Origin of the sequence: Kutzneria buriramensis (assembly GCF_003387475.1) — a bacterium.
GTDB classification, from domain to species: domain Bacteria; phylum Actinomycetota; class Actinomycetes; order Mycobacteriales; family Pseudonocardiaceae; genus Kutzneria; species Kutzneria buriramensis.
Window position 1 is genome coordinate 1 of the sequence record NZ_QUNO01000011.1, and the last position, 55698, is coordinate 55698.

At 70.7% G+C, this 55698-nt stretch carries 60 protein-coding genes, 1 tRNA gene and 1 pseudogene (1 of these 62 only partly in view); 35 read left to right on the forward strand and 27 right to left on the reverse strand.

What is annotated here, in order from left to right; genetic code table 11:
* The 6 genes and pseudogenes from BCF44_RS55765 to BCF44_RS29840 form a co-directional block, all read left to right on the forward strand.
* A pseudogene (locus BCF44_RS55765) lies at window positions 1–264 on the forward strand (hypothetical protein); the annotation flags it as partial.
* A gap of 213 nt (window positions 265–477) precedes the next feature.
* Window positions 478–1299, forward strand: coding sequence for a tetratricopeptide repeat protein (locus tag BCF44_RS29820; protein ID WP_147328689.1), 822 nt, complete (start codon window positions 478–480; stop codon window positions 1297–1299).
* A 52-nt stretch (window positions 1300–1351) separates the two neighbouring features.
* Entirely contained in the window at window positions 1352–3100 is a 1749-nt protein-coding gene (locus BCF44_RS29825; RefSeq protein ID WP_379799709.1) for a VanW family protein, read from the forward strand.
* A gap of 215 nt (window positions 3101–3315) precedes the next feature.
* A complete protein-coding gene (locus BCF44_RS29830; RefSeq protein WP_116177758.1) occupies window positions 3316–3969 on the forward strand; it encodes a hypothetical protein in 654 nt (217 codons plus the stop codon).
* A gap of 2 nt (window positions 3970–3971) precedes the next feature.
* Window positions 3972–4394, forward strand: a complete 423-nt coding sequence (locus BCF44_RS29835; RefSeq protein ID WP_246015727.1) for a roadblock/LC7 domain-containing protein — start codon at window positions 3972–3974, stop codon at window positions 4392–4394.
* Window positions 4395–4403: 9 nt separating this feature from the next.
* Window positions 4404–4775 (forward strand): hypothetical protein, encoded by a 372-nt coding sequence (locus BCF44_RS29840; RefSeq protein WP_170217828.1) that lies wholly within the window; start codon window positions 4404–4406, stop codon window positions 4773–4775.
* 45 nt (window positions 4776–4820) lie between these two features.
* On the opposite strand, the gene BCF44_RS29845 is transcribed toward BCF44_RS29840, so the two are convergent.
* Both BCF44_RS29845 and BCF44_RS29850 read right to left on the reverse strand, forming a co-directional pair.
* Complete coding sequence (locus BCF44_RS29845; protein WP_116177761.1) at window positions 4821–7463, reverse strand: HAD family hydrolase; 2643 nt, start codon at window positions 7461–7463, stop codon at window positions 4821–4823.
* A 160-nt stretch (window positions 7464–7623) separates the two neighbouring features.
* A complete protein-coding gene (locus BCF44_RS29850) occupies window positions 7624–8181 on the reverse strand; it encodes a TetR/AcrR family transcriptional regulator (RefSeq protein ID WP_116177762.1) in 558 nt (185 codons plus the stop codon).
* Window positions 8182–8271: 90 nt separating this feature from the next.
* On the opposite strand from BCF44_RS29850, the gene BCF44_RS29855 reads away from it, so the two are divergent.
* Window positions 8272–9003: an SDR family NAD(P)-dependent oxidoreductase gene (locus BCF44_RS29855; protein WP_116177763.1), complete on the forward strand. Its 732-nt coding sequence runs from the start codon at window positions 8272–8274 to the stop codon at window positions 9001–9003.
* Here BCF44_RS29855 and BCF44_RS29860 read toward each other — a convergent pair.
* The gene (locus BCF44_RS29860) at window positions 8960–9979 is read right to left on the reverse strand and encodes a LysR family transcriptional regulator (RefSeq protein WP_116177764.1); all 1020 of its coding nucleotides are present in this window, start codon (window positions 9977–9979) and stop codon (window positions 8960–8962) included. The two genes, BCF44_RS29855 and BCF44_RS29860, sit on opposite strands and share 44 nt — an antisense overlap.
* Before the next feature lie 172 nt (window positions 9980–10151).
* On the opposite strand from BCF44_RS29860, the gene BCF44_RS29865 reads away from it, so the two are divergent.
* Complete coding sequence (locus BCF44_RS29865; protein WP_116177765.1) at window positions 10152–10643, forward strand: hypothetical protein; 492 nt, start codon at window positions 10152–10154, stop codon at window positions 10641–10643.
* 65 nt (window positions 10644–10708) lie between these two features.
* On the opposite strand, the gene BCF44_RS29870 is transcribed toward BCF44_RS29865, so the two are convergent.
* Window positions 10709–10784 (reverse strand) — tRNA-Arg (locus BCF44_RS29870).
* A 195-nt stretch (window positions 10785–10979) separates the two neighbouring features.
* On the opposite strand from BCF44_RS29870, the gene BCF44_RS29875 reads away from it, so the two are divergent.
* Window positions 10980–12542: a hypothetical protein gene (locus tag BCF44_RS29875; protein ID WP_116177766.1), complete on the forward strand. Its 1563-nt coding sequence runs from the start codon at window positions 10980–10982 to the stop codon at window positions 12540–12542.
* A gap of 13 nt (window positions 12543–12555) precedes the next feature.
* Window positions 12556–13440, forward strand: coding sequence for a hypothetical protein (locus tag BCF44_RS29880; protein ID WP_147328690.1), 885 nt, complete (start codon window positions 12556–12558; stop codon window positions 13438–13440).
* Here the strand turns inward: BCF44_RS29880 and BCF44_RS29885 are convergent.
* Window positions 13428–16664 (reverse strand): penicillin acylase family protein, encoded by a 3237-nt coding sequence (locus tag BCF44_RS29885; RefSeq protein WP_116177768.1) that lies wholly within the window; start codon window positions 16662–16664, stop codon window positions 13428–13430. The two genes, BCF44_RS29880 and BCF44_RS29885, sit on opposite strands and share 13 nt — an antisense overlap.
* A 102-nt stretch (window positions 16665–16766) precedes the next feature.
* Here BCF44_RS29885 and BCF44_RS55770 point away from each other — a divergent pair, with 102 nt between their 5' ends.
* The gene (locus tag BCF44_RS55770) at window positions 16767–16988 is read left to right on the forward strand and encodes a hypothetical protein (RefSeq protein ID WP_170217829.1); all 222 of its coding nucleotides are present in this window, start codon (window positions 16767–16769) and stop codon (window positions 16986–16988) included.
* A gap of 183 nt (window positions 16989–17171) precedes the next feature.
* Complete coding sequence (locus BCF44_RS29895; RefSeq protein ID WP_116177770.1) at window positions 17172–17819, forward strand: response regulator; 648 nt, start codon at window positions 17172–17174, stop codon at window positions 17817–17819.
* A 394-nt stretch (window positions 17820–18213) separates the two neighbouring features.
* On the opposite strand, the gene BCF44_RS29900 is transcribed toward BCF44_RS29895, so the two are convergent.
* From BCF44_RS29900 to rpmB, 6 genes are all read right to left on the reverse strand, one after another.
* Window positions 18214–19659, reverse strand: a complete 1446-nt coding sequence (locus BCF44_RS29900; protein ID WP_246015729.1) for a GGDEF domain-containing protein — start codon at window positions 19657–19659, stop codon at window positions 18214–18216.
* 105 nt (window positions 19660–19764) lie between these two features.
* Window positions 19765–20400 carry a 5,6-dimethylbenzimidazole synthase gene (gene bluB, locus BCF44_RS29905; RefSeq protein WP_116177772.1) on the reverse strand — a complete coding sequence of 212 codons (636 nt, stop codon included), beginning with the start codon at window positions 20398–20400 and terminating at the stop codon, window positions 19765–19767.
* 53 nt (window positions 20401–20453) lie between these two features.
* Window positions 20454–20693, reverse strand: coding sequence for a 30S ribosomal protein S18 (gene rpsR, locus BCF44_RS29910; protein ID WP_170217830.1), 240 nt, complete (start codon window positions 20691–20693; stop codon window positions 20454–20456).
* A 5-nt stretch (window positions 20694–20698) separates the two neighbouring features.
* Window positions 20699–21004, reverse strand: coding sequence for a 30S ribosomal protein S14 (gene rpsN, locus BCF44_RS29915; RefSeq protein WP_116177774.1), 306 nt, complete (start codon window positions 21002–21004; stop codon window positions 20699–20701).
* Window positions 21005–21169, reverse strand: a complete 165-nt coding sequence (gene rpmG, locus BCF44_RS29920) for a 50S ribosomal protein L33 (RefSeq protein WP_116177775.1) — start codon at window positions 21167–21169, stop codon at window positions 21005–21007.
* Window positions 21169–21408: a 50S ribosomal protein L28 gene (gene rpmB / locus BCF44_RS29925; protein WP_116177776.1), complete on the reverse strand. Its 240-nt coding sequence runs from the start codon at window positions 21406–21408 to the stop codon at window positions 21169–21171. Before rpmB ends, rpmG begins: the two co-directional genes overlap by 1 nt.
* Window positions 21409–21505: 97 nt before the next feature.
* On the opposite strand from rpmB, the gene mrf reads away from it, so the two are divergent.
* From mrf to BCF44_RS29955, 6 genes are all read left to right on the forward strand, one after another.
* Window positions 21506–22615 (forward strand): ribosome hibernation factor-recruiting GTPase MRF, encoded by a 1110-nt coding sequence (mrf, locus tag BCF44_RS29930; RefSeq protein WP_246015731.1) that lies wholly within the window; start codon window positions 21506–21508, stop codon window positions 22613–22615.
* A complete protein-coding gene (locus BCF44_RS29935) occupies window positions 22612–22863 on the forward strand; it encodes a type B 50S ribosomal protein L31 (RefSeq protein ID WP_116177778.1) in 252 nt (83 codons plus the stop codon). Before mrf ends, BCF44_RS29935 begins: the two co-directional genes overlap by 4 nt.
* The gene (gene rpmF, locus BCF44_RS29940; protein WP_116177779.1) at window positions 22863–23036 is read left to right on the forward strand and encodes a 50S ribosomal protein L32; all 174 of its coding nucleotides are present in this window, start codon (window positions 22863–22865) and stop codon (window positions 23034–23036) included. Before BCF44_RS29935 ends, rpmF begins: the two co-directional genes overlap by 1 nt.
* Before the next feature lie 121 nt (window positions 23037–23157).
* The gene (locus BCF44_RS29945; protein ID WP_116177780.1) at window positions 23158–24339 is read left to right on the forward strand and encodes a S53 family peptidase; all 1182 of its coding nucleotides are present in this window, start codon (window positions 23158–23160) and stop codon (window positions 24337–24339) included.
* A gap of 127 nt (window positions 24340–24466) precedes the next feature.
* Window positions 24467–24898, forward strand: a complete 432-nt coding sequence (locus tag BCF44_RS54850; protein ID WP_147328691.1) for a hypothetical protein — start codon at window positions 24467–24469, stop codon at window positions 24896–24898.
* A 13-nt stretch (window positions 24899–24911) separates the two neighbouring features.
* The gene (locus BCF44_RS29955) at window positions 24912–27038 is read left to right on the forward strand and encodes a bifunctional polysaccharide deacetylase/glycosyltransferase family 2 protein (RefSeq protein WP_116177782.1); all 2127 of its coding nucleotides are present in this window, start codon (window positions 24912–24914) and stop codon (window positions 27036–27038) included.
* A 129-nt stretch (window positions 27039–27167) separates the two neighbouring features.
* On the opposite strand, the gene BCF44_RS29960 is transcribed toward BCF44_RS29955, so the two are convergent.
* Complete coding sequence (locus BCF44_RS29960; protein ID WP_116177783.1) at window positions 27168–27830, reverse strand: histidine phosphatase family protein; 663 nt, start codon at window positions 27828–27830, stop codon at window positions 27168–27170.
* A 75-nt stretch (window positions 27831–27905) separates the two neighbouring features.
* Between BCF44_RS29960 and BCF44_RS29965 the strand changes: the two genes are divergently transcribed.
* Complete coding sequence (locus BCF44_RS29965) at window positions 27906–28517, forward strand: trimeric intracellular cation channel family protein (protein ID WP_116177784.1); 612 nt, start codon at window positions 27906–27908, stop codon at window positions 28515–28517.
* On the opposite strand, the gene BCF44_RS29970 is transcribed toward BCF44_RS29965, so the two are convergent.
* Window positions 28447–28944, reverse strand: coding sequence for a hypothetical protein (locus tag BCF44_RS29970; protein WP_147328692.1), 498 nt, complete (start codon window positions 28942–28944; stop codon window positions 28447–28449). The genes BCF44_RS29965 and BCF44_RS29970 overlap by 71 nt on opposite strands.
* 144 nt (window positions 28945–29088) lie before the next feature.
* Here BCF44_RS29970 and BCF44_RS29975 point away from each other — a divergent pair, with 144 nt between their 5' ends.
* Together BCF44_RS29975 and BCF44_RS29980 are read left to right on the forward strand one after the other, a co-directional pair.
* On the forward strand, window positions 29089–29784 hold the full coding sequence (locus tag BCF44_RS29975) for a response regulator transcription factor (protein ID WP_116177786.1): 696 nt from the start codon (window positions 29089–29091) through the stop codon (window positions 29782–29784).
* A complete protein-coding gene (locus BCF44_RS29980; RefSeq protein ID WP_246015733.1) occupies window positions 29781–31163 on the forward strand; it encodes a sensor histidine kinase in 1383 nt (460 codons plus the stop codon). The genes BCF44_RS29975 and BCF44_RS29980 overlap by 4 nt, the downstream gene beginning before the upstream one ends.
* A 180-nt stretch (window positions 31164–31343) precedes the next feature.
* On the opposite strand, the gene BCF44_RS29985 is transcribed toward BCF44_RS29980, so the two are convergent.
* From BCF44_RS29985 to BCF44_RS29995, 3 genes are read right to left on the reverse strand one after another with little or no spacing between them, the layout of a single operon-like run.
* Entirely contained in the window at window positions 31344–32267 is a 924-nt protein-coding gene (locus BCF44_RS29985) for a carbohydrate ABC transporter permease (RefSeq protein WP_116177787.1), read from the reverse strand.
* The gene (locus BCF44_RS29990) at window positions 32264–33229 is read right to left on the reverse strand and encodes a carbohydrate ABC transporter permease (protein WP_116177788.1); all 966 of its coding nucleotides are present in this window, start codon (window positions 33227–33229) and stop codon (window positions 32264–32266) included. The genes BCF44_RS29985 and BCF44_RS29990 overlap by 4 nt, the downstream gene beginning before the upstream one ends.
* Window positions 33230–33237: 8 nt before the next feature.
* Complete coding sequence (locus BCF44_RS29995; protein ID WP_116177789.1) at window positions 33238–34557, reverse strand: ABC transporter substrate-binding protein; 1320 nt, start codon at window positions 34555–34557, stop codon at window positions 33238–33240.
* A gap of 228 nt (window positions 34558–34785) precedes the next feature.
* On the opposite strand from BCF44_RS29995, the gene BCF44_RS30000 reads away from it, so the two are divergent.
* From BCF44_RS30000 to BCF44_RS30015, 4 genes are all read left to right on the forward strand, one after another.
* Window positions 34786–36777 carry a beta-galactosidase gene (locus BCF44_RS30000; protein WP_211353289.1) on the forward strand — a complete coding sequence of 664 codons (1992 nt, stop codon included), beginning with the start codon at window positions 34786–34788 and terminating at the stop codon, window positions 36775–36777.
* Between the two features lies 1 nt (window position 36778).
* Complete coding sequence (locus BCF44_RS30005) at window positions 36779–37585, forward strand: DeoR/GlpR family DNA-binding transcription regulator (RefSeq protein WP_116177791.1); 807 nt, start codon at window positions 36779–36781, stop codon at window positions 37583–37585.
* Between the two features lie 20 nt (window positions 37586–37605).
* Complete coding sequence (galT, locus tag BCF44_RS30010; RefSeq protein WP_116178076.1) at window positions 37606–38688, forward strand: galactose-1-phosphate uridylyltransferase; 1083 nt, start codon at window positions 37606–37608, stop codon at window positions 38686–38688.
* A gap of 70 nt (window positions 38689–38758) precedes the next feature.
* Window positions 38759–40327, forward strand: coding sequence for a S1C family serine protease (locus BCF44_RS30015; protein WP_116178077.1), 1569 nt, complete (start codon window positions 38759–38761; stop codon window positions 40325–40327).
* Between the two features lie 158 nt (window positions 40328–40485).
* Here BCF44_RS30015 and BCF44_RS30020 read toward each other — a convergent pair whose 3' ends face one another.
* From BCF44_RS30020 to BCF44_RS30040, 5 genes are read right to left on the reverse strand one after another with little or no spacing between them, the layout of a single operon-like run.
* Window positions 40486–40881, reverse strand: coding sequence for a hypothetical protein (locus BCF44_RS30020; RefSeq protein ID WP_116177792.1), 396 nt, complete (start codon window positions 40879–40881; stop codon window positions 40486–40488).
* A complete protein-coding gene (locus BCF44_RS30025; protein ID WP_379799705.1) occupies window positions 40878–41954 on the reverse strand; it encodes a molybdopterin-dependent oxidoreductase in 1077 nt (358 codons plus the stop codon). Before BCF44_RS30025 ends, BCF44_RS30020 begins: the two co-directional genes overlap by 4 nt.
* 50 nt (window positions 41955–42004) lie before the next feature.
* Entirely contained in the window at window positions 42005–42625 is a 621-nt protein-coding gene (locus BCF44_RS30030; RefSeq protein WP_246015735.1) for a methyltransferase domain-containing protein, read from the reverse strand.
* Complete coding sequence (locus BCF44_RS30035) at window positions 42622–43293, reverse strand: TIGR04282 family arsenosugar biosynthesis glycosyltransferase (RefSeq protein WP_116177793.1); 672 nt, start codon at window positions 43291–43293, stop codon at window positions 42622–42624. The genes BCF44_RS30030 and BCF44_RS30035 overlap by 4 nt, the downstream gene beginning before the upstream one ends.
* Window positions 43290–43940 (reverse strand): glycosyltransferase family 2 protein, encoded by a 651-nt coding sequence (locus BCF44_RS30040; protein ID WP_116177794.1) that lies wholly within the window; start codon window positions 43938–43940, stop codon window positions 43290–43292. The genes BCF44_RS30035 and BCF44_RS30040 overlap by 4 nt, the downstream gene beginning before the upstream one ends.
* A gap of 132 nt (window positions 43941–44072) precedes the next feature.
* Between BCF44_RS30040 and BCF44_RS30045 the strand changes: the two genes are divergently transcribed.
* From BCF44_RS30045 to BCF44_RS30060, 4 genes are read left to right on the forward strand one after another with little or no spacing between them, the layout of a single operon-like run.
* A complete protein-coding gene (locus BCF44_RS30045) occupies window positions 44073–45311 on the forward strand; it encodes a hypothetical protein (RefSeq protein ID WP_246015737.1) in 1239 nt (412 codons plus the stop codon).
* A gap of 4 nt (window positions 45312–45315) precedes the next feature.
* Entirely contained in the window at window positions 45316–46005 is a 690-nt protein-coding gene (locus tag BCF44_RS30050; RefSeq protein ID WP_116177795.1) for a response regulator transcription factor, read from the forward strand.
* 3 nt (window positions 46006–46008) lie between these two features.
* A complete protein-coding gene (locus BCF44_RS30055) occupies window positions 46009–47016 on the forward strand; it encodes a sensor histidine kinase (RefSeq protein ID WP_116177796.1) in 1008 nt (335 codons plus the stop codon).
* Window positions 47017–47026: 10 nt separating this feature from the next.
* Window positions 47027–47773, forward strand: coding sequence for a class I SAM-dependent methyltransferase (locus BCF44_RS30060; protein WP_116177797.1), 747 nt, complete (start codon window positions 47027–47029; stop codon window positions 47771–47773).
* Between the two features lie 46 nt (window positions 47774–47819).
* Here BCF44_RS30060 and BCF44_RS30065 read toward each other — a convergent pair whose 3' ends face one another.
* Window positions 47820–48881: an NAD-dependent epimerase/dehydratase family protein gene (locus BCF44_RS30065; RefSeq protein ID WP_116177798.1), complete on the reverse strand. Its 1062-nt coding sequence runs from the start codon at window positions 48879–48881 to the stop codon at window positions 47820–47822.
* Window positions 48882–48975: 94 nt separating this feature from the next.
* Here BCF44_RS30065 and BCF44_RS30070 point away from each other — a divergent pair, with 94 nt between their 5' ends.
* Window positions 48976–49476, forward strand: coding sequence for a MogA/MoaB family molybdenum cofactor biosynthesis protein (locus BCF44_RS30070; protein WP_116177799.1), 501 nt, complete (start codon window positions 48976–48978; stop codon window positions 49474–49476).
* 54 nt (window positions 49477–49530) lie between these two features.
* On the opposite strand, the gene BCF44_RS55775 is transcribed toward BCF44_RS30070, so the two are convergent.
* Window positions 49531–49812 carry an Rv0909 family putative TA system antitoxin gene (locus BCF44_RS55775; protein ID WP_170217831.1) on the reverse strand — a complete coding sequence of 94 codons (282 nt, stop codon included), beginning with the start codon at window positions 49810–49812 and terminating at the stop codon, window positions 49531–49533.
* A 46-nt stretch (window positions 49813–49858) separates the two neighbouring features.
* On the opposite strand from BCF44_RS55775, the gene BCF44_RS30075 reads away from it, so the two are divergent.
* Window positions 49859–50038 carry a hypothetical protein gene (locus BCF44_RS30075; protein WP_116177800.1) on the forward strand — a complete coding sequence of 60 codons (180 nt, stop codon included), beginning with the start codon at window positions 49859–49861 and terminating at the stop codon, window positions 50036–50038.
* Here BCF44_RS30075 and mscL read toward each other — a convergent pair.
* The 4 genes from mscL to BCF44_RS30095 all read right to left on the reverse strand — a co-directional run bounded on the left by mscL (window position 50035) and on the right by BCF44_RS30095 (window position 52138).
* Complete coding sequence (mscL, locus tag BCF44_RS30080; protein WP_116177801.1) at window positions 50035–50418, reverse strand: large conductance mechanosensitive channel protein MscL; 384 nt, start codon at window positions 50416–50418, stop codon at window positions 50035–50037. The two genes, BCF44_RS30075 and mscL, sit on opposite strands and share 4 nt — an antisense overlap.
* A gap of 25 nt (window positions 50419–50443) precedes the next feature.
* Window positions 50444–51058: an SAF domain-containing protein gene (locus BCF44_RS30085; protein ID WP_116177802.1), complete on the reverse strand. Its 615-nt coding sequence runs from the start codon at window positions 51056–51058 to the stop codon at window positions 50444–50446.
* Between the two features lie 83 nt (window positions 51059–51141).
* Window positions 51142–51462, reverse strand: a complete 321-nt coding sequence (locus tag BCF44_RS30090) for an FmdB family zinc ribbon protein (RefSeq protein WP_116177803.1) — start codon at window positions 51460–51462, stop codon at window positions 51142–51144.
* A 100-nt stretch (window positions 51463–51562) separates the two neighbouring features.
* On the reverse strand, window positions 51563–52138 hold the full coding sequence (locus BCF44_RS30095; RefSeq protein WP_116177804.1) for a 5-formyltetrahydrofolate cyclo-ligase: 576 nt from the start codon (window positions 52136–52138) through the stop codon (window positions 51563–51565).
* A 38-nt stretch (window positions 52139–52176) separates the two neighbouring features.
* Between BCF44_RS30095 and BCF44_RS30100 the strand changes: the two genes are divergently transcribed.
* From BCF44_RS30100 to sepX, 4 genes are all read left to right on the forward strand, one after another.
* On the forward strand, window positions 52177–53067 hold the full coding sequence (locus BCF44_RS30100) for a UTP--glucose-1-phosphate uridylyltransferase (protein ID WP_116177805.1): 891 nt from the start codon (window positions 52177–52179) through the stop codon (window positions 53065–53067).
* Between the two features lie 11 nt (window positions 53068–53078).
* Window positions 53079–54302 carry a molybdotransferase-like divisome protein Glp gene (gene glp / locus BCF44_RS30105; RefSeq protein WP_116177806.1) on the forward strand — a complete coding sequence of 408 codons (1224 nt, stop codon included), beginning with the start codon at window positions 53079–53081 and terminating at the stop codon, window positions 54300–54302.
* Complete coding sequence (locus tag BCF44_RS30110) at window positions 54295–54963, forward strand: GNAT family N-acetyltransferase (protein WP_211353290.1); 669 nt, start codon at window positions 54295–54297, stop codon at window positions 54961–54963. The genes glp and BCF44_RS30110 overlap by 8 nt, the downstream gene beginning before the upstream one ends.
* Before the next feature lie 145 nt (window positions 54964–55108).
* Window positions 55109–55698: the 5' portion of a divisome protein SepX/GlpR gene (gene sepX, locus BCF44_RS30115; protein WP_116178082.1), read on the forward strand. 193 nt of this gene lie beyond the right edge of the window; the window shows 590 of its 783 coding nt (coding positions 1–590); its start codon is at window positions 55109–55111; its stop codon lies beyond the right edge, outside the window.

A 55698-nucleotide genomic window follows, 5' to 3' on the forward strand; every position in this document is an offset into this window, starting at 1 on the left:
CAGACCCTCGCGACCGCCTCGACTGTGGCCCACGGCCTGCCGCAGGCCCAGTCCGACTCGCTGCTGTCGGTGGCCCGCGAGGCGTTCACGCACTCGCTGCACTACTCCGCGATCGCCGGTGGTGTGGTCGCGGTCGGCGCGGCGATCTTCACGGTCGCACTGCTCCGGCGGATCAAGCCCACCCCGCCCGCCCCCAAGAACGACGACGCCAAGACCGAGGACAAGGAGGCCAAGACCGAGGTGTTCGAGGCAGTGACCGTCTGATCGACGAAGTGAGGTCCGTATCGACAAGGCGAGCGCAGGCCGGCCGTCCCCGACCCCCGGACGGACCGGCCTTCCTCGCGTCCCCCTGAGTTTCCGTCGCCGGCGCATCGAGTTTGCGTGGCGCAACGACAACGACCGCCGGCGACGGAGCACCACCCCTAGGCCCCGCACCCCTCGTGCGGGGCCTAGGCTTTCGCGCGGGGAGGGACCACCATGGAATGGACATTGCGCCTGCTCAGCCGGCCGCGCCGGAGCCGGATCATCGTCCTACGCCGGCGCGCCGCCATCAATCTGGAACTGACCGAGCCACGGCTCGCCCTGACTCGGCTGCGCGAGCTGGCGGGGCTGAGTGGTCGGCTGTTGGGCGACAACGCGCCGGCGACCCTGGACGTGGGGCTGTCGCTGGCGGCGTGCCAGCATCTGCTCGGTCAGTACGCCGACGCGATCGAGACGCTCGACGCGACCATCCCGAGGTACGACATGCCCCGGCATCGGAACGCTCAGGTCCTCGCGCGGGCGTGGCGAGCGAGCTCGATGTCGAGCCTCGGTCAGCACGATGCGGCCGTGTCGGAGCTGCGGGCCGTCGTCGACGAGGCCAGGGCGGCGTTCGGCGACCACACCAACGTCACCCTGCTCTGTCGAAGCAAGCTGGCGAGTGCGTTGGATGACGCCGGCCAGTTCACCGAGGCGGTTGAGCAGATGGCCTCCGTGCTGGCGGCCCGCACCCGCATCCTCGGCCCGGACCACACGTTGACGCTGTGTGCGCGGCATGCCTTCGGCCTGTGTCTGCTCGGCGCAGGCGAGTTCGACCGCGCCGAGGAGGAGTTCGTGACCGTCCTGGCCGCCCCTGACGGCCACGCATCGTGCGCGCTGGTCTGCAAGAGGGGCCTCGCGAAGGTGGCGGTGAGCCGTGGCCGCAACGACGAGGCGACTCGCCTGTACGAGGAGGTCATCGAGCGCTGGACCGCCTACTTCGGGGCGGATCACGCCGCGGTGCGGGAGGCGCGGGACGAGCTCGCGGCCATCGCCGACTGACCATCTCGGACAAATCGGTAAACTCGGCCGGGTGGCCGACGACGAGCAGACCATCCGCATCGAGGGCACCGCGCGGTTCGCGCCGGTCTCGGGCAGCCTGGTGCCCGAGGAACCGCCGACGGGCGGGCGCCGGCTGCCGTTCCGCGCACTGATCGTCGCGGGCGCGGCGGTGGGTGTGCTGGTGCTGCTCTACGGCCTGGACCTGCTGCTTTCCGGGGGTTCGATGCCGCGTGGCACGACGGTGGCCGGCGTGGATGTCGGCGGCCTGAGCCGGACGGACGCGGAGCGGCGGCTGCACGATGAGCTGGATTCGAGGATCGCGGGGCCGATCAAGCTGCGGGCCGGTGACGTGGACGCCAGGCTGGACGCCAAGGCCGCCGGGCTGACGCCGGACTGGTCGGGGACCCTCGACCGGGCGGGGGATCAGCCGCTGAACCCGTTCGTCCGGCTTGCCTCCTTCTTCGCCGGGCACGAGTCGCCGTTCCTGTCCAAGGTGGACGATGCCGCGCTCGCAAAGGCGTTGGGCGGGCTGAAGATGGAGCGCGAACCGGTCGAGGGAACCATTCGCTTCGACGGGATCACGCCGAGCGCGGTCACCCCGCGATCGGGGCAGAAGCTCGACACCGCCGGTGCGAAGCGGTCCGTTGTGGACGGTTGGGTGACCGCGAATCCCGTGCAGTTGCCGGTGAACACCACGTCGCCGAAGGTCAGCGCCGACGCGGTGCGCGCGGCCGTCGAGAACTACGCCAAGCCGGCGGTGTCCGGCCCGGTCACGGTGAAGGGCGAGGGCAAGGACGCCACCCTCCAGCCGGAAGCGATCGCCGCCGCGCTCACCTTCACGGCCGGCGACGACGGCAAGCTCGCGCCGAAGCTGGACCACGGCAGGGTGGTCGACGCCCTGAAGCCCCAGCTGGCCAGCACCGAACAGCTGGGCAAGGATGCCGAAGTGGTGATCGAGGGCGACAAGCCGACGGTCAAGCCCTCGGTGGACGGGCGCGGCGTCGACTGGGACAAGAGCCTCGCCGGCCTCGCCGACCTGTTGCCGCACAAGGACAACCGCACGGTCACGGCCCAGTACGCCAAGCAGCCGGCCAGGCTCACCACCGACCAGGCCAACCAGCTCGGCATCAAGGAGGTCGTCGGCGAGTTCACCACCGGCGGCTTCGCCGCCGACTCCGGCGTCAACATCCGAGTGGTGGCCGCGAAGGTCGACGGTGCGGTGGTCAAGCCGGGGGAAACCTTCAGCCTCAACGGTTTCACCGGACCTCGCGGCGTGCCGCAGGGCTACGTCAACGCCGGCATCATCGAGAACGGCGCGCCCGGCACCGCCGTCGGCGGCGGCATCTCGCAGTTCGCCACCACGCTCTACAACGCCTCCTACTTCGCCGGGCTCGCCGACGCCGGCCACACCGAGCACAGCTACTACATCAGCCGCTACCCGGCCGCCCGCGAGGCCACCGTCTTCGAGAATCCCGACGGCAGCAGCGTCATCGACCTGAAGTTCAACAACGACGGCCCCACCGGCATCGTGATCCAGACGATCTGGACGCCGCAGAACATCACCGTCCGGCTCTGGGGAACCAAGCGCTACCAGGTGGAATCCGTCCCCGGCGAGCGCTCCGACTACGTCGATCCGCAACCGCGTCCGGGCCCGGCGACCAACTGTCATCCGTCGAACGGCGGGCCGGGCTTCACCGCCACCGACACTCGCGTGATCAAGGACCTCAACGGCCGCGAGGTCTCCCGGCACACCCGCAAGAAGGTGTACGACCCGGCCCCTAAGATCACCTGCGGCGGATAGGGGCTTGAGACTGCATTCGGAGTAAATTCGCGAGCGGAAAACAATCTTCGATTGGTTGTTACCCCGCATGGAATGCGTTCACTCGATCGTGTAGGGGTGGATGTGGTACTGCCCGCGTGCGAGTAAGAAGTACCGGCGGTGATGGTTCCCGTCGACCTCGAATTCACGCGGAGTAACCCCTGAGACGCGCTTATCGAACCTCATTCGACGTCTTCGTGCACGCGCTGAGACAGTGCCACGCCGACCGTGCCACCGCGGCCCTGGTGCTGGCCGGCGACCCGGGCGGAGTGATCCACTTCCGGGACGGCGCGGTCGTCGCGGCGCACAGCCCGGGCGCGCCCGGCGTGGGCACGCTGCGCGTCGACGACGAGGCGCGGGACCTGGCCCGGGCGGCGATGTCCGACGCGGCGTTCGCCATCGCCGTCGGCGGCATCGCGCACTACGCCCTCGACGAATCCGCCGACGTCCTGCCGCCGGCGCTGGACGGAGTCCGGCCCGACCGGCTGCTCCGGGAGGCCGCCGTCCGGCTGGCCGTGCTCGCCGCCTCGCCATGCCCGCTGTCGCCGTACCGGGAACGCCTGGTGCCCACCGGCCGTGCGGAGCCCGCCGAGCAGTGGCGGGAGATCGTCGCGCACGCGACCGGCCGGCGCACCGCCCGGGACATCGCGTTCGTGCTCGGCCTCGGCGTGCACACCGTCACCGTGGAAATCGCCCGCATGCTGGGCGAGGACGTGCTCGCGATCGTGCCCGCCGCGGCCGTCACCGGCCGCGCCCACGACGTCGCCACGCTGCGTCCCCGTTCGGACCAACGGGCCGCCGTCGCGCCGACAGGACCACTGCCGGTGCGCCGGTCGGGCCAGGGACCGTAGCCATGCTGCGCCGCATCCGGCGTCGTTCGGCCTTTCTGAAAGGGAAAGGAAAAAACGTGGACTACGACGCGCTTGCCGTCGAGTTGCGCAAGCTCCGGGAAAACGTCACCGGAGTGACCGACATGGTGATCGCGGCGTCCGACGGAATTCCGATCTTCTCCGATGTCGCGGACGCCGTCGATCCGCTGAACATCTCCGCGCTGGCCGCGGCCAATCTCGGAATCGCGCGTCAGGCGGCCGAGGTCACCGGCCAGGGCACGCTCGCCCAGACCGTCGTGTTCAGCAGCAACGGCTACATGGCGGTGTACGCCATCGGCCGGCTCGCGCTGCTGGTGGTGCTCGGCGACAGCGGCCTCAACCTCGGCCGCCTGCTCTACGAGACACGTCCCGTGACCGACCGCATCGGCACGCTGCTGACCCCGTGAAAGGAAATCATGAACATCGATACCGCTCTGAAGGAAGCCATGTCCATCGCCGGCGCCGTCGGCGTCGCCCTGGTCGACTACGAAAGCGGCATGTCGCTCGGCACCAGCGGCGGCGGTGACTGGCTCAACCTGGAGCTCGCCGCCGCCGGCAACACCGAGGTGGTGCGGTCGAAACTCCGGGTCATGTCCACGCTGGCGCTCAACGACAGCATCGAGGACATCCTGATCACGCTGCACCGGCAGTACCACCTGATCCGGCTGCTGAACTCGATGAAGAACCGCAGCTCGCTGTTCCTGTACCTGGTGCTGGAGCGGGATTCGTCCAATCTCGCGCTGGCCCGCCACAACCTCCGGCGAATCGAGGCCGACCTGGTGGTGTGAGCGTTGCGGCGATCCGTGCCCGGGGACACGGATCGCCGCGACGCCTCACCGGCCGAGCTTGCGCAGGGCGATCCGCGCCGCGCCGGCCGCGACGCCGGTGGCGCCCTTCTTCTTGTACTCCTCGACGAGCCGGACCGACAGCCGCTCGAACTCGGTGACCTCCGGCATCCCCGGCGCCGTCTCGGTCTTCGACTGCGCCAGCATCGCGAACGCGACGGTGACGTGCCCGGAGGACACCACCCGGGCGCCGGCCTTCTCCGCCAACGGCAGCCAGACCGCGGCGTACGGCGTGAAGAACTCCATCATGTTGCCGCCGATCCAGCGGCAGTCCGCGTAGTACAGCCGGGCGAACTCGGCCGGCGTCTCCCAGCGCACCGTCTGCTCGCGGCGCGAGCCGCCGGCCACCACCTTGGCCTCGATCCAGTCCACCCGCACCACCGCCGGACGGCCGGGGATGGCCACCGAGACGATGTCGGTGTCGTGGTGCTCGAACTTCATCCGTGAGAAGGACAACCCGTTGTGGTTGATCCGGAACTGCCAGCGGCTGGAGTCGTGCCAGTGGCCGTCGAGCGTGCGGTGCCGCATCAGCGACTCGAACTGCTCGCCGGCCGGCTCGAACACGTCCGGGTCGAGCTGCCCGGCGTAGACCGCCCGCATAGCCTCGGCCAGCCGCACGTCCGACGCCGCCAGCAGCCCCGGCCAGAACGTGTCGCGCTGACCGAGCGCGGCCAGGTCCTTCGGGGACAGGTAGGGGATCGCCGGCCGCAGCTCCGCCGGCAGCAGCGTGGTCACCAGCGTGGAGCCGAAGTTGTCGTCGTGCACCCAGTTGCCGAACACGCCGGCCTCGTCCGCCGTCGGCGACCTCAGCGCCGACGCGAGGATGTTGCCCAGCCGCTGCCGGGCGGCGGGCCGCTCGGCGAGCTCGGGCCACGCGCCGTCGGCGTTGACCACATACCGGTTCCACTGCCGCTGGAACGCCAGCACACCCTGGTACGCGGCCCGCCGCTCGGCGACCTGCGACGGCGAGTCGATGGTCTCGCCCAGCACCGGGTCGCCGTCCACGGTGAACCCGGTCAGCGACCCGCACAGCGCGTTGATGCACTGTTCGAGCACCTCGGGGCTGCGCGAGATCGTCGCCGAGATGTCGGCGGGCTGCCCGGTCTGCGCCAGGTAGCCCTCGGCCCGCAGACCGGTCAGGACCACGTCCTGGGACCGGTGGTCGGTGACCATGTACAGGCCGGCCGGCTTGATGTCGATGTCGGCGATCCGCAGCGCGCGGGCCAGTTGCAGCTGGATGGTGCCGACCCAGCCCAGGTCGACCAGGGTGATGCCGTTCCCGGTCAGCGCGCCGGCCTTGGTGAGCGACTTGATCAGCCGCTCGCGGGCCTCGGCGGCGCTGAGCACGAGCCGGTTGCGGATGTGCGGGGTCTCGGTGAGCGCGGTGGTGACCCGTTCGGCGATGTGCCCGTTGTCGATCACCGTGTCGAGCTCGGCCGCCAGCGCCGGCACGTCGCCGACCTGGAGGTGCAGCACCGACAGCAGCTGGCGCACCGACAGCTGGTAACCGCGGCGGATGAAGTTGTGCACCGCCTCGTCGTCGTGGAAGTCCGCGCACGCCAACGCCGTCGCCTGCCGCGACAGCCAGATCGGCCGCGCCTCCACGTCGAGGCCGCGGGCCCGGGCGGCGTTGTTGATCAGCTCGGCCAGCAGCTCGCCCTCGCGCATCGGGCACCACAGGATCCGGGTGCCGGTCTCGTGCGCGCGGCGCACCGCCCACTCGGCGAAACCGGTGAGCACAGGGCCGATCACCGCCGTGCCGAAGCGGGCGGCGATGTCCAGGGAGGTGGTGGCCTGCGGCGGGGTGGCGTGGATCGCCTTGGCCCGCAAGCTGGTCAGGCCGAAGTCGCCGTACTGCTCGTCCAGGTTCGGGGCGTGGTCGCCGAAGTACTCCAGCGGCTCGTGCTCGCGGGCCAGCGTGGCCAGGTAGCCCTCGTCGAGCCGGCGGTAGTGCACGGTGCGGATGCCGAGCGCGGCCGGGACCGTCACGTCGGCGACCTCGTTGTCGCCGATGTGCACCACCTGCTCGGCGCTGACGTCGAGGTCGTGCAGCACGATCGGCCACAGGCCGTGGCCCTTGTCCACGCCGTGCTGGTGCGAGCGGAAGATCCGGACGTCCTGCAGCGGCCCCAGTTCCGGCCGGTCGAGCAGGGTCGCCAGGTGCTCCTCGGTGAAGTACGTGTCGGAGACCAGCGCGACCGGCAGGTCGTGCTTGCGGGCCGCCCGGATCACGGCGGCGACGTCCAGGTCGACCACCGTCAGCTCGCGCTCGACCCGCACCTCGGCGGCGACCAGCTCCTCCAGCAGCGCGTTGGCGAACACGTCCGCCGGCATGGCCCGCCAGATGTCGAACAGGGACACCTCGGTGCCCAGCGCGTCGCGGCCGGCGCGGGCCGCGGCCTCGGCGCCGATCCGCATCCGCCGGAAGGTGGCGTCGGTGACCCAGGCCGGGCACTGACCGGCGGCGCGCAACCGGGCCGCCAGCAGGCCGAACACGTCCGTGGGCCGGGGCACCAGGCGCCACAGCACGGTGTCGAAGATGTCCAGTGTCAGCACCGAGCAGGAGCGGTCGGCGATGATGCGGTGCACCTTCTCGAGCAGCGGATGACCGCTTTCCGGGGCGTCAGACAACGTGACCTCTCTCGGACTCGCTGTGATCAGGGTTCCCCTTCACGCGTGAGTACGCGTGCAGCTGCCGCCGCGCTTCACCGTGCCCGGCTGGCGCGGACGTGCGGGGGAGTTTAGCGGGATCCGGGCGGTGAGCGAACACACAGCGGTGCAGTCCCGGAACTCACCGTCGACCGACGCGTACGCCGTTCAGGTAGAGGTCCAGGAACCGCCGCCAGCCCTGCGGATTCCGCTGGATCACCGCGGCCATCGCCCAGGTCAGCGACAGCAGGTCGGCGGGCTCGAAATCCGGGCGCAGGCAGCCGGCGTCCCGGGCCCGGCCGATGATCAGCAGCGCCTGCTCGAAGCCCTGCCCGCACACCGCGTGCACCTCGGGCGAGAGCGGGATCCGTTGGGAGATCGCGTCGTTGAGGGCGCGGTCGCGGGCCTGGAGCCCGAGCAGGCCCGCCAGGTACGTCTCGAAGCCGCGCCACGGGTCGTCCTCGGCCAGCGCCTGCGCGGCGATCTCGGCCATGGCCGGGCCGAGGCGTTCGGGCAGCAGCGCGTCGAGGAGGTCGTCGCGGGTGGGGAAGTGGTTGTAGAGCGTGCCGATGCTGACGCCGGCGCGCTTGGCGATGTGCTCCAGCGGGGCGTCCAGGCCCCGCGCCGCGAACTCACTCGCGGCAGCGGCCAGCAGCTTGTCCCGGTTGCGGACCGCGTCCGCTCGCAGAGCTCTGGCCATGACGTCATTGTAAGTAACCCGAGGGCACCCTCAACTTGTGCTACGGTGAAGAAGTTGAGGACAGTCTCAAATTTCGTAGGGGGAGGAACCATGACAGCGGTGGTCGTCGGCGTCGGGCCGGGCCTGGGCATGTCGATCGCGCGGCGGTTCGGCCGCGAGGGGCATCCGGTGGCGCTGATCTCCCGCAGCGACGCCCGGCACCCCGGCTACCTCGCCGAGCTGGCGGGGCTGGGGATCGAGGCCGAGGCGTTGGTCGCCGACGCCCAGGACCCGGACGCGCTGCGGTCCGCGCTGGACCGGATCGGGCCGGCGGAGATCGTCTACTACGGCCCCAACGCCGTCAGCCCCAGCGGTTTCGACGGGCCGATGGCGCCGATCGACACCGCCACGTCCGACGACATCCGCGCCGTCATGGCGTGGGTCTACCCCGCCGTGGACGTCGTGCAGCACCTGCTGCCCGGCATGCTCGAACGCCGCCGGGGCACCTTCCTGTTCGCCACCGGGCTCAGCGCCGTGCGGCCGATGCCGATGATGGGGGCGCTGGCCGTGCCCAGCGCCGGCCTGCGCAACTACGCCCTGACCCTCAACGCGACCGTCGCCGACCGCGGCGTGCACGCCGCCGCGCTGGTCATCGGAGGGCTGCTCGAACGCGGCGACATCCACGCCCATGTGCTGGCGCACCGCGAGACCTTCGGCGCGATCCCGACCCTGGACCCCGATGCCGTCGCCGACGTCGCCTGGGACCTGCACGTCAAGCGCGACCGTGCCGAGGAGGTCTTCAACGCGCTCGACTCGGCTTCAGCGCTGACCACAGCAGATTGAGCGGGTGACCGTCCGGATAGGACGCTCGCTCGCCGCGGCGGGCGAAGACCCCGACCAGCAGGCCGAGTCCCGGTTCGAGGTCGTCGACGAGTTCGACCCGGCGCAGCCCCGAGGTTCCCTCCATGCGGCCCGCGTCGACGGCCTCGCCCAGGCCCTCGGTCACCAGCATGCAGCCCCGCACCAGGCCGGAACGCAGCAGCTCGAACCCGTACTGCGCGGAGTCGATCTCGGCGACGAGATCGAGGCGGCGGCGGTAGTCCGCGCCGAACCAGCCGTGCACGAAGTCGGTGATCACGCCGCCGCCCGGCACGACCAGCGGCAGCGTCGGCAGTTCGCTGGTGGTGGCCGAGTCGCCGAGCTGGCAGGTGTCCAGATTGGTCAGCAGCGCGAGTCCGCTGCGGCGCCACTCCATGACGTCGAACGCGTCGAGGGAGGCGTTCGTGAGGACGCTGCCGCAGACCAGGTCGACCTCCTTGGCGGACAACCGGTCGAGCAGATCCCTCGTGCGCACGTGGACCACGTTCAGCTCGATGCCGCGGGCGGTGAACTCCGCCGCGACCCGCTCGCCGGCCTCCGCCAGATACGCCAGCGTGTACCGGGTCGCGCCCACGGTCAGCGTGCCGCCGAGTTGGCGCCGGCATTCGTGAATTGCGTCCAGCCAGGCGCTCGACGTCGCCCGGGCCTGTTCGACGAGCGCCCGTCCCGTATCGGTGAACAGCACGTCCCGGCCGCGTCCCTGTTTGCGCACCAGCGGTTCCCCGCATAATTCGCCGAAATTGCGGTTCAGCGTGTCGAGTTGTTTCTGCACGCTCGACTGGTCGCGGCCCAGGGTTCGGGCCGCGGCCAGCGCCGTGCCGGCCTCGGCCACCGCGATCAGCGTGCGCAGCTGGTCGAACGTGGTGTCCAGGAAGGCCGGCGAAGCGCGCAGGAGCCGGTTGAGGACGTTGACCGGCGGCGGCCGGAGCGGACCGGACATCGCGACTCCCTTTCGACGATTCGTGGCCGCGGCAGCGTAGCGCGGCCGAAACCGATCTCGATTCCAGTTGAAGAAATCTCCAGATAATGATCCGAACCGGTGGACGCGCAACCCGGTCAGCGGAAGGCTCCGGGGCGCTCGATTCCATTCTGATCCGAGGAGTTCGACAGAAGTGAGTTCGTACGGTTCCCGCTCCCGCCTGCTGACCGTCGCCGGCGCGCTCGGCCTGGTCGGCGCGCTCAGCGCGCTGGTGTGGGGCGTGCTGGTCCTGGTGAACGGCCAGGACCTCATCCGATCCGCCGCCCAGGACTACCTTCAGTCCACCGGCGACGCCGGCGGCCTCGTCACCGCCGACGACCTGGTCCCGCTCGCCGTGGACTCGTTCACCAGCCGGGCCTACCTCTGGCTCGGCATCGGCGTCATCGCCCTGGTGTCCGCCGCCCTCGTCCTCGCCGCCCACAACTGGGCCCGAGTCCTGCTCACCGTCTTCGCCGTCATCGGCGCCCTGCTGGCCGTACGGGATCTCGTCGACCTGGATCCCGCACTGCTCAAGGTGTTCGACGCCGCCACCGCCGTCTGCCTGCTGGCCGCGCTCGTCCTGCAATGGCTGCCCGGCAGCAACGCCACCATCCGCGCCCGCAAGGCGGCAGCAGTCGCCGCGTGACCGGAAAACAATCGGCCCCTCACCGCGTTACCGCTGGTGAGGGGCCGATTTCACCCGGTGAAAGGTGGTGCCCCCGGTAGGATTCGAACCTACGGCACACGGTTTAGGAAACCGTTGCTCTATCCCCTGAGCTACGGGGGCGTACGCACCGAGGTGAGCATAGCGGTAGCGGGCGGGGTCGCGTGGCGGCGGGTGGATCCGCCTTGTGGAGTAGTAACGGTCACGCGCGGTGTGGGTCGGAGCCGTGGGGAGGCCGACGAACAGGGGAACTTTCCCCCGGCCGGGCCCCTCGTCCCGCATAGTCGCTAGGGGCACGACGATGGGGAGGAGCGGCTGTTGACCACCGACGCGACCCGGCTGCCGGAGCGCACCCGGTTGGACGCCAGGCGGGCGGCGAGGCGGTTCGTGGAGCCGGAAGGGTTCCTCGACGCGCTGGCGAAGCTGCTGGGCAGCCGCGCGGTGGTGCTGGCCGGTCCGAGCGGCTCGGGGCGGCGCACGGCGGCGACGGTGCTGCTGGATCGTCTGGGCGGCCTGCACCTGGTCGAGATCGCGGTGGACGACGAGGCGACGCTGGCCCGGCATCCGGTGGCGGCCAAGGAGGGCTACCTGCTGGACCTGACCACGGCCGACGACGCGACGGTGGAGCAGGTCGGGGCGGCGCTGCCCGAGTTCACGGCGGCGCTGGACCAGGAGGACAGCTCGCTGGTGGTGATCGTCGACAACGATCGGGCGGCCGGATTCGAAGCGGTCAGACTGCCTGCGCCGGAACCGGGAGAGGTGCTCAAGGCTCATCTCGAAGGCGAGGAATTCGATCCCCTGCCGACGAAGCCGCCGACGACGGCAGCGGAAGCGGTGCGGCTGGCGGAGTTGCTGGCGAGCATCGAGGATCCTCGGCTCGTGGCCGGCGCGTACGACCACTGGAGAGGGCGGCTGCGCAAGCAGTTCGACCAGCACGAGGACGTGCCGTGGCGGGCGCTGCTGCTGGCGGCGGCGTTCTTGGAAGGCGCTCACCAGGACGTGGTGGACGCGGCGGCCGACGCTTTGCTTGCCGAAACCCGTTATGACGGGCCACGACCGCATCCGTTGGCGGGCCCCGGCCTTGCGGCGAGGCTGGCCGGCGTAGGGGCGTTCTCCGGCACGGTCACCTTCGCCACGCCGGGGTACGCGGAAGCGGTCATCGACTACGTCTGGACGCAGTTCCCGACGCTGCGCGAACCCCTGGTCGACTGGCTGATCGCGTTGCCGGCAAGGCTTTGCGAGGACGACAGCGCCCGGCTCCCGGCGCGGCTGATCGGACTCGGCGCGCCGGCGGTGGTCAAGGCCGTCGCGGCCTGGTCGGAAAGTGCCGTCCCGCTGGCGCGGCGCCTGCTTGCGGCGGCCGCGCTGGATCCGGCGATCGGCCCGGACATCCGTCGGGCGATCAAGGACTGGTCCGGGCGCCGCGATCTGCCGCCGGCCCTGAGCGAAGTGGCGATCGCCGTCTGCGGCGGCGAGCTCGGCAACCGCTTTCCGCACATCGCGCTGACCCGGCTGGGCAGCTTCGTGCGGCGGCCGGAACTGACCGACCAGGTCGCGGCGGCACTGTCCACAATGGCCGGCGAGAGTCAGTTCGCCCAGGTGGTCACAAGGCTGGCCCGCTGGTTACGGGAGACCGACCGCGCGCGGCGGGCGTTGGCGGTGCGGGCGCTGCTGGACGAGGCGGCGGCGCAGCCGCAGCACCGGGACACCCTGCTCAACCTGCTGGTGCAGGCGGCCGGCGGCCGGCCGGCGGAGCTGGGCGCCCTCGACCTGGCGGCGTTCGAGTGGCGTCGCGACGGCGGCTCCGCCGACGTGCACGACCAGTTGCAGGCGAAGCTGAACGGGGTGGACCCGCTGCTGCGGTCCGCGATCTCGAGTTGAAGCAAGGGGAACCATGCCAACGGATCCGTGGTCGGAAGTGAAGCCGACCGTGCGCGGCAAGATGGGCGGCTGGTGGCAGCGCTTCCTCCGGCGCCGTCAGCAGGCCGAACACGACTGGATCTACGGCACACAGCCGAAGTCGACGGTCCCGCTGCGGCAGCCGCCGCCGGCGCCCAAGCGGCCGACGGTCGTGTTCACGGCCGTGCTGCCCAGCGCGGTGCCGCATGCCGAGTTCACCGCCACCTGCACGGTGGCCTGGGAGGCGATCGGCGAGACCACCCACGCCAAGCCGGAATCCATTGCCCGCAGCGACATCGAGCGGCGTGCGGCGGAGATCCTGGCCAAGGGTCAGGTGACGCACTGCGAGCAGTTGCAGCACAAGCTGGAGGCCGAGCTCGGCTACGTGACCAAGCTGGAGGACGCCCGGATCGCCGTGCAGCTGGTGGAGATCGAGTTGACCTGCACCGACGAGTCCCGGGCGGCCACCGAGCTGTTCCAGGAGCTCCAGCGCCGCCGGCTGGTCCGCGGCTGGGACCGCGACCTCAAGCTGGACGAGCTGCGCCATCTCAAGGACGACATCCTCAGCGACCCGGCGATGGCCACCGTGTGGTGGCTCCAGAACAACGACAACCAGGTCGACCAGGCCGTCGAGATGTCGGCCAAGCTGCGCAAGCTGGCCCAGATCATGACCGAGAACGACGAACGGTCCACAACGGACACCGTGGCGTCCCTTGTGGACCGTTTCGTGGACCGGCTACCGGATGGCGCCCGCTGGCGGCTGCTCAGCAACCTGGCGGAGGTCTTCTCCCACTACGGCAGCCCCGATCTGGCCAGCGAGCTGCCCGAACTGGACGGGGGCGGCGGCCAGCACCGCCCCCGGCCGGCTCACAGCGAGTAGACCTGGAACTCGTAGAGCGAGTAGCCGTACTTGGTGCCGCGCTGCACCCCGCTCATCCGCACGTAGCGGGCGTCGGTCGGGGTGAACGTGTCGTTCTCGGTGCCGCCGGCGCCGGCCGCGGTCGACCAGACCGTGCGCCAGTTGCTGCCGTCGGTGGACACGTCGATCCGGTATCCCTTGGCGTAGGCGGATTCCCAGGTCAGGATGGCCCTCCCGACGGTCTGCACGGAACCGAGGTCGACGGTGATCGACTGGTTGTCGCTCCAGTCGCTGGCCCACCGGGTGTCCGACTTGCCATCCACCGCGTTGGCCGGCGGCGAGTCGTAGGCGCCGGTCTCGTGGCTGGTCGCCGTCACGGACTTGGCCAGCGCCAGGTTGGACACGTTGTCGCCGCGGTGCGCCGGGTACTGCACCACCTGCTGGTAGGTCGGGCGGTTCTGCCAGCTGATCTTGCCGTCGGTGACGCCGCCCAGCGGCCGCTGGATGATCGAGTCGGCGCACCACTGGTCGCCGGCCGAGCAGTCCGCGTCACCGGGGTAGACCTGCGCGGTGGTCTCGCCGACCGCCTGCTGGAGGCTGGTCAGCAGCGCCTGCCGGCACTGCGCCAGCACACCGTTGCCGCAGAAGGACTTCGTCAACCCGCCCTGCACGGTGTCGCCGAGCACCGCGCGCAGATCCTTGTCCGCGTACGACCACCAGCCGAACTGGAACGAGGAACCCTTGTGCGGCTGGGAGTTGTTCGCGCTGCCGTCGGTGCTGCCGATGTTCTGGCCGCCCGACGGGGACTCGTTGATCTGGATGGCACCGGTCATGGCGTTGAACAGATCGCTGCCCATCGCCGGCTGGAACTCGCCCTGCACCAGCAGCGACCACCAGGCGTCCATGATCTGGATCGCGGCCGCGTTGGCGTAGGTGTGGCTGCCCGCCGTGGTCTCCAGCCGGTGCGAGCCGGCCTGTTGCCAGGCGGTCAGCTGGCTGACCGCGTTGGCCAGCGTCGGGTCGGTGATCGGCTGGCTGTTCAGCACCCGCAGCGCGTCCGGCAGCACGTCCTCGGCCCGCAGGTCGGCGTTGGCCGCGTCGGCCATGGCCGCGGTGAGCGAGGCCCGCGTCACCTTCTGGCCGCTGGAGATCAGCTTCTTCACCCGGCTGTCCAGCAGGTTGACCCGGTGCACCGAGCCGTCACCGTAGTTGGCCTCGCTGAAGTCCTTGGCCTGCTTGTTGTTCCAGCTGACGTAGTAGTCCTGGTCGATCGAGTTCGGGTGCTGCGCGAAGCCGGTGTAGGTCGCCACGTTGGTGGTCGGGTTCCAGCCCTGCCACTCGTACTGCTGGTCGGCCCAGATCGGCAGGTTCGGGTTGGTGTTCGCGGCCCGCACCGGGTTGTTGCCCGAGTTGTAGTACGCGACGTCCTTGGAGTCCACGTAGAACCAGTTGAAGGTGTAGTTCACGTCCGCGGCGGCCTTCTGGAAGCTGGCCGCGTCGTGCACCGCCGACGGGTCGTTGAACTCCTGGAACCCGATGATCGAGTCCACCTCGTGGTTGTAGCTGGACCGCAGGCTGGCGTACGCCACCGGCACGCCGCCGACGGTCGCCCGCGACTGCACTATGCCGTACTTGGTGCGGAACGCGATCAGCTTGTACGAGCCCGCCGCGGTGCCGTCCGCGACGGTCGGCGTCCACGCGTTGTCCCGCTCCAGCTGCTCCATCGCCAGGCACTGGCCGTGGTACAGGTAGTAGTTGGAGTCCTTGGTCGGCGCGTTGCCGCTCGGGTCGCACAGCCGCAGCGCGTAGGTGTCGGTGATGTCCTGCTCGGCCGAGGTCGCGCTCCACGAGTAGTCCTGGCCGCGGCCCAGCTCCACGTACAGGCTGACGCCGGCGAACGCGGCGCCGCGGGCGCTGATGCCCGGGCCCTGCAACTCCTCCAGCATCAGCAGCTGCGGCGCGAAGTAGCCGGTCTGCGGCCCGAACACGGCCACCGGGTTGCCGGTGTCGGTGTACTTGCCCGACACCAGCAGCGCGTTGGACATGCCGTGCTTGGCCGAGATCAGGTCGGCCGGCAGCACGCCGTTGTCGAAGACGCCGCGGGCCTTCTCCTCGTCCGGCGTCTGCGCCGCCGGCTGGGTGGCCGCCTTCACCTCGGCCGCGGACGCCGCCGAGCCGGTCGGGTCGAACACCAGCTGCTGCGGCGTCACCGAGCCCGGGTCGGGCATCGCGACGCCCTGCGGGTTGGCCGGGTCCTGCCCGTACGGGAAGGAGCTGCCGTCGTGGACGGTGGTGACGGCCTCGGGGTCGTTCTGCTCCCGGAAGGCGTTCCACACCTTGTCGCCGTCGGTCACGCCGTACTTGGCGTCGGCGGCCAGCTTCACCAGCGCCGACTGCACCTCGCCGCCGCCGCCCGAGCCGAACAGCGCGCCGACCACGGCGCCGATGGCGACCATGTCGGTGACCTTGAACGGGTCGATGCTGCCGGCGTTGGTGACCGGGTTGATGTGCCCGGTCAGGTCGTACTCGCCGGGGAAGTTCCGGGCGTTGTACGCCTGCGTGATGTAGGCGTTGATGCCGGCCACGTAGTCGGTGGCGTCCTGGAGGGCCTGCGCGCCGCGGGCGCCGTGCGCCGCCGCGGCCGCGTTGAGCTGGTTCTGGAGGTCCTGCTCGGTGTACGGGGCGGCCTGCCAGAAGGTCTGCTCCAGGCCGCGGTTGCCGACCGCGCCGCCGGCGAACGAGGTCAGCTCGCCCCGTCCGACGTGCCGGAAGACGTCCATCAGCCACAGCCGGTCGTTGGCCGCCGCGTAGCCCGCGCCGAACTCGGTGCCGGAGCGGGTGGTGCCGGTGATGTGCGGGACGCCGGTGGCCTTGTCGCGCACGATGGTCACGTCCGAGCGCGGTTTGATGGTTGATTCCACCTGATTGACGGGCACCCCGAAGGATGAGTCGTCGAAGAAGCTCGACAGCTGGCCGTTGGTCAGTCCGGTGTAACCGCTCACCAGGTTCGCGTACTTGCCGAGCTGGTCGTCGGTGTGCGCGGGGCGGGTGCCGAAGGCCTTGTTGCCGAGGATGTCGGTGAGCGTGGCATTGCCGTTCTCACCCGGCGGCAGGATGTCGTTGCACTGGCCGAGGCAGTAGTCGTTGTTGGCCGGGGCCGCAGTGGCGGGGGCCGACGAGAGCAGGGTGGTGGTCGTCGCCGCGAAAAGCGCGGCGGCAACGGCGATGCGAACGCTTCGCGACATGCGCAGGGGTCCTCTCCGGGAGGGAACGTGACGCACGTTACTTGTGAGTAGTTCAACGCGAAAGAGCTTCACGTTAGACATTCACTCTGAAGGGTGAGAGGTGTGACCGGATCCGTGGTGTCGTGGATCGACGAAGAACTGGCCCGCGACCAGGGGCGATGGCGGATGCGGGCGACCGGCGGGGCCGGCGGCCTCGTGGCCATGCTGCACGGCGCGGGGCTGGCCGGCGCCGTGCTCGGGTCGGTCGGCGGGTGGCTGTTCGGCGGCTTGACACTCGTCGCCGCGCGCAGCCTGCGTACCGCCGGACGGCACAGCTGCCCCTGATCGTGCAAGTCGATTCACAGGTTTGGAAACCGTTGATATTTCGGTCCGGGCGTCAAGTTGCCGGAACTTCTAGGCAAACTCGGGGCCACATGATGAGATAACACCGCGGTAACCCGTGGTTGCGTCAAGATGAGTGATGCTTGGCTAATGCGAGCACGCAGCGCCGAATCGGGGAGGCATCCGGTGATCAAGGTGATGCTGGCCGACGACGAAGATCTCGTCCGGTCCGGCCTCAGGATGATTCTCGGCAGCGCCGGCGACATCGAGGTGGTCGCCGAGTGCGACGACGGCCTGCTCGTCGCCGACCTCGCGCGGCAGCACCGGCCGCACGTCGTGCTGCTGGACGTGCGCATGCGCTCGGCCGACGGGCTCGTCGCGCTGCGCCGGCTGCGCACGCTGCCCGAGCCGCCGCGGGTCGCCATGCTCACCACCTTCGACGTCGACGAGTACGTGTCCGAGGCGCTGCGACTGGGGGCGAGCGGCTTCCTGCTCAAGGACACCGAGCCCGAGCAGCTCGTGAAGGCCGTCCGCGACCTCGCGCGCGGCGGGGCCGTGCTCGACCCCGGCGTCGCCGCCCGGGTGCTCGCCGCCGTCGCCGACGGCGAACGGGCCGCCGAGCCCGCGCGTCGGCTGCTGACGTCGCTGTCCGAGCGGGAGCGGGAGGTGCTCCAGCTCATCGGCCAGGGCATGTCCAACGCCGAGATCGGCGGCGCGCTGCACCTGTCGGAGGCGACCGTCAAGGGGTATGTGTCGTCCGTGCTGGGCAAGATCGGCGCCGTGAACCGCGTGCAGGCCGCGCTGGTGGCTTACCGCGGCGGCCTCATCGCCTGACGGCCTTCTCAGCTCCGTTCCGGCGCCCGATGCCGGAACGGCACTTTCGTGCGCGCGGACCAGCGGGTTCATGACCATCACGCGAGTCCGGTGCGAGCCGCACGACCACCGATCATCCGGGCTTCCGCATGATCAGGGGGCAACTCTTGGCGATCACCGTTCTCGGCCACCGCATGATCATCGAGATCGTGCCGCCCCATTCAGCACGAAAAGCAGCCCCCACCCGATCCCGGGGTGGCGTCCCAGCTCCAGTCTACCCGCCCACCCCGTTGGTTGATCTTGAAACGGGCTCACCTGTGGACAACGCGGGTCCTGCGCACAATTCGGCGCCACCTGTGGACAAACGGCGGCCGAACGGCTCAATGTGCTCGAGCGGACCGCATGTGACGGCACATCAGCTTTCGCTGAGCTCGCCCAGTCGGGCCATGGTCTCGTGCACCTCGACGCGGTTGCGGCCCTGCCGCTTGGCCCGGTACAGCGCGATGTCCGCGGCGGCGAAGAGCTGATCCAGCTTCGCCGGCCCGCCCGCGACGCCGATGGACACCGTGGGTCGTCGCGCGGTGCCGAGCACGATCCGCCAGTCGTGTTGGTCGACGGCGGCCCGGATGCGCTCCGCAACCGCCGGCCCGACATCGGCCCCCGGCCCGGCATCCCCCAGCAGCACAACGAACTCGTCACCGGCCCACCGCGCGACCAGGTCCCCGCTGCGACACTCCCGCCGCAGCAGCCGGGCGATCTCCCGCAGCGCGGCGTCGCCGGCGGCGTGCCCGGCGTCGTCGTTGACGTCCTTGAACCAGTCGACGTCGACCAGCACCAGCCACGGCACCTTGCCCTTTGAGGCAGTGCCCTCCAACAGGTCCTGCGCGCTGCGCTCCAGCCCGAGCCGGTTCGCCAGCCCCGTCAGCGGATCCCGCGCGGCGGCCTCCTGTGCGGCCATCGCCAGCTTCTGGGCCTGCACGGCCAGCCGACGCTGCTCCAGCGCCTGCCCGAGGCCCTCCTGCAACGTCTCGGTGGCGGTCCGACTCGCGCTGACGCTGCACCGCAGCGCCGCGGCCTCACCGACCTCGTCCTCCATCGCCGCGCAGATGTCCGCCAGGTCGAGGGAGAACCGCAGCAGCAGCGAGGTGTCGTTGATCTTCTCGGCGGCCTGCACGGCCCGACTGCCCAACGTCCGTGCCTGCTCGTGCTCGCCCAGCGTGCTGTGTACGCAGGCGAGCACCCAGTTGCCGACGGACACCGACCACAGCTCGTCCCGCTCCAGGCCCTCGGCCAACACCTCGGCGGCGTGCCGCGCGGCCAGGTCCAGGTCGCCGGTCCCGGCCAGCGAACGGGCGTACGCGCCGAGCAGCGGCCAGTACATCGCGTCGTCCCGGCCGACCAGCGACAGGCCCTCGGCCAGATGCTGCCGCGCCTCGCCGAAGATCTCGTGCGCGTTGACGGGCTTGCCGTCGATGGCCCGGAAGTTCAACGTGCCGCCGAGCCGCTGGAGGCACTGCGCGAGCGTCGACGGGTCGCCGGCCTCCCGCGCCACGTGCAGGGCGAGGCGGGTGATGTCGAGGGACGCCCGCCGATGCCCGATGCCCTCCAACAGGTAGCCGAGCTGTCCCAGGGCGCGGGCGGCGAGCAGCCCGCTCGGCCGCTCGGAGTCCATCTCGGTCCAGCCCTCGGCGGCCAGTTCGAGCGCGAGCGGAATGCGCCGCAGCCGCCACGCCATCGTCGCCCGGTGCACGAGCAGATAGGACCGGGCCCACCGGTCGGCGCTGGTCGGGCCGCGAGAAACGGTTTGCTCGAAGAGGGTGTTCGCCTCCGCGAGGCGGCCAGCGTTGAGCAGCAGGCGCACGCGCTGATCCTGCTGCGGGAGCTGTCCCCCTACGAGCGAATCGTCCTGCTCCACTGGGCCCTCGACGTCCCCTGCTCTTCCGCTGCCGTTTCGACTCGGGTCAGGCTACCGGCCTGGCCGCTGACCGTACCGCTCATGGTGGACAACGTCATCGAGTGGCAACCGTTCGCGCCAACCGTGTCGCTCCAGATCGGGAACATCGGGCAGGTCACGTACCCCGCCGAGGCAGAGCCACGCCACCGGGCGGACGCCGACCGGCACGCCGAGCAGCCGGCGCAGGAAGTCCTCACGGTAGAAGCTCACCCAGCCCACGCCCAGGCCCTCCGCGGTCGCCGCCAGCCACAGGTTCTCGATGGCCAGGCACACCGAATACAGGCCGGCGTCGGCGATCGCGTGCCGGCCGAGCACCGCGGGCGAGCCGCGCTCGGGGTCGTAGCAGACGACGACGCCCAGGCTGGACTCCAGCACACCCTCGATCTTGATCCGGTCGAACACCGTGGCCCGTTCGGGGTCCAGCGACGCCTCGAACACGCGCCGCTCGGCCAGCACGTGGTCGCGGAACTCGCGCCGCACGTGATCGTCCGAGACGAGGACGAAGTCCCAGGGCTGGGAGAGCCCGACGCTCGGCGCCGCGTGCGCGGCCCGCAGCACGCGCTCCAGTGCGGCGGGCTCGATCGGCTCGCCGGTGAACTCGCGCCGGGTGTCGCGGCGGCGGTACAGCACGTCGTAGAGAGGATGCACATGCGCTTCCTACTTGACGTCAACGGTCAAGTAGGAAGCGCATGTGACCAATCTCAGCGCGGCGAAGGCCCCGGATAGGGCAAGAGCGCCATTTCACGCGCGTTCTTGATGGCGGTGGCGACCTCGCGCTGCTCCTGCGGGGTCAGCCCGGTCACGCGGCGGGAGCGGATCTTGCCGCGGTCTGAGATGAACTTGCGCAGCAGCGCGGCGTCCTTCCAGTCCACTCGGGTCACGCCCTCGCGACGGAGCAGGTTCACCTTGCGCCGCGGCGGGCGTCGGTCGGTCCTCGGCATCGTCCTCACCAACTCGACTTGCTGACGCCGGGCAGCTCGCCGCGATGCGCCGCTTCACGCAGGCGCAGCCGGGACAACCCGAACTTGCGGAAGAAGCCGCGCGGGCGTCCGTCCACCACGTCCCGGTTGCGCAGCCGGGTGGGGCTGGCGTCGCGGGGCAGCTTCTGCAGGCCGAGCGCGGCGGCCTCGCGCTCGGCCTGGCTCGCCGTCGGGGAGGAGACGACGAGCTTCAGCGCGGCCCGCCGCTGTGCGTGGCGGGCCACCGTCTCCCGGCGCCGCGCGTCCTTGGCGATCTTGGACTTCTTCGCCATTCAGCGCTCCTCGCGGAAGTCGACGTGCTTGCGGGCCACCGGGTCGAACTTGCGCAGCACCAGGCGGTCCGGGTCGTTGCGGCGGTTCTTGCGCGTGACGTAGGTGAAGCCGGTGCCCGCCGTGGAACGCAGCTTCACGATCGGTCGAACCTCGTTGCGAGCCATTAGAACTCCTTCCGGGCAAGAACACCCATCCCGGCCAGGACCGCGTCGATCCCCTTGCGGTCGATGGTCTTGATCGCCTTGGCGGACAGTCGCAGCGTCACCCAGCGCCGCCTCGACGGCACCCAGTAGCGGCGGTGTTGCAGGTTCGGCTCCCAGCGGCGGGAGGTCCGCCGGTGCGAGTGCGACACCTGCTTGCCGTAGCCCGGGACGCTGCCGGTCACCTGGCAACGCTTGGCCATGCTGCACCTCCTTGTAACGACATTCGTTTTCAAATATTCCCGTGGCAGGGTAGCCTGGCGCTACCGAAGATGGAAATCGTTCTCAACTGGAGGGCTCGTGTCCGTACCGATCGTGCTGGTCGGGGGCCTGGCGGCCGCGGCGGCCGAACGGGTCGCCGACGAACTGGCCGGCGGCGACGCCGCCGTGGTGCACCACGACCTGTGCCGCGTGACCGAGGGGGTGGTGCGGCGCCGGCTGCGGCACCGCGGCGAGGACACCTGGACCGTGCTGGAGCTGGGGCACGGCTGCGTGTCGTGCACGCTGCGCGAGGACCTGCTGCCGCTGGTCGAGCGTCTGTCCCAGTGGGACGACGTCAGCCGGATCGTGCTGCACCTCGACCCGCGGATGGAGCCGGAGCCCATCTGCTGGGCGCTGGACCGGTCGCGGGTGCAGGCCGTGGTCACCGCCGTCGACCACGAGCGGTGGCTCGAAAGCGCCACTGGTGACGCCTCGATGCACGAATGCGGACTTGGTGGCAGTGCCGACGACGAGCGCACCCTGGCCCAGGTCGCCGTCGGCCAGGCCGAGTTCGCCGACGTCCTCGTGCTCACCGGCCCGGCCGGACGGCTGGACGCCGCGTTCCGGCGGCTCGCGCCGACCGCCCTGCGCGTGCCGCTCGGCGGCGTCGAATGGCTGTCGGATCTGCCCGTGAACGCCCGGCGTGGCCGGCCCGACAGTGCGCACGGGCCGCTGCTGCGCGGTGAGCCGCCGCTGCACCGCGAGGACGGTTTCGAGCTCTTGCTGTTCAGTGAACGCCGACCGTTTCACCCCGAACGATTCCACGCGAACATCGACGTGCTGCTAGACGGCATTGTGCGCACCCGAGGCCGGTTCTGGCTCGCCAGCCGCCCCGATATCGCGCTGTGGCTCGAATCCGCCGGCGGCGGGTTGCAGATCGGCCACGCCGGACCGTGGCTCGCGGCCGTCGACGACTGGTCCGGCGTCGACGACGACCGTCGCGCCATGGCCGCCCTGAACTGGGACCCGTACTACGGCGACCGTGGCAACGAGATCGTCGTGCTCACCGACGGTGCCGACCACGCCGAGATCGCGGCTGCGCTGCGTGACGCCCTCGTCACCGACGCCGAACTCGCGGCCGGACTGTCCGCCCGGGACGGCTACCGCGACCCCTTCCTGTTCACCGACCGTGAGGACGAACTGCGATGAAGAAGGGCATTCACCCCGACTACCACCCCGTGGTGTTCCAGGACTCCTCGACCGGGACGGCGTTCCTGACCCGGTCGACCGCCACCTCGGACCGCACCGTCGAGTGGAGCGACGGCAACACCTACCCGCTGCTGGTCGTCGACATCACCGCCGACTCGCACCCCTTCTGGACCGGGGCGCAACGCCTCGTCGACACCGCCGGCCGAGTCGAGAAGTTCAACCGCCGCTACGGAAAGAGGACCCGCTGATGGCCGTCCCCAAGCGCCGGACGTCGCGCAGCAACACCCGGCACCGCCGGTCCCGGTGGAAGGCCACCGCGCCCGAGCTGGTGTCCATCGTCGTCGACGGCCGCCGGATCCTCGTGCCACGCGCTCTGGTCCCGGCGTACCGTCGGGGCTTCCTCCGACCGCATCAACAGTGACGACGCCGGTTGGTTGAAACCCCCGGTATCGGTCCAGAGCTGACAACTGTCCGATCGGGATGGACGATTGCGGACACGCCGGGTTCAGCGAGCCCGGTCCCTGCCAAAGTGGAGGTCCGCTTTGCGTAGAACATTATCCCTGCTGGCCGGCCTGGCGCTGGCGATGTCCCTGACGGGAACGGCCTTCGGCGCGGTCGGCGCGCACTCCGCACACCGGGTGTGCGACCGGCCCGCCGCCGGTCAGGCCGCCTGCGAGGCGTGGCTGAGCGACCGCGTCACGCCCAACGCGACTCCGTCCGGCTTCGGGCCGTCCGACCTGCGGTCGGCGTACAACCTCACCACCTCGACGACCGCGGGCGCGGGTCAGACCATCGCCATCGTCGACGCCTACGACGACCCGACCGCGTTCGCCGATGTCAACGTCTACCGCGCCCAGTTCGGCATCGCCGCGCTGGCATCCTGCACGCCGTCGACGATCAAGGGCAGCACCACCGCGTGCTTCGCCAAATCCAACCAGAGCGGCGGCACCAGCTACCCGCGCATCAACGGGGGCTGGGCGCAGGAGATCTCGCTCGACCTGGACATGGCCTCGGCGGTCTGCCCGAAGTGCAACGTCCTGCTCGTCGAGGCGAGCAGCGCGTCGCTGACCAACCTCGGCAAGGCGGTGAACACCGCCGTCAGCCTCGGCGCGAACGCGGTGAGCAACAGCTACGGCGGAAGTGAGTCCTCCTCGGAGACCAGCTCGGAAAGCACCTACTACAACCACCCCGGCGTGGCCATCACGGCCAGCTCGGGTGACGGCGGCTACGGCGTCGAGTTCCCGGCCGCGTCCCGCTACGTCACCGCGGTCGGCGGCACCAGCCTGGCCAAGGCGAGCAATTCCCGTGGCTGGAGCGAAACCGCGTGGAGCGGCGCCGGCAGCGGCTGCTCGGGCTACGTCACCAAGCCGTCGTGGCAGGCCGATTCCGGCTGTGCCAGGCGGACGGTCGCCGACGTGAGCGCGGTCGCCGACCCCAACACTGGTGTCGCGGTCTACGACAGCACGTCCTACCAGGGGAGCAAGGGCTGGCTGGTGTTCGGTGGCACCAGTGTCGCCTCGCCGATCATCGGTTCGATCTACGCCTTGGCGGGCAACGCCTCCTCGCTGACCTACGCGTCCTCGATCTACAGCCACACCTCGTCGCTGTACGACGTGTCGGGCGGCAGCAACGGAAGCTGCGGTGGCACCTACCTGTGCACCGCCGTCGCCGGGTACGACGGACCCACCGGATTGGGCACTCCCAACGGAACCGGCGCGTTCTGATTGGACTCCGACGGGCCGGCCGCGACGCGGCCGGCCCGTCGGAGTAGCCACCGGATGACCGTGCGTGAGATGTTCGGCAAACCGATCGCGATGGCTTAGGGTGGGCCGCCCCCAACGGAGTCAGAGAATGCCACCCCCCAGCGATCTGCCCGACAGACCTGTCTTCGTCGACCCCAGCGGACGCCGCCGGCGCGTCGTCCGCCGGGTCGCCATCGGCGCCTGCGCGGTGCTGGCGACTTACACGATCTTGTTGTGTGCCGCGCTTTCCGGCGCCCCGATCCCACCGTCGGCGCTGCTGCCCCTGCCGGCGGCACCGGCGACCACGACCACGTCGACCGCCGACGACACGCCGGGCCACCAGGTGCAGCCGGCCGGCGGCGCGGCGGCCACGACCACGGGTGTAACACCAACGGCCTCGCCGTCGCTGACCAGTACGACCACCCAGGCGGTGGTCACGACTGCGACGACAACGACGACCTCCAGCAACCGCAACTCGCACGCCCCGACCACACCGCCCGGCCGGACCAAACACACCGACACCACCGCGCCGAGCCCCTAGCAAGGAATCGACGTTGGCGACGCACCATCGCACCCCGCCGCCGCGGGCGCACTGGATGTTGCTCGCCGTGCTGCTGGTGGTGACCGCGGCGCTGCTGACGCTGCACGCCCTGGTACTCGGCGAGTTCCATGCGGACGAGTCGACACCGCAAGGGCCCGTAGACGCCGTGCCGGCGGCCGTGCGCACCGGCCAAGCGGTCATCGACGCACGAGGAGCGACGCCGGTCACGCGCGGCCCGCGTGACCACACGCTGGCGCTGACCTTCGATGACGGGCCGGATCCAATGTGGACGCCGAAAGTGCTGACCGTGTTGGACCGCTACCAGGTGCACGCCACGTTTTTCGTCACCGGGGCACACGCTGCCCAGTATCCCGGCCTGATCCACGAGATCCTCGCCCACGGCGACGAGATCGGCAATCACACCGCCACGCACACCGACCTGCGCGACGCCGGTTCGACGCGCACCGCTGTCGAACTGCACGCCACCGATCTGGCCCTGGCCGGCGCTGCGGACATCGCCACGTCGCTGGTGCGGCCGCCCTACTCGGCCACGCCCGACTCGGTGGACGACCTGGCCTGGCAGTCGGTGCGTCGGCTGGGCGCCGACGGCCGGCTGGTCGTGCTGTCCGATCTGGACTCCGAGGACTGGCAGCGGCCCGGGGTCGACAAGATCATCGCCAACGCGACGCCGAAGGACGCGCACGGCGCCGTGCTGCTGATGCACGACGCCGGCGGGGACCGGTCCCAGACCGTCGCGGCCCTGGACCGGTTCGTGCCGGCGATGCGGGCCGCCGGTTGGCAGCTGGACACCGTGAGCCACGCGGTCGGCATCGGCGACACCACCGCGACGGCCGAGCCGCAGACCGCGTTCGGCGGCTGGCTCCTGGTCGCCGCCGTGCAGCTCAGCGACTGGCTCACCACGGTTCTGCGTGGCTTCCTGCTGGTCGCCAGCGCGCTCGCCGTGCTGCGCACCGTCCTCGTGCTGATCGCCACCGCGGTTCACGTCCGGCGCACGCGGGACCGTCCGCAGTGGGTGCCCGCGGAGCCGGTGACGGTGATCGTTCCCGCGTACAACGAGAAGGAGGGCATCGAGGCCACCGTGCGCTCGGTGCTCGCCTCCGACCACCCGGTCTGGGTGATCGTCGTGGACGACGGTTCCACCGACGGCACGGCCGAGGTCGTCGAGCGGCTGAATCTGCCCAGGGTCGTGCTGATCCGGCAGGCCAACGGCGGCAAGCCGGCGGCGCTGAACACGGGCCTGGCGGCGGCGCGCACAGAACTGGTCGTGTTGGTGGACGGCGACACCGTGCTCGAACGCGGCACCGTGCGGACCGTGGTCGGCCACTTTGCCGATCCACGCGTCGGCGCCGTGTCGGGCAACGCCAAGGTCGGCAACCGGGCCGGTCTGCTCGGCCGGTGGCAGCACATCGAGTACGTCATCGGCTTCAACCTCGACCGGCGGATGTACGACGTGCTGGAGTGCATGCCCACGGTGCCGGGGGCGATCGGCGCCTTCCGCCGGGAGGCCGTGATCCGGCTCGGCGGCATCCCCACCGACACCCTCGCCGAGGACACCGACCTCACCATGGCCATGGAGCGGGACGGCTGGCGGGTCGTCTACGAGCAGCAGGCGCTGGCCTGGACCGAGGCCCCGAGCACGCTCGGCCAGCTGTGGAAGCAGCGCTACCGCTGGTGCTACGGCACGTTGCAGGCGGTCTGGAAGCACCGCCGGGCGGTCGTCGAGCGTGGAGCCGCCGGCCGGCTCGGCCGCCGCGGCATCCCGTACCTGTTGCTGTTCCAGGTGGCCCTGCCCGTGCTCGGACCGTTCGTGGACGTGGCAGCCGTCTTCGGTGTCGTCACCGGGGACTGGGTGTCCGCCCTCGTGTACTGGCTGGTCTTCCTCGCCATGCAGGTGATTCCGGCGGTCATCGCCTTCCGCCTGGACCGCGAGCGGCTCGGGCCGCTGCTGGTGCTGCCGCTCCAGCAGTTCGTGTACCGGCAGCTGATGTACCTGGTCGTGCTGCAATCGGTGATGACGGCGTTGGCAGGCGCGCGGCTGCCCTGGCACAAACTGGCGCGCACCGGACTGTCGATGCCCTCGACCGGCGGCGAAGGCCGAGACCTCGCCGAGCGGAGATGAGGGCCCAGCGGCGTGCCTCGGTGCGTGCGAGCTGGGCGTGGCCGGGAAAGAAAAGGACCGGGATAAGCGGGAAGTAGCTCGGGCGGGCCCGCTGTGGGGTGGGATCGGGATGTGGAGACCGCCGCCGAGCTAGCGGACCGAGGTCTTCTGGGTGGAGCCGTCGGGGGACTGGCGCCATTGGCCGAACGGGCGGTCGATGGTCCAGTCCCCGTCGCCGTCCCGCTCCAGCACCCGGTACTCGCAGTGCCCGGGATTGGACAGCGACTCGAACAGTTCGATGCTCCACGAGAACAGCCGCCGGCAGAGCAGACGCATGGCCAGGCCGTGGGAAACGACGAGCACGGTGTGCGGGTGTCGGGGCTCCTGGAGCATCCGCAGTTCCAGCTCGGCGAGGAAGCTGGCGACGCGGTCGTCGACGTCGGCGCCGGACTCGCCGTGCGGGAGCCGGTAGAAGAAGTGCCCGAACTCGTGCCGGAGCCGCTTCTGCACCTCCTGCTCGACGGGATCCTGGAGGTTGCCCCAGTCCTGCTCACGCAGCCGCGGCTCGGCGACGAGCCGCTCGGTCAGGTCGCGCACGTTGAGCAGCTCGAGGGTCTGCCGGGTACGCAGGTACGGGCTCACATAGGTGGCGATCGGCCCGGGCGCCAGCAGGGCCCTGATCGCGGGCGCGGTGTCGGCGGCCTGCTGCTCTCCCTGCTGGGTCAGCGGCAGCGCGTGGTCGGGAATCCGGCAGTACGCCAGCTCGTCCACATTGCCGAGGCTCTCCCCGTGCCGTACCAGGATGATCCGCATACCTCCTATTCTGCGGTCCGCTCCAACCGGCGCATTCCCCCTCTACCCTCGGTAGGACCCGTACGCTGCGCAACCGTGGTCATTGAGCTGATCGGTCTAGTCGCCTTCGCCGCGTCGGGGGCGCTCGCGGCGGTGCGCGCCAAGTTGGACCTGTTCGGCGTGGTCGTGCTGGGCCTGACGACGGCGCTGGGCGGCGGCATCATCCGGGACGTGCTGCTCGGCATCCACCCGCCGACCACGCTGCGTAGCTGGCCCTATCTGCTCACGGCGGCGGTGACGGGCGTCGCGGTGTTCTTCTTCCACCCACAGGTTGCCCGTCTGCGCCGGGCGGTGCTGCTCGCCGACGCGGTGGGCCTGGGCGTGTTCGTGACGGCCGGCACGACAACGGCGCTACAGAACCATGTGCCGGCGTACACGGCGTGCCTGATCGGCATGACGGTGGGCATCGGCGGCGGCGCGATCCGGGACGTCCTGCTCCGCGAGATACCGATGGTGCTGCGCAAGGAGATCTACGCGGTGGCGGCGCTGGCCGGCGCGGTGGTGGTGCCGATCGCGGCGTGGCTCGGCCTGCCGGACGTGTGGGGCACGGTGCTCGGCTCGGCGCTGGTGGTGGCGATCAGGCTGATCGCGCTGTGGCGGCACTGGAATGCGCCAGTTCCGCGTGCGGGTGGAACCGCTGCGAGCTGAGCCGCTCGACCCACGGCAGCTCGTCGAGCTCCCGCCAGGTGTCGCGGGTGGTCCAGGCCAGCACGCCGGTGCCGTCGGTGCTGGCGTGCAGGTAGGTCCCGGGCGTGACATGAGCACGCATCACGTCGACGAGCCGGCGCTGCCGGGCGACCTTGCTCACGCCGAACGAGACGATCAGCACCTCCGGCGCGGTCGCCTCGGCCGGCTCGGCGTGCACGAGGCGGTAGCCGAGCTGGTGGCTGGACCACTGCTCGTAGTGCAGGACGAGCTGGCCGTCCGCGCCGAGCAGGACGGCGCGGGTCAGACAATCCGCAGGCCAGGGGCGTGATCGCCACGTATTCACGGCGCCCTCGGCGGCGCGCCGCTGGTCGTCGGTCCGCCAGGTGCGGATCACGATCCCCTCGACGTCGGGGCGGGCCAGGTCCATGCCGCACAGCATCGGACCTCGAGTTATGTCGAGGTCAAGTCGTCACGGTCGGTAGTCGAGGGTGCCGTCACTCGGTCGGGGAAATTGTGCCTGTCCTTGGGCCCCTCTCAGGCACCTCTCAGGCCGGCAGGTGACACTTCGTCCATGCGCATCCTCGTAGTGGACGACGACCGGGCCGTGCGCGAGTCGCTGCGTCGCTCGCTGCAGTTCAACGGCTACCAGGTCGAGCTGGCCGGTGACGGTCAGCAAGCACTGGAGGCAGTGACAGCGCAACGTCCCGACGCGATGGTCCTCGACGTCATGATGCCCCGCCTGGACGGCCTGGAGGTGTGCCGACGACTCCGAGGCACCGGCGACGACCTGCCTATTCTCGTGCTCACGGCCCGTGACGCGGTGTCCGACCGGGTCGCCGGCCTGGACGCCGGCGCCGACGACTACCTGCCCAAGCCGTTCGCGCTGGAGGAGCTGCTGGCCCGCCTGCGGGCCCTGCTGCGGCGGGCGGCCGCCGACGACGCGGCGGCCGGCGCCCCGGCGACGGTGATGCGCTTCGCCGACCTCGAGCTGGACCCGGGCACCCGCGACGTGCGCCGCGGCGAGCGGCCGATCAGCCTCACCCGCACCGAGTTCAGCCTGCTCGAACTGTTCCTCGCCCACCCCAAGCAGGTCCTCACCAGGGGCCGGATCCTGGAGGACGTATGGGGCTACGACTTCCCGACCTCCGGGAACGCACTGGAGGTCTACGTCGGCTACTTGCGGCGAAAGACCGAGGCCGACGGCGAGCCGCGGCTGTTGCACACGGTGCGCGGAGTTGGCTACGTGCTCAGGGAGACCCCTCCGTGACCCAGCCCCGCGTCGAGGGCAAGCGCAATGTCTCGCTGCGGTCCCGGGTGATCCTGCTCACGGCGATCTGCGTCGCCGGCGCGGTGGCGCTGGCCTCGGTCGGCGCGTTCATGGTGGTCAGCAGCAACCTGTACAGCCAGGTCACGGTGTCCGTCCAGGCCACCGCGAGCAACGCGGTGAACACGATCCAACAGGCCAGCCCCGGCACCAAGCTGCTGCCGGTCGGACCGGAGGACCTGCTGGTCGCCGAGTTCGCCGACACCGGCCTGGTGGCCACCAACAACGACCACCTGCAACTGCCCAAGCTCACCCCGACCGAGCAGTCCTACCTGCACCGGGAGGGCTGCACGCAGCCGCGCAACGACACCAGCAGCAGCAACCAGGTGATGGTCTGCAACGTGTTCCCGGGCTACGCGCTGATCGTCGCCCAGTCGTTGAAGCCGACCCAGAACCTGCTGAGCAAGCTGGCGCTGGTGCTGGTGTTCGTCGGTATCGGCGGGGTGCTCGTCGCCGCGCTGGCGGGCACGGCGGTGGCGCAAGGCGGTTTGCGGCCGGTGACGCGGCTGCGCCAGGCGACCGAGCACGTCACGGCGACGGGCGACCTGCGGCCGATTCCGGTCACCGGTGACGATGAACTCGCGTTGCTCACCACGAGCTTCAACAGCATGCTCGGGGCGCTGGCCGAGTCGCAGGAGCGGCAGCGACGGCTGGTGGGAGACGCGGGGCACGAGCTGCGGACGCCGCTGACGTCCTTGCGTACCAACCTGGAGCTGCTGCTGGCGTCGGAGAAGCCGGGCGCGCCGACGCTGTCGGCGGAGGACCGGCGCGAGATCTACGACGACGTGCAGGCGCAGATCGCCGAGATGACGACCCTGATCGGGGATCTGGTCGAGCTGGCCCGGGAAGACGTGCCGCAGGCCGTGCACGAGCCGGTGGACATGGTGGAACTGGTCGAGCGGGCGCTGGACCGGGCCCGGCGGCGGGCCGCCGGGCAGCAGTTCCTGGTGAGCTTGCAGCCGTGGTACCTGCTGGGCGAGGCGCACGCGTTGGAGCGGGCGGTGCTGAACCTGCTCGACAACGCGGTGAAGTTCACGCCGGCCGACGGTGTGGTGCGGCTGGAGATGAAGCCGCTGGGGGACGGGACTCTGGTGATCGAGGTCGCCGACAGCGGGCCGGGGATCGCGGAGGCGGACCTGCCGCACGTGTTCGAGCGGTTCTACCGGTCGTCGGAGGCTCGGACGCTGCCGGGATCGGGCCTGGGGCTGGCGATCGTGGCGCAGGCGGCGGAACGGCACGGCGGTCGCGCCTACGCCGGCCGGGCGCCGGAAGGCGGCGCGTTGATGACCATGCGCCTCCCCGGCCGCCCCAGCCCCGCCTGACCCCCAAACCCCCGCGAGTCGCGCTCTGGAGCACACCGAATGTGGGTTTCGGGCACATGCCTGAGATCTACATTCGGTGTGCCTGAGAGCGCGACTCGCGGGGGTTGAACGGGTGAACCGGCCGGGGCGGGTTGACCCGCCGCCACAGTGAGAACCCGTCCCGGCCGGCGATCGGGGAACTCAGCCCTTGTTGGCGCCGAGGGTGAGGCCGCTGACGAACTGGCGTTGCAGGGCCAGGTAGATGACCAGGGTGGGGATGGCGGTCATGAGGGCGCCGGCCGCGATCAGGTTCTGGTTGCTGAAGTACTGGCCCTGGAGGCTGGCGATGGCCGAGGTGATCGGGCGGTCCGCGCCCGTCTCGAACAGCACCAATCCCCAGAAGAAGTCGTTGTAGATCCAGATGGTCAGCAGGGTGGCCAGCGCGGCGAAGGCGGGCCGGCACAGCGGCAGGATGATCTGCCAGAACTGGCGGAACACCGACGCCCCGTCGACCAGGGCGGCCTCGGTCAGCTCGTGCGGGATCGTCTTCATGTAGTTGCTGAGCACGAAGGTGCAGAACCCGCTCTGGAACGCCACGTGGATCAGGATCACGCCGAGGAACGAGTTGTACATCAGCCCCGAGCCGTTGGACAGCCAGTCCGGCAACGGGATCAGCAGGTACATCCGGAACAGCGGCGTGATGATGACCTGCGGCGGCAGCAGGTTGCCCGCGGTGAACAGCATCAGCAGGAACAGGTTCACCTTGAAGTTGAACCGCGACACGAAGAACGCCACCGACGCGGAGAACAGCAGCGTCACCAGCACGGCCGGGACGGTGATGATCACCGAGTTGAGGAAGTACTGCGGCAGCCCCGCCTGCTCCCAGGCGTTCTCGTAGTTCTCGAACGTCAACGAGCTGGCCAGCGAGAAGTAGCCGTGGGCCGAGGTGTCCGCGAACGTGCGCAGCGACGTGTAGACGGCCCACACCAACGGAACCAGCCACACCAGCGCGGTCACGGCCAGGAACACGTGCAGCACGACGCGGGCGGGGCGGACCCGCTTGCGCCGCTGCACCGGGGCCGGCCGGGACGCCGCCGCGGCCGTGACTTCTGCGACGGCGGTCATGCCTGCTGGTCCTTCCGGAAGGTCTGGAACACGTACGACACGATCGGCACCAGCGAGATCACCAGCAGCACCACGGCCAGCGCCGAGCCGTAGCCGACCAGGCTGGACTCGCCGAGGATGTTGTTGGCGATCAGGATGGACAGCAGCTCCAGCCCCGGCTTGGTGCCGTTGGTGCCGGCGACCACGTACACCAGGTCGAACGCGCGCAGCGACTCGATGATCGTCACCACCAGGATGATGATGTTGATCGGCCGCAGCGCCGGGAACGTGACCCGCGTGAACGCCTGCCACTCGGTCGCGCCGTCCAGCGCCGCCGCCTCGCGCAGCGCCGGGTCGAAGCCCTTCAGGCCGGCCAGGTACAGGATCATGATGTACGCGGCCTGTCGCCAGCTGGCCGCGACCAGCACGGCCCACAGGTTCAGGTGCGAGTCGCCCAGCCACTCGATGTACGACGTCCCCGGCTTGTTGGTGCCCAGGATGCTGTTGACCAGGCCGTTGTCCGGGTCGTAGATCGTCTGCCAGATGAACCCGGTCACCGCCGCCGAGATGACCACCGGCAGGAAGATCGCGGTCTGGTAGAAGCGGGTGAACCGGATGCTCTTGTCCAGCTGGTAGGCCAGGAACATGCCGAACGGGGTCGGCAGCAGCACGAAGAACACCAGCCAGATGATGTTGTGCTGGACCGCCGGCCAGAAGGTCGGCGACACCGTGAACATCGTGGTGTAGTTCTGGACGCCGACCCACTTGATCGTGGCCAGCCCGCCGATGCCGTCCCACTGGCTGAACGACAGCAGGATCGACACCAGGGTCGGCACCCACACCAGCGCCACGTGCAGCAAAGTGGGGACGCCGACCATCAGGCCGAGCACGATCTTGTCCCCGCCGGTCAACCGCCGAACGCGGCCGGAGCCGGACACGCCGGCTCCAGCCACGTTCTCGGCCGCGTCGGTGATGACGGTCATGGCCTACCTCAGGACTGGAAGTACTGCGACTTCTGCGACTGGATCTGGGTGAGCAGCGAGTCGGAGTTGTTCGGGCTCTGCACGAACTGCGCGAACGCCGGCTCGACGACGTTCTGGATGAAGCCCGGGTCGCTGTCGCGGTCGCCGAACTGGGACAGCTGCTTGGCGTCGGCGACGAACTTGACCGCCTTCTGCTGGAGCGTCCCGTACTTGCTGGTGTCGGCCTTCTCGTTGACGGCCAGGTTGGAGGCGTCGATCGACAGGTAGGTGTTCTCCGCCTCGGCGGTGCCCAGGTACTCCAGCAGCTTCTTGGCGCCGTCCGGGTTCTTCGGGTTCTTCGACAGCAGGAAGCCGTCCATCGGCGCCTCGACGGCGTCGGTGCCGTACTGGGAGTTGATCTCCGGGAAGGCGAAGAAGTCCAGGTCCTCGTAGTCGGACTGGTTGGTGAAGGACTGGCCCACGAACATGCCGATCACCATCATGCCGCCGGTCTTGTTCACCAGCGCGGCCGACGCGTCCTCCCACTTCTTGCTGGAGGCGCCCGCCTGGTAGTAGGGCAGCATGCGCTTCCAGGAGTCCATGGCGGACTTGACCTTCGGGTCGGTCCAGGACTCCTTGCCGTGCATGAGGTCCATGTGGAACTGGTAGCCGTTGGTGCGCATGTTCAGGTAGTCGAACGTGCCCAGCAGCATCCAGCTCTCGCCGCCGCCGAAGCCCTGCACGAACGGCGACAGGCCGTCGCCCTGCATCTTCTTGGCCAGGTTGATGAGGTCGTCGAAGGTCTTCGGGACCTCGTAGCCCTTCGCCTGGAACAGGCTCTTCCGGTAGAACACGCCCCACGGGTAGTTGTAGATCGGCACGAAGTAGTAGTGCCCGTCCGCGGGGTTCTTCGACAGGTCCTTGACGGCCTGCGGGAAGTTGGCGCCGATCTTGTCCCAGACGTCGTCGATCGGGCTGAGCAGCTTCTTGTTGGCGAAGAACTGCATCCGGTAGCCGGCGAACCAGGTGAACACGTCGTCCGGCGTGCCCTGGAGGTAGCTGTTGATGTTCTGCTGGAACGCCTGGTGGTCCTGCGTGTTCACCTTGGCCGTCAGGCCGCCGGACTGCTTGGCGAACGCGTCCAGGACGGCCTGGTAGGCCTGCTTCGGCTTGGCGTCCGAGCCGTTCGAGCCGAACGTGACGGTGTTGGAGCTCGCGCCCCCGGTCGAGCCGCCGGAGCCGCAGGCCGCGAGGCCGGGCACGGCCGCGAGACCGGCGCCCGCGAGCAGCACCTTGAGCGCCGACCGCCGGTCGAATGTGGGCAGTTGGCCTGGTCTTGGGCGCGCCATCGGGCCCCTCCCGTGTCGAGTGTGAACCAACGGACTCAAACAAAGTTGCGCACAATGTTGTACCCGTCACAACAGATGTCAAGTCCCAGTTTGGCCTGGTTGCTCCCTGTAGAGCAGTGGGAACGGTCCGCTCAGTGGGTTCACATGGGTGACCCAGCTAACAGTTATCAAGTCGTAGCCTGTTTGAGTGTGTTGACGTTTGGTGGGTGTGTAGTCCACGCTCTTGCCGTGACCGGATGGCCGACCGGACTGCCGGGTCCCTGCTGGGGTGGTGACTACAACCCCGAGCAGTGGCCGGAGCACGTCTGGACCCACGACGTGGAGCTGATGAAGCGGGCCGGGGTCAACCTGGTCAGCGTCGGCATCTTCGCCTGGGCCCGGCTGGAGGTGGCCGACAACCGGTTCGACTTCGGCTGGCTGGACCAGGTGCTCGACCAGCTGCACGAGGGCGGCATCCGGGTCTGCCTGGCCAACGCGACCGCCTCCCCGCCGCCCTGGCTGACCCGGGCCAACCCGGACATGCTGCCGGTCCGCGCGGACGGCGTGCGGCTCTCACACGGGTCACGGCAGGAGTACTGCCCGACCTCGCCGGTGTACCGCGACCGGGCGATCGCGCTGACCGAGAAGATCGCGCTGCGCTACGGGGAGCACCCGGCGCTGGCCGCCTGGCACGTCAACAACGAGTACGGCTGCCACGTGTCGCGCTGCTACTGCGACCGGTGCGCCGAGGTGTTCCGGGACTGGCTGCGCGCCCGCTACGACCTGGACGGCCTGAACCGGGCCTGGGGCACGGACTTCTGGTCCCAGCACTACTCGTCCTGGGACCAGGTGCTGCCGCCGCGGGTGACGCCGACCTTCCAGAATCCGGGGCAGGTGTTGGACTTTGCGCGGTTCTGCTCCGACGCGCTGCTGGACCTGTTCTGTGCTGAGCGGGACGTGCTCAAGGACGTCACCCCGGACATCCCCGTCACCACGAACTTCATGGCCAACTGGACGTTCAAGGCGCTGAACTACTGGCACTGGGCGGCCGAGGTCGACTTCGTCTCCAACGACCACTACACCCGCGCCGACGACCCGGAGCGCCACATCGAGCTGGCGCTGTCCGCGGACCTCGTGCGCGGGCTGTCGCGCGGCGAGCCGTGGCTGCTGATGGAGCAGTCCACCTCGGCAGTGAACTGGCAGCCGCGCAACTTCGCCAAGCCAGCCGGCGAAATGCGCCGCAACTCGTACTCGCACCTGGCCCGCGGCGCCGACGGCACGCTGTTCTTCCAGTGGCGGCAGTCCCAGGCCGGCGCCGAGCGCTTCCACTCCGCGATGCTGCCGCACGCCGGCGAGGACACCAAGGTGTTCCGCGAGGTGACGCAGGTCGGCGAGGAGTACCAACGGCTTTCCGAGCTGGTCGGGTCCACTGTGGACGCGCGGGTGGCGATCGTGCACGACTTCGAGTCGGCCTGGGCGGCCGAGCAGCCGGCCCATCCCACCTCCGACTTCGACTACTACGAGACGGTGCTGGGCGTGTACCGGGCGCTGTGGCAGTCCGGCGTCACGGTGGACGTCGTGCCACCGTCGAGTGATCTTTGCCGCTACCGGCTGGTCGTGGTGCCGGCGCTCTATCAGGTGACCGACGCCGAGGCGCGCTGGCTGGAGGACTATGTGCGCTCGGGCGGTCACGCGGTGGTGACCTGGTTCTCCGGCATCGCCGACGAGAACAACCGGGTCCGGCTGGGTGGCTACCCGGGCGCGTTCCGTGAGCTGCTCGGCGTAAGGGTGGAGGAGTTCTTCCCGCTGCCGCCCGGCCACAACGTTGCGCTGACCGGCGGGCTGTTCGCCTCGAACTGGTCGGAGTTGGTGCACCCCAACGGCTGCGAGGTGGTGGCGTCCTATGTGGATGGACCGCTGCCCGGGTCGCCGGCGGTGACCCGCAACGAATTCGGCGAGGGCCTGGCCTGGTACCTGGCCACCACACTGGACGCCGACAGCGCCGTCACGGTGTTCGCCGACGCGCTCCAGCGGGCCGGCGTCACGCAGGTCGCGCCCGCCCCGGCCGGGGTGGAAGTCGTGCGGCGGCGGGGCGAGCGGATATCCTGGCTGGTGGCGATCAACCACACCGGCGCGGACGTGGTCCTGCCGGTGGAAGGCGTGGAACTGATCTCCGGTCTCGAAACGTCCGGCGGTCTGCCGGTCCCGGCGGGCGGGGTCGCCGTGGTCCGGGAGGTGTGAGGTGCTCGCACGGCAGCGGCAAGCGGTGATCCTGGAGGAGATCCGGCGGATCGGGGCCGTCAAGGTCTCCGATCTGGTGGTCCGGCTCGGGGTCTCGGACATGACGGTCCGCCGCGACCTCGACGTGCTGGCCGGCAGGGGACTGCTGGAAAAGGTTTACGGCGGCGCGACCACGGTCGGCGGCCGCAGCACCGACGAGCCCGGCTTCGAGGCCAAGTCGGTGCGGCAGCTGCCGGAGAAGGAGGCGATCGCGCGGCTGGCCGCGGACCTGGTCCGCCCCGGCACCGCGATCGGCCTGTCCGCCGGCACCACCACCTGGACGATGGCCCGCTTCCTCGACGACGTGCCGGACCTGACCGTCGTCACCAACTCCATCCGCGTCGCCGACGTGCTGCAGCAGCGCGGCCGCACCGACCGCACCGTGGTGCTCACCGGCGGCGTGCGCACGCCGTCGGACGCGCTGGTCGGCCCGGTCGCCGTGCAGGCGCTGCGCTCGCTGCACCTGGACGTGGTCTTCCTCGGCGTGCACGGGATGGCCCCGCGCGCCGGCTTCACCACCCCCAACCTGAACGAGAGCGAGACCAACCGCGCCCTGGTGGACGCCGCCGGCCGCGTGGTCGTCGTGGCGGACAGCACCAAGTGGGGCACGGTCGGCATCTCCACCATCGCCGATCTCGACGAGGCCGACGTGTTAGTCAGCGACGGCGGCCTGTCCGAGCAGGCGCGGCAGGTGTTGGGCGAGAGCGTCGGCGAGCTGCGGCTGGCCGATCCACCGAAGCAGGGACAGGAACAGGGAGTCGGTGCGTGACCGAGGCATCCACCAGCAGCATCCGGCGCACGTCAAGGAGGTTGGCGGACGGCCGCGAGATCATCTACTTCGACGACACCCCGGACGCGCCGGAGCGCGTCGCCGTCGACACCCGTGACCTGCCCGAGCAGGCGCCGCACAGCGAGGTCCGCCGGGACCCGCTGACCGGCGAGTGGGTGGGCATCGCCGCGCACCGGCAGACCCGCACCTACAAGCCGCCGGCCGACCTGTGCCCGCTGTGCCCGACCTCGCCGGGGCGGCCCACCGAGGTGCCCGAGTCCAGCTACGACGTGGTGGTGTTCGAGAACCGCTTCCCGTCCTTCGCGGAGTCGGTGCCGGACGTGCCGTCCACTGTGGACGGCATGCCGATGGTGGCGCGGGGGCCCGGCCGGGGCCGCTGCGAGGTCGTCTGCTTCACCTCCGACCACAACAGCTCCTTCGGCGCGCTGACGCCGCGCCGGGTGCGGACCGTGGTGGACGCGTGGGCGGACCGCACCGAGGCGTTCGGCAGGCTGCCCGGCGTGGAGCAGGTCTTCCCGTTCGAGAACCGGGGCGAGGAGATCGGCGTCACCCTGAGCCACCCGCACGGGCAGATCTACGGGTACCCGTTCGTCACGCCGAAAACCTCGCGCATGCTGGAGGTCGCCGCGGAGTACCGGGCGGCGCACGGCACGCACGTGCTCGGCGACGTGCTGGCCGCGGAGCGCGCCGCCGGCACCCGGGTCGTGGCGTCGTCCGACCACTGGACCGCGTTCGTGCCCTCGGCCGCGCGCTGGCCGGTCGAGGTGCATGTGGTGCCGCACCGACAGGTGCCCGATCTGCCCGCGTTGTCCGAAGTGGAGCGTGACGACTTCGCCACGCTGTACCTGGAGGTGCTGCGCCGGCTGGACGGCCTCTACAACAAGCCGCTGCCCTACATCGCGGCCTGGCACCAGGCGCCGGTGCGCACCGGACGTGACCTGGCCTGGCTGCACCTGGAGGTGTTCTCGGTGCTGCGCACCGCGGACAAGCTGAAGTACCTGGCCGGCTCGGAGTCGGGCATGGCCGTGTGGATCAACGACACCGCGCCCGAACAGGTAGCTGAGAGGTTGAGGGCAATCTGAGGGGGATTCCTCACAACACCCCCAGGATGGTCTCAGGTCGCTCTCAGGCTCACCCGGCACAGTTATGGCCATGACGGAGAACAACCCGGGTGCCGCCGGGCCCACGCCGGAGCGGCCCGAGCAGCCCGCCGAGCAGGCGGCCCAGCAGCACAACCCGGCGGCGCAGCCTGAGGCGACCCCGCAGCCGGCCGCCCAGCCGACCGCCGCCGACCCGGGTGCGCCCGTGTGGAACCCCTGGGCTCCCCAGGGCCAGGAGCGACCCGTGCAGGAGCAGGGCCTGTCGGGTCAGGAACCGCCGGCCGGGCCGCCGTGGCAGCAGGGTGCCGCGCAGCCCGTCGGCGGGCCCCAACAGCAGCCCGGGTACCAGCCGACGGCGGCGTTCGCGCAGCCCGGCTACGCCCAGGTGCCGCCCGGCGCGAACCCGCACGTCCTGACGATGGACCAGCCGCACGGCGTCTACACCACGCCGCGCAAGCCCACCCGCACCAAGCTGGTGGTCGGCGTCGCCGTGCTCGCGCTGCTGGTCGGCGGCGGCGCCGGTGCGGTCGGCGGCTACCTGGCCGCCGCCAACGGCGCCGGCAGCTACAACTCACTGTTCACCAACACACCGACCCAGAACGCGTCCAACGTGGCGCCGGGCTCGGTGACCGACGTGGCCAACAAGGTGCTGCCGACCGTCGTCGAGATCAAGACCCAGGAGGGCGAGGGCTCCGGCTTCATCGTCTCCTCCGACGGCGAGATCATCACCAACAACCACGTGATCGCCTCCGCCATCGGCGGCGGCCAGATCGAGGTCGACTTCCAGAACGGCAAGACGGCATCGGCCAAGATCATCGGCCGGGACCCCACGACCGACGTCGCGGTGGTCAAGGCGCAGAACGTCACCGGCCTGCCCACCGCCACCATCGGCAGCTCCAGCAACCTCCAGATCGGCCAGCAGGTGGTGGCCATCGGCTCGCCGTTCGACCTGGCCGGCACCGTGACCACCGGCATCGTGTCGTCGCTGCACCGGCCGGTCAACGTCGGCGACGAGCTGGACCAGGGGCAGGGCCAGGGCCAGGGCGGCCGTGGCGGCGGCGGCCTCGGCGGTGGCGGGCTGGGCGGCGGGCAGCAGCAGCAACAGCAGCCCAGCCAGCAGCAGGACACCGTGCTGGACGCCATCCAGACCGACGCCGCGATCAACCCCGGCAACTCCGGCGGCCCGCTGGTGAACATGCAGGGCCAGGTCATCGGCATGAACTCGGCGATCTCCAGCCCCAACTCCAGCGCGCAGGCCCAGGGCGGCTCGGTCGGCATCGGCTTCGCCATCCCGATCGACCAGGCCAAGCGGACCGCGCAGCAGATCACCCAGACCGGCAAGGCCACCCAGGCCCAGCTCGGCGTCGGCGTCAACGAGACCACCGACGGCACCGCCGGGGCCCTCATCGGCAGCGTCACCGGCGGCGGCGCCGCCGACAAGGCCGGGCTCAAGCAGAACGACGTCGTCGTCAAGCTGAACGACCGCGTGATCAACAGCGCCGACGCGCTGGTGGCGGCCGTGCACGCGCAGGCGCCCGGCGACACCGTGACGCTGACCCTGGCCAACGGCAAGACGCTCCAGGCCACCCTGGGCGGCAACCCGATCAACGTGCAGAACTGAGTTTTTGGCGCTCGCTTCGCTCGCGCGGCTCGGCCCCTTCGGGGGCCGACGCCTCGCCCTTGCTGGATTTCGATCGGCCACGTCGGCTCTGTGGTGGGTGCGTGGGTGGTGGCCGATCGAAATCCACCAACCGGGCGAAGCGCCGGCGGGGCCTCGCGCTACATCGGTCGGCGGCGGGCGGAACGGGTTCGGAGCAATCCCGCGAGCACCACGACCGCCCACAGCACCGCCAGCGTGATCAGGGTGCCGGTGACGTAGTCGCGGTCGTGCAGGCCCGGTTTCGGTGGGAAACCGTAGGGGCGCCAGGCTTCCGTGACGGCGAGGAAGGCGATGACCGCGGTGGAGCCGATGCCGAAGTGCAGCGGCCAGCGCCATGCGGTGGTGGTCCATCGCGCGACGGCCAGGCTGAGCAGGCCGGCGATGGGCAGCACGACGGCGTCGTCGAGGACGGGCGGCCCGATGAACCAGGCGAAGATGTCCTTGGCCAGCGGGAATGCCAGCCACGCGCCGAAGGCCAGCGCGGCCAGCCCGAGCACGCCGAGCACGATCCTCACGTGATCACCTCCAGCCGGCGCACCCACTTCGTCTGCAACACGCCCGGCCGGCTCGGGGCGATGATCCGGCACGGATAGCCGTGATCGAGGTCGAGCACCTTGCCCTCCAGCCGAAGCGCGAGCAGCGTCAGCGGATCGGACGTGTGCACGCCGGGCAGGGTGGTCGAGTTGTACAGGCCGGCCCGTTCCAGGGAGCTGACCCGTACGGCCGATCCCGCCGGCGCGCCAACGGCTTTCAGCAGGTCCATCACCGGCACGCCGCTCCAGGTGGCGGTCTGGCTCCAGCCCTCGACGCACGCGATCGGCAGCGCGGCGGTGGTCTGCCGCATCGACTGGAGTTGTTCCCGTGAGAACAGGGTGGTGCCGTTGGGGCCGGCGACTTCCAGCCGCCAGCTCGAATCGACGGTGACGACATTGGCCTGCGCGGCGGTGCGGTTGACCGGCAGCCCCTGCTCGCCGTTGTTGGAACGTTCCGACAGTGCGGAGACGTTGCGCAGGAAGGGAATCGTGCTGCCGCCGAAGACCAGCACGGCGACGCCGCTGGTGAGCCACGTGGTGCGGAGGAAGGCCCGGCGGCTGACGTCGATCTCCTTGCGGCGGTGTTCGCGGATCAGCGGCAGTTTCACCGCGATGTGCACCAGCAGCGAACCGAAGGCCACCCAGGCGACCGCGTAGTGCGCGGTGGGGAAGAAGAAGCTCCACGGATAGTTCTGCGCCGCGTTGAACGTGCCGGTGGCGAGCTCGAAGAACGCCGCCCCGGCCAGCACCAGGATGGAGATCCGCTCCAGCGCGTGCAGGAGGGACTTCACCGCCGGCCGTTCGAACAGCTTCGGGTAGACCGTCCAGAGCTTGGCGATGAGCAGCGGAATCGCCGCGACGCCGGAGATGACGTGCGCGCCCTGCGTGATCCGGTACAGGTTGATCGGGCGGCTCGGCCAGTAGAACCAGGGGGCGGGGTGCTGGATGAAGTGGCTGAGCACGCCGGTGACGAAGCAGATCGTGAAGGCGATGCCGAGCCAGGTGCCGACGCGCGAGGTGACCCGCGGATCGTGCACCAGGCTCTTGAACTTCAGGAGCCCGAACGCCTTGTCCTGCGCTCGGTTCGCGCTGTCCTGCAACCTGGTCAGGACTTCCGGAGTTCGGCGAACCACCGACCGCCCCTCTCGTTCACCCAGCCGACCTTCAGGCCGGCGGCTTGGGCGGTGCGGTCGAGGCCGTCCGGACCGAGGCGGGCCCAGTCGAACCAGTGGCCGCGATTGTCCACGCTGGACAGTCGGACTTGCTGTCGGCGCAGTCCGATGCCGGGCGGGTCGAGCTCCGTGAGGACGCTGCCGCCCGGCCGGAGCAGGTCGCGGACCCGGTGGAGCAGGGCGACGGGATCGCCGCCGATGCCGATGTTGCCATCGGCCAACAGGACGTGCCGCCAGCGGCCCTCGCCGGGGATGCGGTCGAACACGTCCCGACACAGCGCGGCGGCGCCGCGGGCGACGGTCAGGTCGACGGCGATCGGCGAGATGTCCACGCCCAGCGCGACCAGGCCGCGGCGGGTCAGCGCCTCGACCAGCCGGCCGGGCCCGCAGCCGACGTCGAGCGTCGGCCCGAGGCACGCGGCCAACAGCACCTCGTCGGCGCTGTCCGACTCGTCGCGCCACCTGGTCACCGGCAACATCACTCGCTCCCCGTTCGCGCACTCCAGCCAACAGTGCTCGCCGAGCAGCCCGGGATCGAACTCGGTCGTCGTCACGGGATGGGCTGCCCCGCCGTGCTGATCGCAGCCACCGCGGCCGCGAACCGACTGCGCGGCACCAGCTTCGCCACTCGCGCGGCGTCCACAACCGTGTCCACATCGGACAGAACCGGCAGTGGTGTGACGTGCAGGTCCCGGTCGTGCAAGGCGTCCAGGGTGCGGCGGCCGGTGTCTGGCTGCGACATCGGCACGTCACTGAGCGCCATGGCGTGCACCGGATCCCTGAGACCGAGCGCCCACCAGCCGCCGTCCTCGGCGAGCCCGAGCGTGGCGTCGCCGGCGAGGGTGCCGACGACCGCCGAGCCGAGCAGCCATGGCGTGACCTGCGGCGTGTCCATGCCGATCTGGACCACCGGCAGGTCGGCGACGTCGTGGTGAGCGTTCACCAGCCGTTCGGCGAAGTTGTCGCCACGCTGGGGGATCACGTCGAACCAGCGCAGCATTCGGCGCAGTTCAGGGGCCTGGGCGGCGGCATCGAGGTCGCCGGTCATCGCGACGACCCGCCGGACGCGCGGCACCGCCAGCACCGCGTCGAGCGTGTCCAGCAGCGACGCCGCGGCCACCTCGGCGGCCTGTTCCCGGGTCGCGGCCGGCGTCAGCCGGGTCTTCGCGAGCCCCGGCACCGGGGCCTTCGCCACCACCAGCACACAGGCGCGTTCGTTCATCGGAGCACCCCCGCCATGTCGTGCACGGCCCGCAAGGTGCCGCGCACAGAACCGGAAACCTTGGACTTCGTGCCGGCCGTGCGCGGCCGGTACGTGACGTCCGACTCGACGACCCGCCACCTCGCCTCGTTGGCACGGATGAGCAGTTCGAGCGGATAACCGAAGGCGCGATCCTGAATCCCCAGGGCCAGCAGGCTCTCCCGACGAGCGGCCCGCATCGGCGCGATGTCCCGAACCTTCAGGCCGCGCCGGCGCATGAGCCCGGCGAGAATCCTGTTGCCCAGCCGGGCATGCCACGGCCAGCTGCCGCGCCCCTGCGGAATTCGCCGCCCCACGGCCATGTCCGCGCCGGCGAGCACCCGCTCCACCAGCGCCGGCAGCTGCCGGGGATCGAGCGACCCGTCGGCGTCCAGGAAGCAGACGATGTCGGCGGTCGCGTGTTCCAGACCGGTGTGCACGGCGGCGCCGTAGCCGCGCCGGGCCTCCCGCACGACCGTCGCCCCGTGGGCGGCGGCGACTTCCGGCGAGCCGTCCGACGACCCGTTGTCGACGACGATCGCGCGATATCCAAGCGGCAGCGCATTGAGCACGGCCGGCAGCGCCAATGCCTCGTCGAGGCACGGCAACACCACATCGACGGTATCCACCCAGTCGAAGCTAGAGCCGTCGCGTAATCGGCAGAACCCTTTCCGTGCTTACCGAAAGCTGACGACACCGAAAGTCTTACGGAGTTCTTGCGAACCACGGATCCGGCCATTCCGGCCGCTACCGTGTCAGGCGTGGCTCGACGCATCGGCACGCGCCTTGATCTCGTCGTGGGCGGCGCCTCGCTGCTGCTCGTGGGCATCGCCACGGCGGTGGGCCTCGTCGTGCCCAATATCTTCGTGTCCGCGCCGCCGTTGTTCGGGGATTGGCTGCCGCACGTGGGAATCGGCACGCCGCTGGCGATTCTCGTCGCGCTGACGGTGATCATCCGGCGGCCGCCGCTGCGATTCGCCTATCCGCTCGCGGTCGCCTGGACATTCTCGCTGGCGCTGATCGACGGCTGGCAGCGCGGTATCGCCGGCCGGCTGACGACAAAGGACGAATACCTGCACGAGGTGCCGGGTGTGCACGACATCGGGGCGATGCTCCGGTCGTTCAGCGGACGGATCCTCGACTACCAGCCCGACTCGTGGACCACGCACGTCGCCGGCCACCCGCCGGGCGCGCTGCTGATCTTCGTCTGGCTGGACCGGATCGGCCTCGGCGGCGGCGCGTGGGCCGGTGTGGCGGTGATCCTCGTCGGCAGCCTCACGGCGTTCGCGGTGCCGTGGACCATCCGGTCCCTCGGCCACACCGAGCTGGCGGCGGCCGTCGTGCCGTTCTCCGTGCTGCTGCCGGGGGCGGTGTGGGTGGGCGTGTCCGCCGACGGCCTGTACGCCGGCGTCACGGCGCTGGCGATCGGGCTGCTGGTGCAGCGGCACTGGATCGCCTGGGTCGGCGGCGGCCTGCTGCTCGGGTACTCGGTGTTCCTGTCGTACGGGCTGCTGCTGTTCGGGCTGGTGGCCCTCGGCGCGGTGATCGCGACGCGGCGCTGGGCCGCACTGGGTGTCGCACTCGTTGCCGCCGGCGCGGTCATGGCCGCATTCGCGGCGGCCGGGTTCTGGTGGCTGGACGGCTACCACCTCGTGGTGGTGCGCTACTACCAGGGCATCGGGGCGCTGCGGCCGTACGCCTACTGGGTGTGGGCGGACCTGGCGGCGCTGGTGCTGGCCGCCGGCCCGGCGGCGGTCGCCGGCCTGCGCCGGCTGCCGGGGTCGCCGCTGCTGCTGCTCACCGGCGCGGCCGTGCTGGCGATCCTGCTGGCCGACGTAAGCGGGCTCAGCAAGGCGGAGGTGGAACGCATCTGGCTACCGTTCACGGTGTGGCTGGCGCCCGCGGCGGCGCTGCTGCCGGCGTCGACCCGCCGGTGGTGGCTGGCGGCGCAGGCGCTGACCGCGCTGGCGGTCAACCATCTGGTGCTGACGAACTGGTGAAGACATGAGTGGACGGGTCCTGGTCGTTGACGACGACGAGACGGTGCGCGACGTGGTGCGCCGCTACCTGGAGCGCGACGGGCACGAGGTGGTGGTGGCCGGCGACGGCGAGAGCGCTCTGCAACTGGTCGCGAAGCAGGTGCCGGACCTGGTCGTGCTGGACCTGATGCTGCCCGGCATCGACGGCCTGGAGGTGTGCCGGCGGCTGCGCCAGCGCCTCTCGGTGCCGATCGTCATGCTGACCGCGCTCGGCGAGGAGGAGGACCGCGTGGTCGGCCTCCAGCTCGGCGCTGACGACTACGTGACGAAGCCGTTCAGCCCGCGTGAGCTGGCGTTGCGGGTCGGCTCGGTGCTGCGCCGGGCCAAGGGCGTGTCCGCCGGGCCGGCGATGGGCGAGCTGCTCGACGGCGGCCTGCGGCTGGACACGGTCGCCCGCAGCGCCAGCCTGAACGGCGCGCCGCTGGCGCTGACCACGCGCGAGTTCGACCTGCTGGTGTTCTTCATGGTCAACCCGGGCGAGGCGTTCAGCCGTCCGCAGCTGCTGGAGCGGGTGTGGGGCTGGGACTTCGGCGACCAGTCCACTGTGACCGTCCACGTGCGACGGCTGCGGGAGAAGATCGAGGAGGACCCGGCCAACCCCAAGCGGATCGTCACGGTGTGGGGCGTCGGCTACCGCTTCGACGGAACGAGGTAGCCCATGCTGGTCGAGCTCATGCACATCGCCCCGTACGCGATCGCCTTCACACTGCCGATCGCGTTGCTGGGCCTGGTGCTGCTGCAATGGCTCGGGGAGCGCTCGCTGCCCACGTCCATGACGGTGCTCGTGCTGGTGCCGCTGGTCGCCACCGCCGGCGGCGTGATCGGCGTCAGCGGCTTCATGTTCACGCCGATGCTCAACACCACCCTGCTGGTCTACCTGTGGATCGCGCTGGTCACCGTGCCGGCCGCGCTGCTGCTGGGCCGGGGCATCGCCAAACGGACCGTGTGGGAACGCGCCGCGCGGGTGCGGGAGCGCGCCGCCGAGGCGTCGCGGCGGGAGCTGGTCGCGTGGATCAGCCACGACCTGCGCACCCCGCTCGCCGGCATCCGCGCCATGGCCGAGGCCCTGTCCGACGGCGTCGTCTCCGCACCGGAGGACGTCGCCGGATACGCGTCACGGATCAGCGCCGAGACCCAGCGCCTGTCCGGCATGGTCGACGACCTGTTCGAGCTCTCCAAGATCACCGCCGGTGCGCTGCGGCTCACCATGTCCGCGGTGCCGCTGCGCGACGTGATCAGCGAGGCCGTCGCCGCCGAGGGGCCAGTCGCCGCGAGCAAGGGCGTGCGCCTGGAGGCCAACGCCGAGGAGTGGCCCGTCGTGCTCGGCAGCGACCCCGAGCTGGCGCGCGTGATCCGCAACCTGCTCTCCAACGCCATCCGGCACACGCCCGCCGACGGCACCGTCGCCGTGCACGTCGACGCCGAGAAGGACCAAGCAGTGGTCAGCGTCGACGACGCCTGCGGCGGCATCCCCGACAACGAGCTCGACCGCGTCTTCGACGTCGCCTTCCGCGGCAGCGCCGCCCGCACCCCGTCCGGCGACGGCGGCGCCGGCCTCGGCCTGGCCATCGCCCGCGGGCTCGTCGAGGCCCATCAGGGCGAGATCGCTGCCCGCAACCACGGCCCCGGCTGCCGGTTCGAGGTCAGGCTGCCGATCGCGGTCTAACGTGGAAGGCATGGGGGAACCACTGCCTTTCGGGCTCATCGCCGACGAGTACGACCGCCGCCGTCCGGCGCCGCCCGAGGACCTGGTCGACGACCTCGAACGTCTCGGCGGCTCGACTCTCGACGTCGGCTGCGGCACCGGCAAGGCGGCGGTCGCGCTGATCGAGCGCGGTCTCACCGTCCTCGGCCTCGAACCCGACGAGCGCATGGCCGCGGTCGCCAGGAGCCACGGCGTCCCGGTCGAGATCGGCGCCTTCGAGAGCTGGGACGACGGCGGTCGCCGCTTCGACCTGCTCACCTTCGCCGACTCCTGGCACTGGGTCGATCCCGTCGGCGGTGTGACCCGTTCGGCGGAACTGCTGCGTCCGGGCGGGATGGTCGCGCGGTTCTGGAACGCCCACACCGTGGACCCGGACGTGATCGAGACCTTCGACGCCCTCTACCGCCGGCACGCCCCGGAGATCCCGCGGGTGTGGGAGCCGGGCGATGGGGCCCTGATCCGCCTCGTGCGGACCGCTGACGGGGAACCGTTCGGGCAGAGCGGCAATTTCGCCCCGGTCCAGACGCACATGTACAGGTCGGAGACCGTGCGCACCGCCGACGACTGGGTCGCCACGGTCGCGACCACGAGCGATCACCTGCGGCTTGGCGACCGCCTCGGGCCGCTGTTGACGGAGCTGCACGCGGCGATCGAGGGCCTCGGCGGCGCGCTGCGGGTGCGCCGGTCGACGATCCTCGCGCTGTCCCGCCGCTTGTAGTCCTGGGACCCACACTCGGTGTGCCTGAGAGCGCGACTCGCGGGGGTTAGTGCCATACGGGGTCACGCAGGGGTGCGGTGGCGAAGTCGGCCACGCCGGCGGAGAAGGGCACCTGCGCGGTGAAGCCGAGGAGGTCGGCCGCCTTCGACGGATCGGCGACGACGTGCCGGACGTCCGCCGGCCGCGCACCGCCGACGACCCGCGGCGAGGGTCCGTCGCACGCGGCGGACAGCTCGGTGGCTAGCTCGCCGACGGTGTGCGGGTCGCCGGAGCAGACGTTGATCGGCTCCAGCACGCCGTCGGCCGTCGGCTGCTCCACCGCGAGGGCGTTGACCAGGGCGACGTCAGTGACGTGGACGAAGTCCCGCATCTGTTGGCCGTCCTCCAGTACGGTCGGCGCCTGCCCGTTGCGCAGCGCGGACCGGAACAGCGACGCGACGCCGGCGTAAGGGGTGTCGCGCGGCATCCGTGGCCCGTAGACGTTGTGGTACCGCAGCGCCCACACGGAGCCGCCGGTCTGCCGGGCCCACGCCGCCGCCAGATGCTCCTGGGCGAGCTTGGTCGCCGCGTACGTGCTGCGCGGCTCGAGCGGCGCATCCTCCGGCACCTTCCGCCACGCCAGTTCCGCGCCGCAGCGCGGGCACCGTGGGTCGTACCGGCCGGCATCCACATCGGACTGTCGCCGCGGCAGCGGCCGCACGACGCCGTGCGCGTGGCAGAAGTAGCGGCCCTCGCCGTACACCACCATCGAGGACGCCAGCACGAGCCGGCCCAGGCCCGCACGGTGCATCGCCGCGAGCAGCACGGCGGTGCCGTAGTCGTTGTGGGAGGCGTACTCCGGGGCGTCCGACGGGTCGACGCCGTGGCCGACGACGGCCGCCTGATGGCACACGACATCGACGCCCGTGAGCAGGCGGTCCAGCAGTTCGCCGTTGCGCACGTCCCCGAGCACGATCTGATGCCGCTGCGTCCACGCCGGCGGCTCCGCGCCACCGTGCGCCTTCGGCAGCAGGGCGTCGAGCAGCACCACGTCGTGCCCGCGATCGGTCAGTTCGTCGGCGACGTGGGAACCGATGAAACCGGCCCCGCCGGTGATGAGGACTCGCACGTCCCCGACGTTATGGGCAACGCCACCGTCGTGGTCGTCCGCGAGGTGGCACGTCACGGAACCGTCAGATCCGCGCGACCGCTAGGTTGGTGCCATGGAACGCAGTGCGCAGCGTCTCGGCCGTGCCCTCGTCGTGATCGTCAACGACTCGGTGGTGCACGGCGAGCACGAGGACACCACGGGGCCGTTGGTGACCGAACTGTTGGAGGAGACCGGCTTCATCGTCGACGGGGTCGTCGCGGTGTCCGGGGACGTGGTGGGCATCCGCAACGCGCTGAACACCGCCGTCATCGGCGGCGTCGACCTGGTCGTCACCGTCGGCGGCACCGGCGTGTCGCCGCGCGACCAGACGCCCGACGCCACCCAGGGCGTGCTGGACCGGCCGATCCCCGGCATCGCCGAGGCGCTCCGCTCCTCCGGCCTGGCCGCCGGCGCCGTGGACGCGGGCATCTCCCGCGGCCTGGTCGGCGTCTCGGGCAGCACGCTGGTGGTCAACCTGGCCGGCTCGCGCGGCGCCGTCCGCGACGGCATGGCCACGCTGTCCGCCCTGGTGCCGCACGTCATCGAGCAGCTGTCCAGCCTCGACGACGTCTGATCACGGTCCGGTTCGGGCCCCCGCCACCGCGGCGGGGGCCCGAACCGTGTCCGCTCACTTCTTGTCGTGGTTGAACAGCTCGCCGACCTTCTCGCCGACCGTGCGCACGCCCTCGCTGAACTTGCCGCCGGTCAGCTCGTCCATCTTGGCCTGGGCGGCGTCGGCGCCCTTGTTGATCGCCTCGCCGGCCTGCTCCAGGTAGGGCTGCGCCTTCTCGCGCAGCGGCTCCGCCTTCTCGGCGAGGTCGCTGACCGCCTCGGCGGCCTTGTCGCGCAGCGGCGCGGCCTTCTCGGCCAGGTCGTTGGCCACTTCCTTGGCCCGATCGAAGAAGCTCACTGGGTGCCCCCGTCTCGTGCTCGCTGACAAGCCTCTGAGGTCAATGATGGACGATGGGTGGGTGACCGAGCCACGCGAACAGCCCAAACCCACCCGGCGCCTGGATGAGGTCTTCGGCGAGGTGCTGCCCGAGACCACCTCGGACGAGCGGGACCCGGACCGCCGCGGCCGGGACGCCGACAGCTGGTACGAGGAGAACCGCCCGCCCCACCACGAGGACCGCTAGCGCTGGCCCTGCTGGGACCGCAGCAGGTCGCGGATCTCGGTGAGCAGCTCGATGTCCGTCGGCGCGGACGGCTTCTCCTCCTCCTGCTTCTTGAACCGGTTGGTGATGCGCTGGACCGGCACGACGATCAGGAAGTAGACCACCGCGGCGATGATGACGAAGTTGATCACCGCCGTGATGAACAGGCCGTAGTCGAAGGTCACGCCGGCCACGGTGAACTGGCCGCCGATCTCCCCGCCGGTGATGGCCTTCACCAGCGGGTTGATGAAGGCGTTGCCCAGCGCGGTGACCAGCGCGGTGAACGCCGTGCCGATGACCACGGCGACGGCCAGGTCGACGATGTTGCCGCGGAACAGGAAGTCCCGGAAACCCTTCAGCATTACGACTCCTCAGAGGGGCGAACGATCAGCGCAGAGTAACGGTGACCGGTTGCGTCAATGACGCCGCCGCCACCTTCGCCGCGGCCTGCCGGGGCAGCGCCACGACCACCAGTCGGCCTTTCGCCGACATACCCTCGCTCGGCCGCACCGTAATCACAATGGCGTCATTCGCCAGCACCGCGGGATCGCCGACCACGTCGACATGGCTGCCGGCTCTGAGCAGGTCGGCCACGGCCGCGTCGGTGAGTCGCACCGGCACCGCCTCAGCGTTCGGATCGCCGCCGGCCAGCAGCGTGTTCTCGCGGCCGACCAGCCGCACGTCGGTGATCGGCTCGCCCGCGCGGGCCGACCCGGCCAGCACTCGACCGACGGCCGCGCCGGCGTCGTGCAGGGACCCTGCCGGCGCATACGCCGCCGGCAGGGCGCGTATTCGCACGTCGTCGCCGGTGAGGGTGGTTCCCGCCGGCACGTCCCGGGCGGCGACCAGCACCGAGGCGGCGTGCTCGCGATCGTGCAGCAGCGACGCCGCGGCCAGCACGACGGCGAGCACGGCCAGCAGCGCGGCGGCCGTGCGGCGGAGCAGGATCGTGCGCGCCCAGCCGGACAGGGTCAGCAGGCGGCGGAGTCGGGTGGTGCCCATGCGATCGACGCTAGGGCTCCCTCAACAGCGAGAACACCGGTTGTCCACGACCTGTGGACAACCGGTGTTCCCTGTGGACAACTTCAGTTCGCGGCGGCCTTGGCCGGCGTCGAGGAGGTACTCTCCGCCTTCGCCGCGGGCTTGGACTCCGCCGGCTTCGACTCCGTCTTGGTCTCGCTCTTGGTCTCCGAGCCGCTGCTCGCGGCCGGCGACGAGGCGGTGGAGCCGTTGCGGCTGTCGGTCCGGTAGAAGCCGCTGCCCTTGAACACCACGCCCACGGACCCGAAGAGCTTGCGCAGCTTGCCGGCGCATTCGGGGCACTCGGTCAGCGCGCTGTCGCTGAAGGACTGAACCGCCTCGAAGCGGTGTCCACATGCGGTGCACGCGTACTGGTAGGTCGGCACGGTTCCTCCGCGAGCGGTCGGTCTTGGCACTCGAAGGCTCAGAGTGCCAAGACGATGATGCGCCACGACGGCGTGACCATGCAAACAGCAAGGGGAATCGTCACAGTCGAACAAAACCACCCGATGGGGTGAGTACGGCGGTCATCAGCACGTCGTGGGGCTCCGCCGGCAGCCGCTCGACGAACTCCTCCGTCCGCACCACCGCGATGCGCGGGGCCGTCACGCCGGTCAGCGACCGGTCGTAGTGGCCGGCGCCGCGCCCGAGCCGCACGCCCCGCCGGTCCACCGCCAGCGCCGGGATCAGCACCGCGTCGACGTTGCGCACCGCCCCCGGCCCCAGCCGCAGCCCCGACGGCTCACGCAGCCCGTACGGACCGGGCACCAGGTGGTCGGGGCCGAAGTACACGCCCCAGTCCAGCGGCTCCTTGCCGGTGACGATCGGCAGCAGCACCCGCCGGCCGGCGGCCCGCAGCGCCTCCAGCAGCGCCACCGAGCCCGGCTCGGTGCCGACCGGCACGTAGGCGCAGACCGTCGCCGCCGGCCAGCCCACCGCGCCGACGGCGTCAGCAAGCGCTTGCGCCTCCGCCGCCCGAACCTCGCTTGACAACTCCGCACGGGCCTTGACCAGGCGTTTCCGCCAGTCGGTCTTGTCCGGGTCACGGTCGGTCGGTGTCACGACCCCACCTCGCAGAGTGACGGATAGTCTTCTCGTTCATGAGCTCGCCAAGCGCCTTCCACACGGCCATCGTGCCCGCTGCCGGCCTGGGCACCCGCTTCCTGCCGACGACCAAGGCCGTCCCCAAGGAACTGCTGCCCGTCGTCGACACGCCCGGCATCGAGCTGGTGGCCACCGAGGCCGCCCAGGCGGGCGCCACCAAGCTCGTCATCGTCACCTCGCCGGGCAAGGACGCGGTCGCCAACTACTTCCGGGCGCAGCCCGAGCTGGAGGAGACCCTCGCCGCCCGCGGCAAGACCGAGCTGCTGGCCAAGGTCCAGCGGGCCACCAAGCTGCTGTCCGTGGAGACGGCGATCCAGGACAAGCCGCTCGGCCTCGGTCACGCGATCGGGTGCGCCGAGGGCAACCTGGACGGCTCCGACGACGCCGTGGCCGTGCTGCTGCCGGACGACCTCGTGCTGCCCACCGGAGTGCTGTCGAAGATGGCGGAAGTGCGGTCCCGGCTGGGCGGCACCGTGCTGTGCGCGTTCGACATCCCGCGCGAGGAGATCTCCGCGTACGGCGTGTTCGACGTGCGCGACACCGGCGACGACGACGTCAAGCAGGTCGTCGGGATGGTGGAGAAGCCGAAGGCCGAGGACGCCCCGTCGACCTTCGCCGCGGCCGGCCGCTACCTGCTCGACCGGGCGATCTTCGACGCCATCAAGCGCATCACCCCGGGGGCCGGCGGCGAGTTGCAGATCACCGACGCGATCGCGATGCTGATCAACGAAGGTCACCCCGTGCACGTCGTGGTCCACCGCGGCGGCCGGCACGACCTGGGAAACCCGGGTGGTTTCCTGCGTGCCGCGGTGGACTTCGCCCTCGACCACCCGGAGTATGGCGCTGACCTGCGCAGCTGGCTGGAGGGTCGAATCGGGAAGGCTTGAGCGGAACCACGATGAGGTCAGTAGACGAGCAGCTCACCCGGGTACTCGGGGCCGCCGTGCGGCCCTCGCCCGTTCGGGTGGCGATCTCCGAGGCGCAGGGCCTGCTGTGCGCCGAGGAGGTCGTGGCCGAACGCGCCCTGCCCGGCTTCGACCAGGCCGCCGTCGACGGCTACGCGGTGCGCAGCGTCGACGTGCAGCCGGCCACCGACAGCCCGGTCGCGCTGCCGGTGGTCGGGGAGATCCCGGCCGGCTCCCGGCAGCCCCGCCGGCTCCAGCCCGGGCAGGCGGTCCGGGTGTACACCGGCGCGCCGCTGCCGACGCTGGCCGACGCCGTGGTGCCGCTCGGTTACACCGACAGCCATCCGGCCAAGGTGACCGTGACGATGTCGGTGCCGTCGGCGGCGTTCGTCCGGCGCACCGGCGAGGACGTGCAGACCGGCGACGTCGCCGTGCGCGGCGGCACCGTGATCGGCTCGGCCCAGGTGGGCCTGCTGGCCGCCGTGGGCCGGGACAAGGTGCTGGTGCACCCCAAGCCGCGGGTGTCGATCATCTGCGTCGGCGACGAGCTGGTCGACATCGACCGCACGCCCGGTCCCGGCCAGGTCTACGACGTCAACTCGTACGCCCTGGCGGCCGCCGCGCGCGACGCCGGGGCGGAGGTGTCCCGGGTCGGCATCGTGCCCGGCGACCCGCGGCGGCTGCGGGAGGTCGTGGAGGGCCGCCTGCTGCTGTCCGAGATCGTGGTGGTGGCCGGCGGGGTCGGCGGCACCGGCGGCGACGAGGTGCGGGCCGCGCTGGCCGACCTCGGCGAGCTGGACACCACCCGGGTCGCCATGCACCCCGGCTCCGCGCAGGGCTTCGGCCGGCTCGGGCCGGACGCCGTGCCCACCTTCCTGCTGCCCAGCAATCCGATGAGCGCGCTGGTGGTGTTCGAGGTGTTCGTCCGGCCGCTGATCCGGACCGCCCTGGGCAAGGCCAACCCGTATCGGCGGATGGTCACCGCGCGCCTGCTCTCGCCGCTGACCTCCACCAAGGGCCGCCGCGGCTTCCTGCGCGGCCAGCTGCTGCGCGACAGCGGCAACGACGACTTCCTGCTGCAACCGCTCGGCACGTCCGGCTCGCACCTGCTGGCGTCGCTCGCGGAGGCCAACTGCCTGGCCGTGGTCGACGAGGACGTCACCGACGTCAGCGTCGGGGAGGAGATCCAGGTGTGCTTCCTCGCCCAGCGTGGGTGAGCCCGTGGAGATCGCCGAGTTCGGCGGCGGTCGGCATCCCGGATGGCCGGTTCGGCTCGGTCCGCTGACCGTGCCCGCCGGTGTGGTCGAGCTGCGGCCGCCGCGGCTGTTCGACGGCGGCGCCTGGTCCCGGATCCGGATCCGGGAGCGCTCGCACCTGGAGAACTGGGAGCCCAGCGCGCCCGGCAGCTGGGAGGAGCGCAACGGCGTGCTGGCCTGGCCCAGCCAGTGGTCGGCGCTGCGCAGCCTGGCCCGGCGCGGGCAGACCCTGCCGTTCATGATCATGGTCGACGGGGTGCTCGCCGGCCAGATCACCATCGGCAACGTGCTGCGCGGGTCGCTGCGCTCGGCGTGGGTCGGCTACTGGGTGGACAGCGAGGTCACCGGTGGCGGGGTGGCCACCGCGGCGACCGCGCTCGTCGTCGACCACGGGTTCCGGCAGGCCGGGCTGCACCGTATCGAGGCCACCGTGCGGCCCGAGAACGCGCCGAGCATCCGGGTGCTGACCAAGCTCGGGTTCCGCGAGGAAGGCCTGTTCCGGCGCTATCTGGACGTGGCCGGCGGCTGGCGGGACCACATCTGCTTCGCCATGACCGCCGAGGAGGCCGGGGACGGCCTGGTAGGCCGTTTGGTCGCGGCCGGACGCGCCCATCACTCGTAACCGAGTTCACCCGTTGGTGCGCTTTTCGCCACACTTGCGGAACGGTGTATCCCCGGCGCGCCTCGGAGACACGTGTGACTGTTGTGACTAACGTGGCGTCTGCGGTCAGCGCACGCCCATCGAACTGACGGGGGAGGTGACGAACGTGCCCAGCTCATTGATCATCGTCGCCCTGGTTGTGGCATGGCTCGTCGTCCTGGTCCCGATGATCGCGCGCAAGCGCCAGGAGGTGGCCAAGACCGCCGACTCCGCGTTGGCCGCCCGGGTGGTCCACGACGGTGGTCCCGAGGATGTTGAGGAGGAGTTCGACATGACCGTCGACGAGTCCGAGACAGCGATCACGGACGACGACTACCGCGACTACCAGGACCCGCCCCGGCGCTACAGGCCCGGACGCGGCGGCTATGACCCCGAAGCGGCGGCGGCCTCCGCCCGCGCCAAGTACGCCTTCCGGCAGCGCATGGTGCTGGTGCTCCTCGTGCTGGCCGCGGCCAGCGCCGGCGTCGCCGCCTTCGTCATGCCCATCGTGTGGTGGGGCCACGGCGGCGTCGACCTCCTGCTCGTCGGCTACCTCGGCTACCTGCGCCGGCAGGTCCGCATCGAGACCGACGTGCGCGAACGCCGACAGGCCCGGATGCGCCCGCGCGTCGAAGAGGCCGACGAGTTCGTCGAGACCGACTACGACGAGACCGACTACGCGCCCGTCGAGCACCACGAGCCCGAGCCCGTCGCCGA

Coding starts and splice junctions, on each gene's coding strand:
- BCF44_RS29820 (WP_147328689.1), top strand. CDS start 478: ATGGAATGGACATTGCGCCTGCTCAGCCGGCCGCGCCGGAGCCGGATC.
- BCF44_RS29835 (WP_246015727.1), top strand. CDS start 3,972: ATGCTGCGCCGCATCCGGCGTCGTTCGGCCTTTCTGAAAGGGAAAGGA.
- BCF44_RS29840 (WP_170217828.1), top strand. CDS start 4,404: ATGAACATCGATACCGCTCTGAAGGAAGCCATGTCCATCGCCGGCGCC.
- BCF44_RS29850 (WP_116177762.1), bottom strand. CDS start 8,181: ATGGCCAGAGCTCTGCGAGCGGACGCGGTCCGCAACCGGGACAAGCTG.
- BCF44_RS29855 (WP_116177763.1), top strand. CDS start 8,272: ATGACAGCGGTGGTCGTCGGCGTCGGGCCGGGCCTGGGCATGTCGATC.
- BCF44_RS29860 (WP_116177764.1), bottom strand. CDS start 9,979: ATGTCCGGTCCGCTCCGGCCGCCGCCGGTCAACGTCCTCAACCGGCTC.
- BCF44_RS29880 (WP_147328690.1), top strand. CDS start 12,556: ATGCCAACGGATCCGTGGTCGGAAGTGAAGCCGACCGTGCGCGGCAAG.
- BCF44_RS29885 (WP_116177768.1), bottom strand. CDS start 16,664: ATGTCGCGAAGCGTTCGCATCGCCGTTGCCGCCGCGCTTTTCGCGGCG.
- rpsR (WP_170217830.1), bottom strand. CDS start 20,693: ATGCCGAGGACCGACCGACGCCCGCCGCGGCGCAAGGTGAACCTGCTC.
- rpsN (WP_116177774.1), bottom strand. CDS start 21,004: ATGGCGAAGAAGTCCAAGATCGCCAAGGACGCGCGGCGCCGGGAGACG.
- rpmG (WP_116177775.1), bottom strand. CDS start 21,169: ATGGCTCGCAACGAGGTTCGACCGATCGTGAAGCTGCGTTCCACGGCG.
- rpmB (WP_116177776.1), bottom strand. CDS start 21,408: ATGGCCAAGCGTTGCCAGGTGACCGGCAGCGTCCCGGGCTACGGCAAG.
- BCF44_RS29935 (WP_116177778.1), top strand. CDS start 22,612: ATGAAGAAGGGCATTCACCCCGACTACCACCCCGTGGTGTTCCAGGAC.
- rpmF (WP_116177779.1), top strand. CDS start 22,863: ATGGCCGTCCCCAAGCGCCGGACGTCGCGCAGCAACACCCGGCACCGC.
- BCF44_RS54850 (WP_147328691.1), top strand. CDS start 24,467: ATGCCACCCCCCAGCGATCTGCCCGACAGACCTGTCTTCGTCGACCCC.
- BCF44_RS29960 (WP_116177783.1), bottom strand. CDS start 27,830: ATGCGGATCATCCTGGTACGGCACGGGGAGAGCCTCGGCAATGTGGAC.
- BCF44_RS29970 (WP_147328692.1), bottom strand. CDS start 28,944: ATGGACCTGGCCCGCCCCGACGTCGAGGGGATCGTGATCCGCACCTGG.
- BCF44_RS29975 (WP_116177786.1), top strand. CDS start 29,089: ATGCGCATCCTCGTAGTGGACGACGACCGGGCCGTGCGCGAGTCGCTG.
- BCF44_RS29985 (WP_116177787.1), bottom strand. CDS start 32,267: ATGACCGCCGTCGCAGAAGTCACGGCCGCGGCGGCGTCCCGGCCGGCC.
- BCF44_RS29990 (WP_116177788.1), bottom strand. CDS start 33,229: ATGACCGTCATCACCGACGCGGCCGAGAACGTGGCTGGAGCCGGCGTG.
- BCF44_RS29995 (WP_116177789.1), bottom strand. CDS start 34,557: ATGGCGCGCCCAAGACCAGGCCAACTGCCCACATTCGACCGGCGGTCG.
- BCF44_RS30015 (WP_116178077.1), top strand. CDS start 38,759: ATGACGGAGAACAACCCGGGTGCCGCCGGGCCCACGCCGGAGCGGCCC.
- BCF44_RS30035 (WP_116177793.1), bottom strand. CDS start 43,293: ATGAACGAACGCGCCTGTGTGCTGGTGGTGGCGAAGGCCCCGGTGCCG.
- BCF44_RS30050 (WP_116177795.1), top strand. CDS start 45,316: ATGAGTGGACGGGTCCTGGTCGTTGACGACGACGAGACGGTGCGCGAC.
- BCF44_RS30055 (WP_116177796.1), top strand. CDS start 46,009: ATGCTGGTCGAGCTCATGCACATCGCCCCGTACGCGATCGCCTTCACA.
- BCF44_RS30060 (WP_116177797.1), top strand. CDS start 47,027: ATGGGGGAACCACTGCCTTTCGGGCTCATCGCCGACGAGTACGACCGC.
- BCF44_RS30070 (WP_116177799.1), top strand. CDS start 48,976: ATGGAACGCAGTGCGCAGCGTCTCGGCCGTGCCCTCGTCGTGATCGTC.
- BCF44_RS30075 (WP_116177800.1), top strand. CDS start 49,859: ATGGACGATGGGTGGGTGACCGAGCCACGCGAACAGCCCAAACCCACC.
- mscL (WP_116177801.1), bottom strand. CDS start 50,418: ATGCTGAAGGGTTTCCGGGACTTCCTGTTCCGCGGCAACATCGTCGAC.
- BCF44_RS30085 (WP_116177802.1), bottom strand. CDS start 51,058: ATGGGCACCACCCGACTCCGCCGCCTGCTGACCCTGTCCGGCTGGGCG.
- BCF44_RS30100 (WP_116177805.1), top strand. CDS start 52,177: ATGAGCTCGCCAAGCGCCTTCCACACGGCCATCGTGCCCGCTGCCGGC.
- glp (WP_116177806.1), top strand. CDS start 53,079: ATGAGGTCAGTAGACGAGCAGCTCACCCGGGTACTCGGGGCCGCCGTG.